The organism is Promicromonospora sp. AC04 (assembly GCF_003058225.1).
Lineage (GTDB): Bacteria > Actinomycetota > Actinomycetes > Actinomycetales > Cellulomonadaceae > Promicromonospora.
The window spans coordinates 744,139-800,803 of record NZ_QBUG01000002.1 but is presented as its reverse complement, the minus strand read 5'-3'; the positions used below and the strand labels follow the sequence as shown (position 1 = coordinate 800,803).

Here is a 56,665-nt window from a genome sequence, read left to right as displayed (position 1 = left end):
ATGGGCACGAGGCCGCCCGTGAACAGCATCGGTATGTAGGCGAACACCGCCAGCGGCCGGCTCATCCAGGGCAGCCCGCGCGCGATCACCCAGGCGATGCCCGACGTCGCGGCGACGGCGATCACCGTGCCGACCACCGTGATGAACAGCGTCGCGCCGTAGGACAGCCAGACTCGCGACCCGGCGAAGATCGTCGTGTACGCGTCCAGCGAGAACGGGTCCGGCCAGAACGAGTACCCGCGCTGCGAGAGCGACGACTCCGCAGTGAGGGAGCCCGCGATGATCATCCAGAACGGGACGACGCAGATCAGGGCGAAGGCGATCACGCCCACGTAGCTGATGACCGTGAAGGGCTCGGGGCGCTGCCGCTTCCGGGCGCGGGGGCCCGTGGGCGGCGTCGTGGAGACGGGCCGGGGGCGGACGCCGGCTTCGACGATGGTCATAGCAGCGAGGTCTCCTTCGCGTAGCGACGCTGGACCAGGGTGGCGACCACCACGAGCACGAAGCCGACGACGGACTGGAACAGGCCGATCGCGGCGGTGGTGCCGAAGTCGCCGATGGTGCGCAGCGCCCGGAAGACGTAGGTGTCGATGACGTCGGTGGTGGAGAACAGGGTGCCGTTGTCGCCGACGATCGCGTAGATGGTGCCGAAGTCGCCGTAGAAGATCCGGCCGACGCCGAGCACGAGGAGGATCGCGGCGGTCGGCTTGAGCAGCGGAAGGGTGATCCGCAGAGCCATCTGCGCGCGGCTCGCGCCGTCGATCACGCCCGCCTCGTACACCTCCTCGGGGATGGCGGTGATGGCCGCGAGGAAGATGACGCTCATGTAGCCGCCCATCTGCCAGACCTTGACGGCGGTCAGGATCCACGGCCAGGGCCCGGGCTCGGTGTACCAGGAGACGGACGGCAGCCCGAAGACGTCGGTGAGGTCGTTCACCAGGCCGCCGCGCCCGCTCGGTCCGGCGAGGAACGCCTGCAGGAAGATGCTCACGACGATCGGCGACACGAAGTACGGCACGAAGATCACCGACTGGAAGAACCGCTTCGTCACGTGGCCGCGGATCTCGTTGAGCATGATGGCGAGCAGGACGCCCGAGGCGAGGGTCGCGGCGAGGAACAGGACGTTGAGGAACAGCGTGTTCCACAGGATCCGGCCGGCGCCGCCCGAGGTGAAGAAGAACTCGAAGTTCTCCAGGCCGGTCCAAGGTGACCCGAAGACGCCGTCGGCCACGTTGAAGTCCTGGAACGCGACCACCAGCCCGGCCATCGGGCCGTAGGCGAAGACCAGCAGGAGGACGACGGCGGGGGCGGCCAGGATCACGAGGCCGTAGTCGCGGCCGCGCCCTTTCTGCCGGCTCCTGCCTCGTTCGGATCCGGTGGCCGCGAAGGTGTTGCTCGCGGCGCCGAGGTCGGTGCTCATCGCCGTGCACTTCCGCCGAGGAAGGGGTCCGGCGGTGTCCGGTCAGGTGTTCGTGGGTCCACGGCGGGCTCTCTTCTTCGTCGAAGATTCGGTGCTGGATTCGATCGTGCGGTCGGTGCAACGTGCACGCTATGGGCGTCGGAACGGCCGTGTCAAGAAAGAATGGAAAGCGCGTTCCGTTGACCAGAACAACTGACAGAGTGGAAAGTTCCGGCGCCCGGCGCCGGGATGAGCGAGGATCTGCTTCAATATGGAACGCGCTTTCCTCGGGATGGGCGCAGCGCAGCGCCGCGGCCCACCGTCGCGGTGCCCGCAGGACGGGAGGAGTCAGCGGTGAGCCGTGTCGGGCTGCACGTGACGCGCACCGGCGCGCGGGGAACCCGGCGCGGGACCGTGGTCGCCGTGCACGGGATGATGGAGAGCGGCCCCACGCTGCAGGCCGCGGCCGACGGGTGGGCGGCGGACGGCTGGGAGGTCCTCGCCCCTGACCTGCGTGGGCACGGTCGTTCACCACGCTGGGACCCGGCCGATGAGCTGCACCCGGGCGACCGGCTGACCGAGGACCTCCTCGCGGTCCTCGACGACCTGGACGGGGACGCGCACCCGGGTACGACCGGGCCGCTCGTGCTGTTCGGGCACTCCGCCGGGGGCGGTGTCGCGGCAGCGGCCGCGGCGCAACGTCCGGAACGGGTGGCGGGCGTGCTGCTCGAGGACCCGTTCTGGCGCCTCCCGGTCACGCCGCACCAGGACCGGGCGGTCGCCGAGCAGGCATACGAGGACCTCGTGGCCCGGCAGTCGCTGTCCCTCAGTGGGCTGGAGGTGCGGGGCGGCGTCGCGCACCCGGGATGGGACCCGCGCGAGCTGCCCGCCTGGGCGCGGGCGCAGCACGACGCCGACCCCGTGCTCGTGCGCAACGGCGACGTCATCCCGACGCCGCCGTGGCCCGACCTGGTGCGCGGCCTCGTGGCCGCCGAGGTGGATGTGCTGGTCGTCACCGGGGGAGTCGCGCCAGAGGTCGGCATGACGGCCAGGCACCGGCGGATGCTCGCCGGGTGCGGCGCCCGGCTCGCTGTGGTCGACGGCGCGTCGCACTTCGTGCGCCGGGACGCGCCGGAGCGGTTCGCCGCGATCTCGGGGAAGTTCCTGGCGCGGGCGTTGGGTCCGGCGGGATCGCGCCTCGCCTCGCCGTCATCCGGTCACGACCCGCAGGGCTGACCGGGGCAGGCGGCGATACACGCCCGCGCACCCCCGCCGTCGGCCGGTCCGTCCGAGGGTGGAGATGGTGTCCGGGATGTCCTTCCCGCGGGGGATCCGTCCGCCCCGCGCCCCGACGCAGACTGGCGGCGTGCCGAGACGAAGGAGCATCCCCATGAGTGCAAGCCGCCGAGTCAGGGCCGCCCTGAGCGTGGTCGTGGCCGGGTCCCTGCCGCTGACCGGAGCTGGTGTGGCCACGACGGCGCAGGCCGCGCCGTCGGCCACCGCGGTGAGCGCAGCGCCGTCGCACGTGCCGTCGGCCGCCGACGATCCCATGGCGCTGTCGCAGGCGGTGCGGGAGGCGGCCGAGCGGGCCGCTGCCGCGCCCGGCCTTCGCGCCCGGACGACGGACGCCGGCGTCCGCGACGACCTCGACCGGGCGGTAGCCGGCCTGGTGGACGACGGCGCCGTCGCCGTCACCGCGCGCGTCGAGACGCCGGACCTCACCTGGGCGGGCGCCGACGGCGTCCGCGAGCTCGGGGGTCACGTCCCCGCCCGCCCCAAGGACCAGTTCCGCGTGGCAAGCATCACCAAGCCGATGATCGCGACCCTCGTGATGCAGGAGATCGAGAAAGGCACCTGGTCGCTCGACACGAGCGTCGAGGACGTGCTGCCCGGGGCCCTGCCGCGCGACGTGACGATCGAGCAGCTGCTCAGCCACACGTCGGGTGCTCCGACCGCCACCGACTACCTGCTGGTGGACCACATGACCGACCCGGCCTCCTTCGACGAGTTCTTCGAGGTGCTGGGCGAGCACTACTCCGAGGGTGACCACGTCCGCGCCGTCCACACCGCGCCCTGGGTGCTGGAGCCCGGTACCGGCTTCTCCTACTCCAATGCCGGGTTCGTAACGCTCGGCATGATGCTGGAGAAGGTGACGGGGGAGGACCTCGACGACCTGCTCGAGGAGCGGGTGTTCGAGCCGGCGGGGATGCGGCACAGCGCCTACCCGGAGCGGCCGGGAACACGAGGGCCGTTCCTGGACGACGCCGCGTATACCGGTGCGGAGGGTGCCGGCTGGTACTCGATCGAGCACTTCGACCCGACGGTGTTCCGTGCGGCGGGCGCGGTGACGAGCACGACGTCGGACCTCGCGGCCTTCACCGAGGCCCTGGTGACGGGCGACCTCGTGGACCCCGCAACTGTGACCGACATGCTGACGCCGCGGACCACGGACGGGCTGGGGTACGGCCTCGGCGCCTACCGGCTGCCCGACCCGTGCGTGCCGGGCGAGTACCTGTACGGGCACGACGGCGGAACCTACGGCACGATCAGCCTCGCTCTGACCTCGCTCGACGGTGAGCGTCAGCTGTCGATGGGCGTGACCGGCCGCAACGTCTCGGCGGACCCGGACGCGCTGTACGACCTCAGCGACCTGCTGGTCCCGCTGCTCGAGGCCACCTGCTGACGAGTTCTACCGCGGTGTGGAGGAGCTCGAGCGGCGGATCACCAGCGTCGGCTGGAACATCACGTGCTCTGCCGTGGTGTCGGGCCCGTTGAGCAGGAGGTCCGCCGCGCGGGCGCCGAGCTCGTGGGTCGGCTGGCGCACCGAGGTCAGCGGCGTGGACAGCTCGGCGGCGAACGCGACGTCGTCGTACCCCACTACCGCCATGTCCGTGGGGACGGTGATGTTCTCCGTGCGGAGCGTGCGCAGCACGCCCAGCGCGACCAGGTCGTTGACGCAGAAGACGGCGGTGGGCCGGTCGCCCGACTCCAGCAGCCCGCGGATCGCGGCCTCCCCGCCCTCGGCGTTCAGGCTGGTCACGGTGGTCTCCACCAGCGCGGTCGCCGGATCCAGCCCGGCCTCGACCAGCGCCTTGAGCACGCCTTCGTGCCGGTCGGCGCACTGCCGGATCGTGTGCGGGCCGTTGAGGAACGCGATCCGCGTGTGGCCCTCGTCCAGGAGGTGCCGCGCGGCGAGCTCACCGCCGCGGACGTCGTCGACGGCGACGGACGAGATGCTCGGATCGGACGACGGGCGGTCCAGCAGGACGACGCCGGTCCCGCGCCGGCGCACCGCGAGGAGGTGCTCGATGTCGTTGGTGGCCGGCACCACCATGACGCCCTGCACGCCGTGCTCCTCGAAGAGACGCAGGTAGCGCTGCTCGCGGTCGGGGTCGTCGTCGGACGACGCCACCATGAGCGTGAAGTCGTCGCGGTCGAGACGCTCCTCGATACCCCGCGCGACGTCGGTGAAGAACGGGTTGGCGATGTCCAGGACGATGGCGCCGACCGTGGTGATGGTCCCCGCGCGCAGCTGCCGGGCGGACCCGTTGCGCACGAAGCTCAGCTCGTCGATTGCGGCCTCGACGCGCTCGCGGGTCCCGGGCAGCACGCGTTCGGGCCGGTTGAGCACGTTGGAGACCGTGCCGACGGAGACGCCGGCGGCGCGAGCGACGTCGGCGATGGATGCTCGGCGGTGAGCGGCCGGCTGGATCATGGAGCGCCTCCTTGCTTCGGGCTACATTATGAACCGTTTCATGGCGGGTTGGTCGAGGAGGACCGGACATGTCGAGCAACACAGCGGGCGCACGCGTCTGTTTCACGTCCCGGGTGCGGGTAGACCGGCTGGCGGAGTACCGGGCCGCACACGCCGCCGTCTGGCCCGAGATGCTGGAGGCGCTGCGCGATACGGGCTGGCGTGACTACCACCTGTTCCTGCGCGACGACGGGCTGCTGGTCGGGATCCTGGAGACCGACGACTACGCGGCCGCGCAGCGCGGGATGGCCGCGACCGAGGTCAACACGAGATGGCAGGCGGCGATGTCCGGGTTCTTCGTCGACGAAGGAAGTCCGGACGACGGGTTCGTGCTGCTGGACGAGGTGTTCCATCTGGAGGGCCAGCTCGCGGCGCTGGCTGACACGGCCGACGGCGACTCGGCAGGCGGCGCTGGCTGACGCGGCCGAGGGCGACGCTCCGGGGAAGTGACCACTGGCGCGGGGAGTGTTGCTCTGCGTAGACGATGTCTACCCAGAGCAACACAGCCCGCGGAGCAGGTGTCTCCCCGCGGCGGCCGGGTGCCGCGGGGCCTGGCCTAGTTGACGCCGCCCTCCGGCTCGTTGATGGCCTCGAGGTCGGTGATGGCGGTGCGCTGGCCGAGCAGCCGGTTGGTGATCCACATCAGGATCCACAGGATGAGGCCGATGCCGAGCAGCCAGCCGGCGATCTGGTACTGGAGAACATCCCGGCCGGTCCATGGACCGACGAAGAACGCGCACGCGATCGCGCCGATGATCGGCAGCACGGTCGGCGCCACGAAGTGCTTGCGGTTGATGGTGTCCCTGCGCAGCACCAGCACGCACACGTTCACGATGGCGAACACGGCAAGGAGCAGCAGGGCAGTGGTGCCGCCCAGTGCGGCGACGACGTCGTTCTCCGGGTCGCGGCTGACGAAGTAGATCAGCCCGAACGAGATGGCCGTGGTGACCAGGATGGCGACCCACGGCGTCTGGCGCCGGGCGCCGACGCGACCCAGGGCGGCGGGCAGCACGTTTTGCTTGGCCATGCCGTACAGCAGGCGGCTGGCCATGAGCATGTTGATGAGGGCCGAGTTGGCGACGGCGAACATGGAGATGAACGGCAGGATGTCACCCGCCGGTATGCCCGGCGCCGCGGTCTCCACCACGGTCACCAGCGGGGTGTCACTGTCAGCCAGTGTGCCCACCGGCACGATGGCGACGGCGAAGAGTGCCACGAGCACGTAGATGATCCCGGTGATGCCGATGCCGGTGATCATCATCTTCGGGAAGTTCTTGACCGGGTCGTGGGTCTCCTCCGCCATGTTCACGGAGTCCTCGAAGCCGACCATCGCGAAGAACGCCAGCGAAGTCGCCGCCGTGACGGCGAAGAACGCCCCCTTGTCCCCTGGGTCGTCGAAGATGATGGTGCGGCTGAAGTCCGTCCGTCCGGCGAACACGGCGTAGAAGCCGATCATGATCACGAGCAGCAGGCCGGACAGCTCCACGAGGGTGAGGAAGATGTTGGCCTTGACGCTCTCGCCGACGCCCCGCAGGTTCACGGCAGCGACCACGGCCATGAAGATCAGCGCGACGGTGATGATGAGCGTCGCGTTGGTCTCGTCCAGGCCGAAGCCCACCGCCAGGTTCGACGCGAACGCCCGCGACGCGGTCGACGCCGACGTGATGCCGGAGCACATGACCGTGAAGCAGACCATGAACGTGAGCAGGTGCACGCCGAACGCCTTGTGCGTGTAGAGCGCGGCGCCCGCGGCCCTCGGGTACTTGGTCACCAGCTCCAGGTAGGAGAACGCGGTGATGAGCGCAACGAGGAAGGCGACGATGAACGGCGCCCATGCCGCACCGCCGACCTCGGCGGCGACGTCGCCCGTCAGCGCGTAGACGCCGGTCCCGAGGATGTCGCCCACGATGAAGAGCAGGAGGAGCTTGGGCCCCATTACCCGCTTGAGCTCGGTTGGTTCCTCGCCGAGGGCTGCATGCTCCTCGGCCGCTGGCTGGCTCATTCCGGCCACCTCCACAAAGTGCTTTGGGCGGTCATCACCCCTGATCAACCAAGACTTCCGTAAGAAGTAACTTCACGGCAACGGACGCGCCGGAAGTTCTTGACGCTCTGACCTGGCAGGTCTATCTTCCAAAGTATCGGTTTGAACGATTCAAACCGGAGCCCAACGGTCACCGCCGACCGCCCGCACTGCTCGACGGAGAGACATGCCGAACGCCGCACCGACGCTGCGCCTGGACGGAGTTGCCAAGTCCTTCGGGCCCGTGGCCGCCCTTCGCTCCGGCACCCTGACAGTGCACCCGGGCAGCATCCATGCCCTCGTCGGCGAGAACGGCGCCGGCAAGTCCACGCTGGTCAAGATCGTGGGCGGCGTGCACCGCCGCGACGCCGGGGTGGTCGAGCTCGACGGCGAGCCCGTCGACTTCACCGGTCCCGCCGAGGCCAAGGCCGCCGGCGTCGCCGTCATCCACCAGGAGCCCGCGAGCTTCCCGGACCTGACGGTCGCCGAGAACATCTACCTGGGCCGGGAGCCGCTCGGCCGGTTCCGGCGGATCGACCGCCGCGCGATGCGCGAGGGAGTCCGCGACCTGTTCCGGGACCTCGGCGTCGACCTCGACCCGGACCGCCCCGCGGAGGGCCTGTCCATCGCCGACCAGCAGATCGTCGAGATCGCCAAGGCGATCTCGCTGGACGCCCGCCTCCTGGTCATGGACGAGCCGACGGCGGCGCTGAGCGCCGTCGAGGTGCGCCGGCTGTTCGCCGTCGCCAGGGGGCTGCGCGACGCCGGCCGCGCCGTCGTGTTCATCTCGCACCGCCTCGACGAGGTCGCCGACCTCTGCGACACGGTCACCGTGATGCGCGACGGCGAGCACGTCTCCACGGACGCCGTCGCCGACGTCACGCCCGACGAGCTGGTCCGGCGCATGGTCGGCCGCGCCGTGGCCGACCTCTACCCCAAGGTCCCGAGCACGCCGGGCGAGGTGGTGCTGCAGGTCGAGGGGCTGGAGTCCACGGGCACCTTCCACGACGTGTCCTTCGAGGTGCGGGCGGGCGAGATCGTCGGCCTGGCGGGTCTTGTCGGCGCGGGCCGCAGCGAGATCGCCCGGGCGGTGTTCGGCGTGGACCAGTACGCGGCCGGGCGCGTCGTCGTCGGGGGCAAGGACCTGCGCCCGGGCGACCCGGCCGCGGCAATCGCCGCGGGCCTCGCCCTGGTCCCCGAGGACCGGCGGCTGCAGGGCCTGGTCACCGAGTCGTCGGTGGCCCGGAACGTCTCCGCCGTCGCACGGCGGCGTCTGGCCCGCCTGGGCATCCTGCTGCCCGACGCCGAGGCGCGGCTCGCGCGCGACTGGTCCGGCCGCCTCGAGGTCAAGGCCGGGGCGCTGGACGCGACGGCCACCACCATGAGCGGCGGCAACCAGCAGAAGGTCGTGCTGGCGAAGTGGCTGGCCACCGGGCCCAAGGTGCTCATCGTCGACGAGCCGACCCGCGGCATCGACGTCGGCACCAAGGCAGAGGTGCACCGGCTGCTGTCCACCCTGGCCGCCGAAGGGCTGGCGGTCCTGATGATCTCGTCCGAGCTGCCGGAGGTACTGGGGATGGCCGACCGCGTGCTCGTGGTCCGCGAGGGGCGCATCGTCGCCGAGCTGAGTCGCGCGCAGGCGACGCCGGAGAGGGTGATGCGCGCGGCGACACCGGGCGCGTCCGAGACGACGGCCGAGACGGAGGGGGCAGCATGAGCCTGCTCCGCCGCCGCGAGGCCGGCATCGCGCTGGCCCTCCTGGTCGTGATCGGCGTGACCACCATCGTCCAGCCCGGCTTCCTGCTCAGCCCGGGCGGCTGGCGGGACCTGCTGCTCACACCCGCGATCCTCGTGGTGCTCGCCGTGGGACAGGCGGTAGTGGTCATCACGCGCAACGTGGACCTGTCCGTCGGCTCGGTGCTCGGCCTCACGGCGTACCTCACGGGCCGCCTGTTCATCGATGCGCCCGACCTGCCGATCGTCGTGGTCGCGCTGGTCGCGATCGCGGCCGGGACCGTGCTGGGCCTGGTCAACGGATCGATCGTGGCGTTCGCCCGGGTGCCGGCGCTCGTCATCACGCTCGGCACCCTGTACGTCTACCGCGGGGTGACGCTGACCTGGGCCGGCAGCGACCGGATCGACGCGGGCGACATGCCGCGCGCGTTCCTCGCCCTGGGCACGCGGCAGGTGCTGAGCGTGCCAGTGCTGACCATCGTCGCCGCGATCGTGCTCGTCGCCGTCGGCTACTACATGTACACCGCGCGCGGCGGGCGGCAGCTGTACGCCATCGGGTCCGACCCCGATGCTGCGGCGCTGCAGGGCCTGCCCGTCCGGCGTCGGCTGCTGTGGGCGTTCGCGCTGAACGGGGCGCTCGCCGGGCTGGCCGGCGTGATGTTCGCCGCCCGGTACGGGACGGTGTCCTCGGGCGCGGGGCTAGGCATCGAGCTGCAGGTCGTGGGTGCCGTGGTGGTGGGCGGCGTCGCGATCTTCGGCGGCAGCGGCACCGTCGCGGGTGCGGCCCTCGGCGCGATGCTGCTGCTCACCATCAACCGGGCGCTGCCCGTGGTGGGCATCCCCGACTTCTGGCAGCGCGCGGTGGTCGGCGCGCTCATCATCGGCGCCATCGCGCTGGACCGGGTGCTCGCCAACCGCCGCTCGCGCCGGCTGGCCGCGGCCCGCGACGCCGACCCGCCCGGGCCTCGATCGCCCGGCGGAGCCCCGCCGGGCGCGGCTCCGCCGGGCGCGGCCCAGCCGGGCGCAGCCCAGCCGGGCGACGGCCCCCAGAGCGACGGCACGAACCGCGAGGAGGCGACCGCATGAGGACCCACGCCCGCCCGTGGTGGCAGCGCGCGCTGCTCACCCGCGAGATGCTGACCATCCTGATCCTGGTCGTGGCCTGGGTGGTCGCGTCCGCGGCCGTGCAGGGCTTCGACGGCCCGCTCACCATCACCTACCTGGTGCTCGACGTCGCCCCCGTGCTGCTCATCGCCCTGCCCATGACGCTGATCATCGCCACCGGCGAGATCGACCTGTCGGTGGCGTCCGTGGTCGGGCTCTCCAGCGTGACCTTCGGGCTGCTGCACCAGGCGGGGCTCGGCCTGTGGGTCGCGCTCCCGGTGTCGGTGCTGCTCGGAGCGGTGTGCGGCGCGGTCAACGGGGCGCTGGTCGCGTACGCCGGCCTGCCCTCGCTGGCGGTCACCATCGGCTCGCTCGCCCTCTACCGCGGCCTCGCCGTGGGCCTCCTGGGCACGACGGCGGTCACCGACTTTCCCGAGTCGTGGACCGACGGCGCAACGGAGAACCTGGGAGAGTCGCCCTACCCGGTGATCACCCTCGGGCTCGTCGCGCTGATCGCCGTCTTCGCGGTGCTGCTGCACGCGACGCCGTTCGGCCGCAACGTGCTCGACATCGGCCGCAGCAGCGAGGCCGCCCGGTTCTCCGGCGTCGACGTCAAGCGGACCCTGCTGATCCTGTTCGTGCTGTCCGGCGCGGTGTCGGCGCTCGCGGGCGTCTACTACACGCTCCGCTACGGCAGTGCCCGCGGCGACAACGCGACAGGAATGGAGCTGCAGGTGGTCGCGGCCGTGCTGCTCGGCGGGGTGTCGATCTTCGGCGGGCGCGGCGCGATCCACGGCGTGGTCGCGGGCGTCCTGCTCATCGGTGTGCTCAGCAGCGCCCTGCGCCTGGAGGGCGTCACCGTCAACGTCATCAACATCGTGATCGGCACGGCACTCGTCGTGTCGGTGGTCGCGCCGCGCATCGCGGGCGGCGTGAGAGTCCGACGGCGCGGCGCCGTCGGACAACGAACCTAGGGAGACGAACGATGAAGTTCACATCTGTGCTCGCGGCCGGCACGGCCGCTGTGCTCGCGCTGGGCCTGTCCGCCTGCGGTTCGGGCGGGGACGACGGCGGTGGCGGCGGCACCGCCGACGTCACCATAACCATGCTGCCCAAGAACCTGGGCAACCCGTACTTCGAGGCGTCGACGGCGGGCGCGCAGGAGGCTGCCGAGGAGCTGGGCGCCACGGTCGAGGAGGTCGGGCCGGACACCGCCTCGCCCGACGCCCAGGTGCCGTTCATCAACACCGCGGCCCAGCAGGGCGTCAGCGCGCTGGTGGTGTCGGCCAACGACCCGACGGCGATCGGCGACGCGCTGGACGAGGCGCGGTCGGCGGGCACCAAGGTCGTCACGTTCGACTCGGACACCGAGCCGCAGTTCCGCGACCTGTTCGTCAACCAGGCCTCCGCCGAGGGCATCGCGGACAAGCAGCTCGAGCTGATCTCCGACCAGATCGGCGGCAAGGGCGAGATCGCTATCCTGTCGGCGTCCGCCAACGCGACCAACCAGAACGCGTGGATCGCGATCATGGAGGAGAAGCTCGCCTCCGACTACCCGGACATCGAGCTCGTCGAGACCGCCTACGGCGACGACGACGACCAGACCTCGTTCGACAAGACGGCGGCGCTGCTGCAGTCGCACCCGGACCTCAAGGGGATCGTCTCGCCCACGACCGTCGGCATCGCCGCGGCGGCACGCTACGTATCGACGTCGGAGTACAAGGGCAAGGTCGCGGTCACCGGACTCGGCACGCCCAACCAGATGCGCGAGTACGTCGAGGACGGCACCGTCGAGGCGTTCGCGCTGTGGAACCCGACCGACCTGGGCTACCTGGCGACGCAGGCCGCCGCGGCTCTCGTGGCGGGCGACATCACGGGCGAGGAGGGCGACACCTTCGAGGCCGGCCGCCTCGGTGAGTACACCGTGGGGGCCGACGGCGAGGTGCTGCTCGGCGAGCCGTACGTCTACGACGCGAGCAACATCGCGGACTTCGACTTCTGACCTGTTCGAGCAGCCTTCCACCCAGTGATCTGGCCCGAGACTCACGAGAGTCCCGGGCCAGATCGCTGGGTACGAGCGTCATTCGCGAGATCGGGAGGGCCGGCGGCGCGGCCGGGGCCGGTCGGAGACCTTGACCGTGCGGCGTCGTCGGAATAGGCTCCCAATGAATCGTTTCAAGATATGCGCACGAGGGTGTGCGGGAGAGAGAGGACGCCATGGCGGCATCCACACGTGTCGAGGCGGCCAGGTCCGCGCTCCGGCAGCAGACGATCGAGCTGCCGTCCTGGGCCTTCGGCAACTCGGGCACGAGGTTCAAGGTCTTCAGCCAGCCGGGCGTGCCGCGCGACCCGTTCGAGAAGATCGCTGACGCTGCCCAGGTGCACCAGTACACCGGCGTCGCGCCGCGGGTCAGCCTGCACATCCCCTGGGACCTCGTCGACGACTTCTCCGGTCTCGCCCGGCACGCCGCCGACCTGGGCGTGCAGATCGGCATGATCAACTCCAACGTCTTCCAGGACGAGGACTTCATGCTGGGCTCGCTCGCCCACCCCGACCCGCGGGTGCGGGCCAAGGCCGTGGACCACCACAAGCAGTGCATCGACGTCATGCGCGCCACGGGGTCCAAGGACCTCAAGGTCTGGCTGTCCGACGGCCTCAACTACCCCGGCCAGGACTCGATCCGGGCCCGTCAGGACCGGATCGCCGAGTCCCTGGCCCAGATCTACGCCGCGCTCGACGACGACCAGCACATGGTGCTCGAGTACAAGTTCTTCGAGCCTGCGTTCTACGTGACCGACGTCCCGGACTGGGGCACGTCCCTGCTGCACGTCATGGCGTTGGGCGACCGGGCGAAGGTGGTGCTCGACACGGGCCACCACGCGCCCGGCACCAATATCGAGTTCATCGTGGCGCAGCTGCTGCGCCAGGGCCGGCTCGGCGCCTTCGACTTCAACAGCCGGTTCTACGCCGACGACGACCTCATGGTCGGCGCCGCGGACCCGTTCCAGCTCTTCCGGATCATGCACGAGATCGTGTCCGCCGGGGCGCACGCCCCGGACAGCGGCGTGAACTTCATGCTCGACCAGTGCCACAACATCGAGCCGAAGATCCCCGCCCAGATCCGGTCCGTCATGAACGTCCAGGAGGCGACGGCCAAGGCGCTGCTCGTCGACGTCGAGGCGCTCACGGCGGCCCAGCTGTCCGGTGACGTGCTCGGCGCGCACGGCGTGCTCATGGACGCGTACGACACCGACGTCCGCCCGCTCGTCGCGCAGGTGCGCGAGGAGATGGGCCTGGACCCGAACCCGACTGCCGCCTTCGCGGCGTCGGGCTATGCCGAGAAGATCGCGAGCGAGCGCGTCGGTGGCGCGCAGGCAGGATGGGGAGCATGAACGACGTCGTCCAGAACGGCGCGGTCCGGGAGCTCGTGGGGCGGTCGAACCGGCTGGGGTCCGACCCGCGGGTGACCAACTACGCGGGCGGCAACACGTCCGCGAAGGGGACCGCCACCGATCCCGTGACGGGCGAGGCCGTCGAGCTGCTGTGGGTCAAGGGCTCCGGCGGTGACCTCGGCACGCTCACCGAGCAGGGTCTGGCCGTGCTGCGGCTGGACCGGATGCGTGCCCTGGTGGACGTGTACCCGGGTGAGGAGCGCGAGGACGAGATGGTCGCCGCGTTCGACTACTGCCTGCACGGCAAGGGCGGTGCGGCGCCGTCGATCGACACCGCTATGCACGGTCTGGTCGACGCGCCCCACGTGGACCACCTGCACCCCGATGCCGGCATCGCGATCGCCGCGGCGGCCGACGGCGAGAAGCTGACCGCCGAGATCTTCGGCGGCGAGGTCGTGTGGGTGCCGTGGCGCCGGCCGGGCTTCCAGCTCGGCCTCGACATCGCGGCCATCAAGGCGGCCAACCCGCAGGCGGTCGGCTGCATCCTCGGCGGGCACGGGATCACCGCCTGGGGCGACACCTCGGGCGAGGCGGAGGAGCGGTCGCTGGACATCATCCGGCGGGCCGAGGAGTTCATCGCCGCCCGGGCCGCGACCCGGGACGTCCACCCGTTCGGTGCCCCGCGGCCGGGCTACGAGCCCCTGCCCGACGACGAGCGGCGCGCCCGTGCCGCTGCGCTCGCCCCCGTGATCCGGGGCCTGGCCAGCATCGACGCCCCGCAGGTCGGCCACTTCACCGACTCGGCGGCCGTGCTGGAGTTCGTGGCCCGGGAGCGGCTGGTGCCGCTCGCCGAGCTGGGCACCTCGTGCCCCGACCACTTCCTGCGCACCAAGGTGAAGCCGCTGGTGGTCGACGTCCCGACGTCGGCCACCGTGGAGGAGACCGTTGCCGCCCTGCGCGCCGCGCACACCGCCTACCGCGCCGACTACGCGGCGTACTACGAGCGGGGCGCGGGGGCCGCGCGGGCGCGCGGCGAGGAGCCGCCCGCGATGCGCGGCGCCGACCCTGCGATCGTGCTGGTCCCCGGCGTGGGCATGTTCTCGTACGGCCGGAACAAGCAGACGGCGCGCGTGGCCGGCGAGTTCTACGTCAACGCGATCAACGTGATGCGCGGGGCCGAGACCATCTCGACCTACGCGCCCATCGCGGAGCACGAGAAGTTCCGCATCGAGTACTGGGCGCTCGAGGAGGCGAAGCTGCAGCGGATGCCCGCGCCCAAGCCGCTGGCGACGCGGATCGCGCTGGTGACCGGGGCGGCGTCGGGCATCGGCAAGGCGATCGCGACGCGGCTGGCCGCCGAGGGCGCGTGCGTAGTGGTCGCGGACCTGGACGCCGAGAAGGCGTCCGCGGCGGCAGCGGAGCTCGGGTCGGCGGACGTCGCGATCGGTGTGGCCGTGGACGTGTCCTCCGAGGCGGCGGTGCAGGCCGGGGTGCGGGAGGCCGTGCTTGCGTTCGGCGGCGTCGACCTCGTGGTGAACAACGCCGGGCTGTCCCTGTCGCGTTCGCTGTTCGACACCACCGAGGCCGACTGGGACCTGCAGCACAACGTCATGGCCAAGGGGTCGTTCCTGGTTTCACGTGAAGCGGCGCGGGTGCTGGTGGACCAGGGCATGGGCGGTGACATCGTCTACATCTCCTCGAAGAACTCCGTGTTCGCCGGGCCGAACAACATCGCGTACTCCGCGACCAAGGCCGACCAGGCGCACCAGGTGCGCCTGCTGGCAGCCGAGCTCGGCGAGCACGGGATCCGCGTGAACGGCGTCAACCCGGACGGAGTGGTGCGCGGGTCGGGCATCTTCGCGTCCGGCTGGGGCGCCAACCGGGCGGCGGTGTACGGGGTGCCGGAGGAGAAGCTCGGCGAGTTCTACGCGCAGCGCACGCTGCTCAAGCGAGAGGTGCTGCCCGACAACGTGGCGGCCGCCGTCTTCGCGCTGTGCACCTCCGACTTCTCGCACACGACCGGCCTGCACGTGCCTGTCGACGCGGGCGTGGCAGCGGCGTTCCTGCGGTGAGCGAGTCGGGGTTCGTCGCGATCGACCTGGGGGCGACCAGCGGCCGGGTCATGCTCGGTGTGCTCGACGGCGGGCGGGTCGAGCTGGTCGAGTGCGGCCGGTTCCCCAACGGCCCGGTGGACTCCGGTGACGGCCTGCGCTGGGACGTCGAGGCGCTGTGGGCAGGAATCCTCGACGGGCTGCGCTCCGCGGGCACCCTGGCTGCACAGACCGGGGTCGAGGTCCGCGGGATCGGGGTGGACTCGTGGGCGATCGACTACGGCCTGCTCGGTCCTGACGGCGAGCTCGTGGGGGACCCGTGGAGCTACCGGGACGCCCGGACGGAGGGGGTCGCGGACCGGGTCTACGAGCGGATCTCCTTCGCCGGGCACTACGCCGTCAACGGGCTGCAGCACCTGCCGTTCACCACGGAGTTCCAGCTCGTGGCGGGGGCCGACGGCGGGCCGGGCTCGGCCGAGTGGGCGCTCGCCTCCCGGCTGCTGCTCGTGCCCGACCTCATCACGTACCGGCTGACCGGGCGGCAGGTCGCGGAGGTGACGAACGCGTCCACCACGGGGCTGCTCGACGCCCGGTCGCGCACCTGGTCGGCCGAGCTGCTGGACCGGCTGGGCGCCGAGCACCCCGGGCTGACCGGGCTGGGCGAGCTGCTTCCGGAGCTCGTGGAGCCGGGGACCGTGGTCGGTCCCCTGACGGACGCCGTGCGCGAGGCGACGGGTCTCGGCCCGGTCCCGGTGTTCGCGGTGGCCTCCCACGACACGGCGTCCGCGGTGGTCGGGACGCCGCTGCCGGAGGACGGGACCGCCGCCTACATCTCCTCCGGGACCTGGTCCCTGGTCGGGGTGGAGCTGCCCGGGCCCGTGCTCACCGACGCGAGCCGCACGGCGAACTTCACCAACGAGCTGGGCGTCGACGGCACCGTCAGGTACCTGCGCAACGTCACCGGCCTGTGGGTCCTGGACGAGTGCGTCCGGGAGTGGACGGTGGACGCTTCGCGGGGCGAGGGCCCTCCGGTCGACCTCGGTGTGCTGCTCACCGAGGCGGCGGCCGAGCCGGGCGGCCGGTGCCTCCTGGCCGTGGACGGCGACGAGTTCCTGGCCCCCGGCGGCATGCCGGCCCGGGTGCTTGCGGCGATCCGGCGCTCCGGGGCGGAGGCGCCCGAGACCCGGGCGGCACTGGCCCGGGTGGTGCTGGACAGCCTGGCGGCCGCTTACGCCCGGGTGGTCCGGCAGGCCGGCGAGCTGGCCGGGATCGAGATCCGGGCCGTGCACGTGGTGGGTGGCGGCTCGCAGAACGAGCTGCTCAACCGGCTCACGGCGGAGGCGACCGGGCTCCCCGTCGTGGTCGGCCCGGCCGAGGCGACGGCGCTCGGCAACGTCCTGGTCCAGGCGCGCGCGTCCGGCGTCGGGCCGAGCACGCTCGCGGGCCTGCGGACCGTGGTCCGCGACAGCACGGAACTGCACGTGTTCTGAACCGGTACCCGCCCAGGGGGCTACGTCGAGGAGCGGATCACCAGCCGGGGGCTCAGCTCCACGCGGTGCATCGGGCGGTCGTCGCCGACCTCCAGCCGCCGCGCCAGCAGCTCCATGGCGCCCGCTCCGATCGTCGCCTTGGGCGGCCGCACCGCGGTGAGCGGCGGATCCGCCAGCCCGGCCACCTCGTCGTCGTAGGCGACGACGGCTAGGTTCGCCGGCACCCGCACGCCGCGCTCCTGCGCCCGCTCCACCAGCGAGATCGCCTCCTTGTCGGAGTGCACCAGGAGCGCCGTCACGCCCGTTTCCGCGCACCGGTCCAGCACGGCGGCGGCCTCGTCGGCCCATCCGGCGTCGGACAGCGGCACGGTCTCCAGGTCGAGGATGACGTCGAGCCCCAGCTCGTCCGTCACCGCGAGGAAACCGCGCCGGACGGCGGCCGACGTCGGGCTGGTCCGCGACGTCACCAGCCCCACCCGCTGGTGCCCGCGCTCCGCGAGGTGCCGCGCCGCGGTGCCGGAGCCGAGCGCGTGGTCGGTCGCTACCGACTCCAGCGGCTCGCGGTACGGGCCCGCCGCCAGCCGCCGCTCCATGAGCACCACCGGCAGGTTCAGCCCGGCGAGCCACTCGCCCAGCTCGGCGGCATCGGGCCCGTCGACGGGCGGCGCCACGAGGAGGCCGTCGACACCCGGGCCGCCGTCGTCCCCGACGAGCGCCGCGACCTGGCGCCGCACCTGGTCGACGTCGTACGACCCGCCGCGCAGGATCAGCCGCGCCGTCCCGTGCGCGGCGTCCCGCACTCCTCGGATCACCTCGGGCCAGTAGTAGTCGATAGAGGGCACGACCATGCCGATGGTCAGCTGCCCGGCGTCGTCGGCGGGTGTCACCGCGGGCATTCCGATGCCGGTGGTGGCGCCGGTGGACATGCCGGCCGCGCGGGCCGGGATCCGGGCGCCGCCGTGCACCTTCTCCAGCGTGCCGTCCGCGACGAGCAGGGCGAGGTCGCGCCGCACGGTCACGGGCGTCACGCCGAGCACGCGCGACAGGTCGCTCACGCGCGCGGACCCGGTCTCCCGCACCCGCGCGATCAGTCGCGCCCGACGCTCGCTCGGGAGCGGCGCTTCCTCCGTCATGCAACCTCCTGTGGTCCTGACCCGATGGGTCCCATGGTTACCAGGAACGTGCCCGACGGCGCCTCTGCGCGCGCCGTGAGCCGCAGCCGGGTCAGGTGTTCACCCCAGACGGCGGACAGCTCTGGGTCGTCCAGCTCGCGCACGTCGAGCTCCGCGTCGACGACGTCAGGATCCCAGGCGATCGCGAGCGCGCGGCCCGCCGCCGGGTCCGGCGAGAACCGGACCACTGCCCGGCCGGGAGCGAGCGTGACGTCTCCGGCGAGCAGCCAGTGCCAGGCCGTAGGGCCGTCCGGTGCCCCGGCCGCGCTCGAGAAGGACCAGGCATCCTCGACGGTCACCGCCTCGCCGGCCGGGTCCAGGGTGACCTCGCGCCACCAGTGCTCCAGCCCGTCCACCGGATAGGCCGCGGCCAGGTCGAGCCGGGCGCTCCATGGGCCGGCGTCCGACACCTCGAAGCCGCGAGCCGCGAACTCCTGGCCAGGAGGCTGCTCCACGCCGCGGATCCGTGGGACGTTGTGCCAGCCGCCGCGGACGGCCCACAGCTCGTACCGGTCCGGCCCGAAGGTCCCGGCGCGGTAGGTGGGCTTGCCGGCGTCGACCACGAGGGGCACGCCGTCGACCGCCACGATGACCGAGCCCACGTCGACGTGGTTGTGGTTCTCGCCGTTGTGCCCGCCCTTGACCGACACCGCGAGCCCGCGTGCCGATCCGGGCGCCGAGCGCGCGACGGCCACCCCCGTCGACCGGAAGAAAGCCTGCCCCACCAGGGGCGGCGCGGTCGACGGACCGTCTGCCCATCCGGTGCGTGGCCCTGAGCCTGTCGCAGCCTCGGCCAGCATCCGGACCGCGCGGGGAAGGGAGGCGCGTTCGTCGAACAGGCCACCCGGCAGCCCCCGGTACGACGCCGCATGCTGGGCCGCGACGTGATCGCCCACCCGCAGGGCCCACCCGTGCACGACGTTCCAGGGCCAGGTCGCGAGCGGTCGCGCGGCGCCGTCGGCGACGTTGACGTACCAGTCGCCGCCGAGGTGCATGGAGTGCGGGAAGGCGACGGTCGCGCGGATACGGTCCAGCGCCTCCGGTCCGGGCTCGATCCCGGCGAACCCCAGCAGGTCCTGCGCCTCGAGCGCGCGGGCGGCGCCCTGCCACCAGTAGTGGTAGCCCTCGTCCACCCCGCCGTCCGCGGGCAGCGACGCCCAGTAGGCGGCGATCCCCTCCGCGACGAGCGCGGCGATCGCCCGACGCCGGTCGGGGTCGTCCTCCAGCGCGAGGCCGGCGGCGAGCACGTTGCCCTGGATCCAGGGGCTCCAGTTCATGATCGGGTGATCGACGCCGAGCCACCACCAGTCGCGCCGCTCGGTGAAGGGACGCAGCACCCTGGTCTGCGTCTCCGACCGGAGGCGCCACCGCACGCCGGGCGCGCGCTCGTCGAGCGCAGGGCCGAGCAGGTGGTCGATCCACGCGAGCTGCGCGGCGACCTCCCCGGCGCCGAGATCGAGGTACGGCTCGGTGACGGTGGGCGTGACGCGGCCGAAGCGGTCGAACGTGTCGTCGTGCGCGGCCCAGCACCAGGTCGACTGCTCGCACAGCAGCAGCACGCCGTCGACCACCTCGTCGATGCGGTCCGCGCGCGGGTCGAGCAGCGCCGCCAGCGTGGCGCGGGTCAGGCGTGCGTGCCGGGCGGCGACGTGCCCCTCGTAGACCGTGCGGTCGCCGTCCCGGAAGAACCGGGCGTACTGCGAGGCGAGGGTCTGCGGCCAGGGGGTGCCGCGCTCGGCGTCGGCCGCCGCGAGCGTGGGGGCGAGGGGTCCGGCAACGTTTTGGGACGCCCAGAAGCCCCGGTCGGTGACGTCGGGCGCAGGCAGCGTCGCTGCTGTCATGTGCACTCCTCCAATGTTCGAAAATGATCGTATCGGAACTCTTCGTCTATGGCCAGGGCTTGCCAACGCCCCGTGTTGTCGGCTTCAATGGGCAACGGCCGATCGTAGTTGATCGGAATTGTTCGTCTGGCTGATCAGGCGAACGTGACACTCGACGGAGAGGAGCGCGGTGGTGCGGCGACCTGAGGTCCTGCTCGTCATGGACGACCGAGCGCTACGCATGCAGTTCGGTCCCGACGAGGCCACCCGCCTCGGCGCGATCGCGACGCTCGGCGAGCCCCTGCGCGTGGCGTCCTACGACACCCCTGAGGCGAAGGACCGCCTGGCCGACGTCGAGGTGCTCCTCACCTCGTGGGGCGCGCCCCGGATCACCGAGGACGTGCTCGACCTCGCCCCGAAACTGCGCGCCGTGCTGCACTGCGCGGGCACGGTCCGGCCGCTCGTGTCCGACGCCGTCTGGGACCGCGGGCTGCTCGTCACCAACGCCGTGGCCGAGAACGCGCTGCCCGTCGCCGAGTTCACGGTGGCCGCGATCGTCATGGCCGGCAAGAAGGCGCCCTTCCTCGCGAACATCGCCCGCACGCGGCGCGACGACTGGTCCTACCTGGGCGAGCACGGCGTCCTCTCCAACCGCGACCGGACCGTCGGGATCGTCGGCTTCTCCCGGACCGGCCGCCAGGTGGTGGCGCGGCTGACGGTGCCGGGCTCCGGCCCCGAGACGCGCGAGATCCTCGTCGCGGACCCGCTCGCCGACCCCGCCGTCGTGGCCGAGGCCGGCGCGCGGCTGGTGCCGCTCGACGAGCTGCTGGCGGCGTCCGACATCGTCTCCCTGCACGCCCCCGAGCTGCCCTCGACACGCAAGCTGATCGGCGCGCGCGAGCTCGCCCTGCTGCCCGACGGCGCCACGCTCATCAACACCGCGCGCGGTGCCGTCGTGGACACCGCGGCGCTGGAGCGCGAGTGCGCCACCGGCCGGATCTACGCGATGCTCGACGTCACCGAGCCGGAGCCGCTGCCGGCGTCGTCCGTGCTGTACGACCTGCCGAACGTCGTGATCACGCCGCACATCGCGGGGTCGCTCGGGACGGAGACGCGGCGGATGACCGCCGCCGCGCTCGACGAGCTGGAGCGGTACGCGCGGGGCGACGCGCCCCGGAGCGCCGTGACGCGCGCGGACATGGAGTTCGTCGCATGACCGGCCACGAGGCGCAGACGCAGGTGCCCGGCACGGCAGGCCGCTCCGGGGAGTCCGGGCCCGAGGCCCGCGCGTGGCTCGCCGCCTACGCCGACCGGCTCCTGGCCGCGGTGCGACCGTACGCGTCGCCGAGCGGCTCGCTCTTCACGCTCCCGGGCACGCCCGGCGGGTACGGCACCGCCGTCGACGGCCTGGAGGGTTTCGCGCGCACGTTCCTGCTGGCCGGCTTCCGGCTCGCGGGGGAGGACGGCGCCGATCCGGACAACCTCGCCGAGCGGTACGCGGCCGGGCTGGCCGCGGGCACCGATCCCGCCCACCCCGAGCGGTGGACCCGGCCCGAGGAGCACGGCCAGGCCAAGGTCGAGGCCGCCTCGCTCGCGCTGATCCTCGACATGACGCGGCCCTGGATCTGGGACCGGCTCGCGCCGGCCGCCCAGGAGCACGTGGTGGACTACCTGGGGTCCGTGGTGGGCGACAAGACCTACCCGGACAACAACTGGGTCTGGTTCCGGATTGTGGTCGAGACGTTCCTGCGGTCGGTCGGCGGGCCGTTCTCCGCCGCCGACGTCGCCCGCGACCTCGCCGCCCACGACCGGTTCCGCCGTCCTGGCGGCTGGTTCGCCGACGGGCCCGAGCGGAGCTTCGACCACTACGCGGGCTGGGCCCTGCACCTGTATCCGGCGCTGTGGGCGCGGATGACGGGCGCGGCATCGGTTGCCGAGGCGGCCGGCGACGACCTGACCGCCCGCTCCGCTCAGGACCGCGCCCACCTGGGGCGATACCTGGACGACGCGCTCGCCCTCGTCGGGTCCGACGGCGCCCCGCTCCTCCAGGGCCGCAGCCTCACCTACCGGTTCGCGGCCGCCGCCCCGTTCTGGGCCGGTGCCTTCGCGGGCGCCGGCCGACCGGGGCAGCTGCGCGAGGCGGCGACGCGCATCGTGCGGCACTTCGCCGACCACGGGGTGCCGGGGCCGGACGGGCTCCTCACCCTCGGCTGGCACCACCCGTGGCGTCCCATCGCGCAGCGGTACAGCGGCACCGGCTCGCCCTACTGGGCGAGCAAGGGCCTGCTCGGCCTTGCGCTCCCCGCCTCGCACGAGGTCTGGACGGTGGCACCCGAGCCGCTCCCCGTCGACGTCGGCGACGTGCTCACCGTCGCCGCCGCGCCCGGCTGGGCCATCAGCGCCACGCACGACGACGGGATCGTGCGCGTGATCAACCACGGCACCGACCACGCGCTGCCCGGGTCCGACGGCGGCGACTCGCCGCTGTACGCGCGGCTCGGCTACTCGACAGCGACGTCGCCCCTGCTGGACGCCGATGCCTGGACCGCACCGCTGGACCAGTCGGTGGTTCTGCTGGACGCGACGGGTCGCTCGACCCACCGCACGGGCTTCGAGCCGATCGCGCCGGTTGAGGTTCGAGATCGGTCGCATGCTCTGAGCTCGGTCCAGCGATCGACCGATCTCGAAGCAGAGGACCGATCTCGTGGAGATGGCGGTGCGAGCGACCCAACTCGCGAAGTCGTCGCCGTCGCGCTCGCCTCGGTGGCCGACGCGCACTGGGTCGAACCTGACCTGTCTGTGCCCGACCACGGGTCGGGCCGCCCCGGCACCTCGACGCCCGCAGGCCGGATCACGACGGTCTCGATCGTCCGCGGCCCGTGGGAGGTCCGCCTGGTGCAAGCCTCGATCCGCGAGGGCAGGCCGGCCGCCGAGGGCGGCCCGGCCGCCGAGGGCCGACCGCCCGCCGAGGCGACGGCGCTGCGGATCGGTGGGTGGGCCGCTGGGCCAGGGCTCGTCTCGACACTGGTCCCGCTGCTGGGCGACGTCGCCCCGGTGTACGGCGAGACGACGTCCGACGACGCGACCCCGCTCGCCGGCCCGACCACCACCCCCTGGTTGCGTTACGCGCCGGTGCCGTCCGGCTGGGTCGGCGTCGGCGTACACCTCGCGCGGGCACCCGATCCCGGGCAACCGCATCTCGATCTGACCGCCGGACAGGCCGCCGTGACCTGGCCGGATGGCACACGGACCACGGCAACCCTGCCCTGACCACACACGCCGCACCCGACGGTCGCCACCGAGGCGTCGCGGGTACGGGATTACTCGAAGGAGAGTAGGAATGAACCGCAAGATCATGAGCGCGGTCGGCGTCGCAGCCGCCGCGACGCTGGCCCTGACGGGGTGCGGCGGAGAGTCCGAGCCCGCGGCCGCCGAGGGCCCGGTCACCATCACGCTGGCCGGCTGGGACTTCGCGTCCACGCCGGAGTTCCAGACGCTCGCGGATGCCTACCACGAGGCGAACCCGGACGTCACCGTGGAGCTCAAGGAGTACCCGGCGGGCGACGACTACGACACGGCCCTCACCGCCGACCTCGCCGCGGACGCTGCGCCGGACATCTTCATCGTGAAGAACCTGAAGAACTACATCACGTTCCAGCAGGGCGGCACGCTGCTCGACATCTCGGACGTGGCGGCCGAGCTCGACCCCGCGACGGGCGGCCTGGAGCCGATGGCGGTCGACGGCGCCACCTACGCCGTGCCCTATCGCCAGGACTCGTGGCTCCTCTACTACAACAAGGAGCTGTTCGAGAAGGCCGGCGTGGACCTGCCCGACGGGTCCTGGACCTGGGACGACTACGCCGACGCCGCGGAGACGCTGACCAAGGACATCGACGAGAAGCAGGTCACGGGCACCTACCTGCACAGCTGGCAGTCCACCGTGCAGGGCTTCGCGCTCGCGCAGACCGAGGGTGCCTCGCTGGACGGCGGCGACTTCTCGTTCCTCGCGCCGTACTACGAGCGCGAGCTCGCGATGCAGGACAACGGCTCGCAGCCGTCCTACGCCACGGTCACCACGAACGAGCTGACCTACCAGGCGCAGTTCGGCACCCAGAAGGCGGCGATGATGCCCATGGGCTCCTGGTACATCGGGACGCTCGTGGCGGAGCAGGCGTCGGGCGCCGCGGACACGTTCGAGTGGGGCATCGCGCCGATCCCGCAGCTCGACGAGTCGACGACCGGCACGGAGAACACGCCGGTCACGTTCGGCGACCCGACGACGATGGGCATCAACGCGGGCATCGACGAGTCCAAGATCGAGACCGCGAAGGACTTCCTGAAGTTCGCCGCCGGCCCCGAGGGCGCCGCTGCGCTCGCGGGGATCGGCATCACGCCGGCCCTGATCGACGACGCCGTCGCCGACGCGATCTTCGGGCTGGAGGGTGTGCCGCAGGACGACCTGTCCCGGTTCGCCTACACCACGCACGAGACGCTGCCGGAGAACCCGGTGGGCCAGAACACGGCGGCGATCCAGACCATCCTGGGCGAGACGCACTCGGCGATCATGTCGGAGTCCACGCCGGTGGACGAGGCGCTCGCCGAGGCCGAGGAGCGCGTCGCCAACGAGGTCGGCTGATGGCGACACCTGTCGCCGACCGGCGGACGCTCGGGTTCTCGCAGCCCGAGCGCCCGCCGCTCAGGAAACCCCGCACGTCGCTCAAGCTGCGCAACGCGCTGGTCGGCTGGACCTTCATCCTGCCGAACTTCCTCGGTTTCGCGGTGCTCACCCTCGCACCGGTGCTCACGCTGTTCTACATCTCCCTGACGAGCTGGAACATCTTCGGCAAGGCCGAGTGGGTGGGCCTCGACAACTTCGCGCGGCTGCTGGGCGACAAGAGCTTCCACACCGCGCTCGGGAACACGTTCTACTACGCCGCGCTGCACATCCCGATCACCATCGTCGTGTCCCTCAGCCTCGCGCTGCTGCTCAACCAGAAGCTGCGCGGCGCCGCGTTCTTCCGCACGGTGGCGTTCTTCCCCTACATCACGTCGATCGTCGCGGTCGCCGTGGTGTGGAACATGCTGTTCAGCCCCGAGTACGGGCCGATCAACCAGTTCCTGGGCCTGTTCGTCGGCGGCGAGCTGCCCGGCTGGACCGTCTCCAAGGACTGGGCGATGCCCGCGGTGATCATCGTGGGCACGTGGAAGGACATGGGCTACTACATGCTCCTGTTCTTGGCCGGCCTGCAGACCGTGCCCGGTGAGCTGCACGAGGCCGCCCGGATCGACGGCGCCAACGCCTGGCAGCGGTTCTGGAACGTCACGCTGCCCTGCCTGCGGCCCACGATGTTCTTCGTGACGGTCATGGTCACCATCCAGAGCTTCAAGGTCTTCGACCTGATCCTCGTCATGACCGACGGCGGTCCGGGCCAGGCGACCCTCGTGCTCAGCCAGTACATCTACCAGAAGGGCTTCGAGCAGTTCGAGTTCGGCTACGCCTCGGCCGTCGCCGTCGTCCTGTTCTTCATCTGCATCCTCGTGACTGTGGTGCAGTTCCTGTACAACAAGCGGAAGGAGGCGTGATGGCCGCCCGCCCGACAACGGCCCGCAGGGCCGGCCGGATCCTGCTCTACGTGGTGATGATCGCCGCCGCGGCGGGCATCATGCTCCCGTTCGCCTGGATGGTCATCTCGTCGCTGAAGCTCAACAACCAGGTGTTCACGGCACCGGTGCAATGGATCCCGGACCCCGTGCAGTGGCGCAACTACCTCGACATCTGGGTCAAGGCCGACATGGTCACGTGGGTGCGCAACACCCTCGTCCTGTCCGTCGCCGTGACGTTCCTGCAGGTCCTGACCGGCAGCTTCGCCGCCTACGGCTTCGCCAAGATGCGCTTCCCCGGCCGGGACGCGCTGTTCCTGCTGTACATCGGGACGATCGCGGTGCCCTGGCAGTCGTACATGATCCCGCAGTTCCAGATGATCTCGAGCTGGGGGCTCAACAACACCCTGTGGGCGATCATGCTGCTGCAGGCGTTCGGTGCCTTCGGCGTCTTCCTGATGAAGCAGTACTACGAGTCGATCCCCGACTCGCTCTCGGAGGCGGCGCGCATCGACGGGCTCTCCGAGTACGGGATCTGGTGGCGGATCATCATGCCGCTGTCGGTGCCGGCCCTGGCGTCGCTGACGATCATCACGTTCGTCTCGACCTGGAACGACTACCTCGGTCCCCTCATCTACCTGCGCGACCGCGAGCTGTGGACGATCCAGCTCGGCCTGCAGTCGTTCATCGGGGAGTACAACGCCGAGCACGCGCTGATCATGACGGGCTCCGTGCTGTCGGTCCTGCCGATCGCGCTCATCTTCCTCCTCGGCCAGCGGTACTTCGTCGAGGGCGTCGCGACGACGGGCGTGAAGGGGTGACCGCGGTGGCCGGTACGACGGCGGCGGCCGGCCGGGGCGGCGTGCGCGCGGCGGGTGGCACGCGCCGTCGGCTGGTCAGCCAGGAGACGTACGAGCTGGTGTTCGGCACCGTCTACACCGGGCTGATGACCAATGTGCTCCTGGCGGTCGCCTGCCTGCCCCTGCTGCTGGTCGCGGCGACGGACCTCGCCGCGACCTGGCCGTTGGCGGCCCTGACGGCGCCATTGCTGGGCCCGGCCCTGGCGGCGGCCTTCACGGTGTTCGGTGCCTTCAGCACCGACGGGCCGACGGCGGTGGTGCGCACCTTCGCCCGTGCCTGGCGCCGGCACCTGCGCCGCGGCCTGGCGATCGGGGCGCTCGCCACGGGCGCCGTCGTCGTGGCCGCCGTGGACGTGGCCTTCTTCTGGGGGCGCACGGCGGGGGCGGTCGCGATCCCGGTACTGGTGACCCTCGCTGCCGGTGCGCTGGTGACGGCGGTGCTCGCCCTGGCCGCGGTGCCCGAGATGCCGGGCGCTCGCCTGCGCGAGGTGCTGCTCGCGGCCGTCGTGCTCGGCGCGCGCCGTTGGTACCTCTCGGCGAGCGCCCTGCTCGTGCTCGGGCTGCTGGTCTCGGTAGTGGCGGCCCGCCCGGTGGTGGGCCTCGGCTTCGCCGCGGCGCCGTTGCTCTACGCGGCGTGGGGCCTCTGCCGGTTCGCCCTTCGTCCGTCACGGTAAGCGCTGCCGGCGCTCGCCAGCGAAGGTGCCCGGGCGAGGTCTGTCGCCCACTGTCCACTCTGGGTGACAGATCTCGCCCGTGAGGCGCATGTTCGGACTGCGCCGCGCCTTCAGCCAGCCTTGAGGAATTCGGGGCGGATCACCTCACGCAGCGCGGATGCGACCGCACTTGCACTGATCACCTCAGCCGTGGACCGCGCGGGCTGCGCCAGGCCCTCCAAGATCGCCAACCGGGCCATCGTTGAGACCGGCAGATCGCGCTGCGCAGCGGCGGCGGCCAGAGCGTCATACTGCTGCGCCGACAGCCGCACGGACAACACCTTCGGGGCGACGCCGTCGGACCGGCGAGTTCCGACTGCGTCGTCGGGCAGTGGGTCATGCCGGCGCGCCTCGGACTCTTGCGCGACCTCCTCAAGAAGCTTTTCGATACTCATTGCTCCTCCTCCTGCTCGCCCTCGTTCTGCTTGTCGTTCTCGTAGTGGCGCTGGTCCACATCGTTGGACCTCCACGCGTTCGCGCCCCATACCTTGGTGCCCTCGAGCACGGTGATCACCGTGATCAAGAAACCGGCCGTCTCCGACCACCCGATCGTGCGATCCGAGGATCCCGACTTGGAGGCAGGATCCGGGCTGAACGTGACCGCATGAGGATCGATGAAGGCTTCATCGGCCCACTCAGGTTCGATGTTCGTCTCCCCGGCCGACCCCTTGCGTGTCGACCTCGTGCGGATGTAGTCAGCCCGGTGCTTCCAGTCGGGAACCTCACTCACGTAGTTGAATCTACTACACGCGGCGGGTGTTGCGGAGGTGCGGGTCTCGGAAGGCAGCGTTAAAGGTGCGGGTCCACGTGCTTCTCGTACCGGTCCAGCACGGTCGCCGCGGTCTCCGCCGTCGGCCGGGCCCAGATCTCCTCGTTGAAGATCTCCGTCTCGATGTCGCCCACGTAGCCGGCGTCGCGCACCCAGCCCGTGATCGTCGCGAAGTCGATGTACCCGTCGCCCACGTGCCCTCGCGAGTTCAGCGGCTCGGCCGCGAGCGGCAGCACCCAGTCGCACACCTGGTACGACGCGATGCGGTCCTCCCGCCCGGCCCGCGCGATCGACTTCCGCAGCGAGGGGTCCCACCACACGTGGTAGGTGTCCACGACCACGCCCACCTCCGACGCCGCGAACGGCGCCGCCAGGTCCAGCGCCTGCGCGAGCGTGGAGATCACCGCCCTGTCCGCGGCGAAGATCGGGTGCAGCGGCTCGAGCACTATCCGCACGCCGTGCTCGGCGGCGAACGGCACCAGATCGGCGATCCGGTCGGCCACCCGGCCGCGCGTAGCGACGAGGTCGCGGTCCACGCCCGACGTCGGAGCGCCACCCGGCGTCGACCCCACGAGCCCGCCGACGACGAAGACCAGCTCCGAGGTGCCGATCGTCGCGGCCTCCTCGATCGCCCGCCTGTTGTCGTCGAGCGCGGCGCGGATGCCGGCGTCGTCCGCCGCGGTGAGGAACCCGCCACGGCACAGGGACGACGCGCGCAGCCCGGCGTCGGCGATGATGCGGGCGGCCTGGGGCGCGCCGACCGCCTGGACGACGTCGCGCCACGGCCCCACCGCGCCGAAGCCCGCGGTCGCCGCCGCCTCGCACGCCTCGGCCAGCGAGGCGTGCTTGACCGTCGCGGTGTTCAGGGAGGCCCTGCTCATGCGGTCACCCCGTTCGTCGTCAGGAAAGCCCGCAGCCGTGCGGCGGCCAGGGGCGGGTCGAGCAGCAGACCGCAGCCGTCGGCCAGGCGTGCCAGGTCGACGAGGTGCCGCAGCGACCGGCCGGAGTGCAGCCCGCCCACCAGGGAGAACCCGGGCTGGAACCCGTTCAGCCAGGACAGGAACGCGATCCCGGTCTTGTAGTAGTAGGTCGGCGCGGCGAAGATGTGCCGCCCCAGCGCCTCGGTCGAGGCCAGGATCTTGTGCCCGCCCTCCGCATCGCCTGCGTCGAACGCCTGCAGGGCCGTGGAGGCGGCAGGGTAGATCGCCGCGAAGATGCCGAGCAGCGCGTCGGAGTGGCCCTGCTCGTCGCCCGCGATGAGCTCGGGGTAGTTGAAGTCGTCGCCGGTGTAGAGCCGGGGCCTGGTCCCGGCGTCCGACGGCGGCAGCGCCGCCAGCGCCCGGCGCAGCCCGACCTCGTGGGCGGCGTCGAGCAGTGACACCTTGACGCCGTCGATCCGGGGCTGGTGCGCGCGGATCAGGTCCAGGAACGTCGCCGTCGCGTCGTCCACCGAGTCGGAGCCCCAGTAGCCGGCCAGCGCCGGGTCGAACATCGTGCCGAGCCAGTGCAGGATCACGGGCTGGTCGGCGTCGGCCAGGACCGCGTCGTACACCCGCGCGTAGTCCTCGGGCCCGCGCGCGACCTGCGCCAGCGCGCGCGAGGCCATCACGATGACCTGCGCCCCGGCGTCCTGCACCACCTGGACCTGCTCGCGGTACGCGTCGGCCACCGCGGCGAGCCCGGCGTCGCCCGGCTCAAGCCCCGCCACGGCCTCCGGGGCGAGCTGGTCGGTCCCCGCCCCGCACGCGACGCGCGCGCCCACGGACGCTGCCTCCGCCGCTGACCGCCGCACCAGCTCCTGGGTCGCGGCCCAGTCCAGCCCCATGCCGCGCTGCGCGGTGTCCATCGCGTCGGCGACGCCGAGCCCGTGCTCCCAGATCCGGTGCCGGTAGGCGAGCGTCGAGTCCCAGTCGACGACGGCGGGCGCGCCCGGCACGTTCTCCGCCCCGACCTGCGGTACCACGTGGGCAGCCGCGAAGGCGATGCGGGACTCGATGGGGCGCGACGGCCTCGTCCAGGGCCCGGGGGCGCTCAGCTCGACGGTCTCCGACCCGGTGACCCGGCCCTCGGCGTCGAACACCGGAAGGCCGACCGACGCCCCGCTGGTCGGGCCTGTCGAGACCTGGGTCTCGACAGGCCCGGCCGCCGATGCCCCGCTCACAGCGTGATCTCCGGGATGTCGATACGGCGGCCCTCCGCCGAGGACCGCAGCCCCAGCTCCGCGAGCTGCACGCCGCGGGCGGCCGACAGCAGGTCGTAGCGGTGCGGCCGTCCGGCCACGACGTCGCGCAGGAACTCCTCCCACTGCAGCTTGAAGCCGTTGTCGAGGTCGGCGTTCGCGGGGACATCGAGCCATTGGTCGCGGAACGGCTCGGTGACCGGCAGGTCCGGGTTCCACACGGGCTTGGGGGTGTGCGAGCGGTGCTGGGCGCGGCATTCGCGCAGGCCGGCGACGGCGGAGCCGTGGGTGCCGTCCACCTGGAACTCGACGAGCTCGTCGCGGAACACCCGCACCGCCCACGACGAGTTGATCTGGGCGACGACGTCGTCCCCGCCGGGGGTGGTGATGTCGAAGATGCCGTACGCGGCGTCGTCGGCGGTCGCGGCGTACTCGCGGCCCTGCTCGTCCCAGCGGGTCGGGATGTGCGTGACCGTCCTGGCCGTCACCGTCTTGACCTGCCCGAGGATGCCCTCCAGCACGTAGTTCCAGTGGCAGAACATGTCGGTGGTGATGCCGCCGCCGTCCTCGGCACGGTAGTTCCAGGAGGGGCGCTGGGCGGGCTGCGAGTCGCCCTCGAACACCCAGTAGCCGAACTCGCCGCGCAGCGACAGGATGCGGCCGAAGAAGCCCTCGTCCACGAGGCGGCGCAGCTTCACGAGGCCGGGCAGGTACAGCTTGTCGTGCACGACGCCGACGGTCACGCCCGTCTCCGCCTGCAGCCGCGCCAGCTCGATCGCCTCGGCGAGTGTCTCCGCCGTCGGCTTCTCGGTGAACACGTGCTTGCCCTGGAGCATCGCCTTGGTCAGCGTCGCGGCACGCAGGTTGGTCATGGCGGCGTCGAACACGATGTCGGCTTCCGCGACGGCGGTGTCGAGGTCGGTTGTCCAGTGCTCGACGTCGTGCAGCGCCGCGAGCTCCTTGAGCTTGTCCGCGTTACGGCCCACGAGCACCGGCTCGACCTGGACCCGGGAACCGTCGGGGAGCGTTACGCCGCCCTGGTCGCGGATCGGCAGGATCGAGCGCACGAGGTGCTGGCGGTAACCCATGCGGCCGGTGACGCCGTTCATGGCGATGCGAAGTGTGGTCACGGCGGGACTCCATCGTCGTTACTTGGGAATGCGCTTTCCCGGTGAGCCTAGCGTACCCGCGCGTGCTGAGTACATGGCCGGGCCGGCGCTGAGCTCGCGGTGGGCTGCGTGCCGTTGACTACTCTCCACCGTCGACTGGTTCGAGGATGGCCACCGGGATGGGGCGGCCGGCTTTGCGGGCGTATCTGGCTACCTCGGGCGCCTCGGCGATGATGACCTCGGTCCAGGTCTTGTCGCGCTGGGAGCCGGTCAGCTCGTGCGGGCGGGCGCGCAGGCGCCTGGAGCCCACCTGGACGTCGGCCACCGGCGAGTGGCGGAGGTTGCGGAACCAGTCCGGGTCGTGCGGCGAGCCGGAGCCAGTGCCCCACACCAGATAGCCGCCGTCGACGGACAGGTAGCGGACGCAGGTCGAGCGCGGGATGCCGGTCCGGCGGCCCGGGGTCGTGATCATCAGGACGTGCACGTTCTTGCTGCCGCTGGCCATCCTGCCGTTCAGCGTGCGGTACATCCAGGTACCGATCCGGTTCCCGGCGCGGGTCAGCTTGCGTCCACTCACGCTGGCCACCTCCTCGTGGCTCGAGTGCAAGCCGTTGTTCCCAGTGTGCAGTGTGCAGATGAATCCATACCGCCGGTCTAGCCGGACCGCTCCGGAGTGGAGTCCCGGAGGACGACCTCGCCGTGGACGACCATGTTCTTTGCCTCCAACCCCAGCGCCAGCCGGGTCGCTGCCTCACCGACCTCCTCCAGCGGTACCCGCACGGTGGTGAGGGCGGGGGTCACGTCGCGGAGGGTATGGATGTCGTCGAACCCGGCGACGGCGATGTCGCCCGGCACGCTCAGTCCGGCGTCTCGTACAGCGGCGATCGCGCCGACCGCCATCACGTCGTTGACGGCGAACACCACCTCCGGGATGTTCCCCGCGGAGCGAGCCGCGTCGCCGCGCATCCGCGAGAGCAACCGCGTCATGGCCTCGTAGCCGCCGTCCCTCGTGAAGTTCCCGTCCACGACGTCCCGGTCGAGTGCCGCGCAGCCGAGCGCGGAGAGCGTCTCCAGGAATCCGTCGGTCCGGTCGGCCGCTGTGCGCAGGCCCGGCGGGCCGGTCAGAACCCCGAAACGGCGGTACCCGGCTCCGTGCAGTGCTCGCGCGAGGGCGCCTGCGCCGCCCGCGTTGTCGATCTCCACGACAGGTAGTCCTCCGACGCCCTGCCCGATCGTGGCCACCCCGCCGCCGGCCTCCTGGAAGGCGGTCAGCGCCATCTCCAGCGCTCGTGCCTTTCCCGCAGCCTCGGCGAGGATCTCCGCGGGAGGTGACTCCGGCCCGCCGTCGGGCAGCGCGATCCGGCTGCCCGCGAGGATGATCGCGCGCGACCGCTGGCGCCGCGCGAGCTCGACGAAGGCGAGCTCGCGGTCGGGGCTGTGCTCCGTGGAGGCGAGCGTGACGATGAGGCCCTCGCGCTCGGCGGCGCGTGCGACGCCGGCGGCGATGGTCGAGAAGTACGGGTCGCTGATGTCGTGAACCACCAGGCCGAGCGCCGTGGTGCGGCCGCGGGCCATGGCCTGCGCGCTGGGGTCGGGCGAGTAGTCGAGGCGCCGCGCCGTCTCGAGGACGCGCTCGCGCAGGTCCTCGCGGACGCTGCGGGTCGCGCTCCCGTTGATCGCGCGCGACGCCGTGGCGAGCGAGACACCGGCTTCGCGGGCAACCTGGCTCAGGGTGACGGGGGCGTCGGGCATGAGGTCATCCTGCCGTGTCCGACGGCCCAGCGCGCCGAAGCAGTGGCCGAAGTTCCCTCCGGCCACTGCCCCAGGTCAGACCCTCGCCATGCGTAACCCTGCCTCGCGGTGCGTGCGCTCGATGATGCTCGAGTACCCGGCGATCATCCGGACGTGGCTGAACCGCGGCCGGACGGCGGTCCGCGCGGACTCCAGCTCCTCGCGCCTCGCCGCCGCCTCGATCCAGGTCGCGGCGATCTCCGTCGGGTCGAACGACGTGACGAACCCGATCCGCTCCACGATCGACGGCGCGTCGCCCACCGGCGTCGTGACCGGCACGGCCCCGCACATCGAGCCCTCGATGAGGCACAGCGGCGCGGCCTCGCCGAACGCGGAGGTGAGCGCGACGACGTCGGCCGTCGCGTAGACGAGCTCCATGTCGTGCCGCACGCCCAGCAGGTCCAGCCGCTGGAGCAGGTCCGGCCGGTCGCCGAAGATGCGGTTGAGGTCGTTCTGAAGATCCGGGTTCGCCGCGCTCATGCCGGCGCCGCACATCAGCACGTAGCCCTTGGGGTCGAGCGCGAGGAACGTGCGGGCCGACTGGAGGAAGAGCTCGGGGTTCTTCATCTCGTCGTACCGCGCGGCGTAGACCACCACTGTCGCGTCGCTCGGCACCCCGGCCGCGCCCCGCAGGGCGAGCCGGCGCGCGCCCTGGACCGGGCGGAACCGGGCGAGGTTGATGCCGTTCGGCACCACGCGCAGCAGGTCGGCGGATACGCCGGCCTCGCGGTACGCGTCGCGCGTGGACTCGGCGCAGCAGACGACGGCGGCGAGCCGGCCGCGGTCCGCCGCGGTCAGCAGGTCGCCGAGGGCGTCGCCCTGGTGCTCCGGGTCGGACCGGTGCAGGCAGGCGATGACGGGCCGGTCCGGGAACGTGTCCTGATTCACGAGCCGGAGCGGCTGCTCCTTGAGGGACAGCACGACGTGCGAGCTCTGGGCCTGGCGGGTCGCGGCCCGGAGCTCGGCCTCGGTGAACACCCGCGGGTCGTGGTTCGCATCGGTGCTCCGGCCCAGCGAGCCGATCCGGACGCCCGCTGCGCGCAGGGCGCGGTAGCGGGGGTCGTCCTCCATGCGCTGGAGGGTGGCCTCACGCCGGACCTCGTGGTGCAGGCTCAGCACGGAATGCTGCTGACGACCGCCCTGATGCAGACCGGCGACCACCGTCGAGTGCAGGACACGAGCCCCACCGCTGAAAAAGCCCTCGTACAGCGAGAGCACACGCAAACCATTGCGCTGGATCACAGACACCACCTCCTGTGCCCAGGGTGAGCCCCACGGATGTGCATTACATGGCAATTCGGTTACACGAGGATTACGTATCCAAGGACTTCTGCACAAGCAGGTTTCGGATGTCCCTTTCTGCCTGGGCGGGTGATGTTTCGCGGCAGCCCAGCGCGACCCACCGCTCGATCATGGCGGGCTCCGCCCGCAGCAGCGAGGTCCCGCGGCGGAGCAGCGTGCCGATCGGCTTTCGCGCCTCCGCGACGTCCCGGAGGAACCGGAACCAGAAGGTGATCAGGCGCGGCCGGGAGAGGCAGATCGCGTCCGCGAGCAGCCCCTCGGCGCGGCACTCCTCGACGAGCCGGGCCGCGAAGATTCCCTCGGCCAGCAGGAGCGGCGAGTCACCGATGTCGAGCCGGCGCATGCCCGTGCGGCGCGACGTCGGGATGTCGTAGACCGGGACCTCGGCGCGGCCGTCCGTGGCCAGCTCGTGCAGCGCGGCCACCGCGCCCTTGCCGTCCCAGGTCGCCGGGCTGTCCCAGTCCACGCTGCCGTACCGCTGCGGCAGCCCCGGGTGGTCGATGTCGAGGTAGAAGTCGTCGAGCTGTACCACCGGAAGGCCGAGCCGCTGCGTGAGCGACGTCTTGCCCGACCCCGACGGCCCGGTCAGCAGCACCACCTGGGCCCGGGGACGCCGGACGCCCGGCGGCAGGTCGAAGAGGGTGGGCTCGGGCGCTGGGTCGGTCACGAGAGGCCATTCTCCCGGACTGCGGGCGTTGCGCGCGCACGCTGCCGCGAACACTTTCCTGCCCTCGCGGCGATACAGGGGCGACAGTAGGCACGGCGAGGCGAGGGGAAGCAGCATGAGGCACGTTCGTACCAGCCCGATGGCGGGACACCCGACGTGAGCGCGGTACCGGCTCCGCAGGTGGACACGCGGGCCGACGGCGCTCCGGCCGGCTCGGAGGCGCGCCGAGAGCCCGGCTCGGTGGCCGGCCCGGAGAACAGGACCGACGCCGCGGTGATCGCCGCGGCCGACCAGGACACCGAGCAGTTCGCGGTGCTCTACGACAGATACGCGGCGGGGCTGCACCGGTACGCCTACCGGCGGCTCGGGCCCGAGCATGCCGAGGACGTGGTGGCGGAGACCTTCGCTATCGCGTTCCGGCGCCGCCGTACGTACGACCGGTCCCGGCCGGACGCGCGCCCCTGGCTCTACGGGATCGCCACGAAGGAGATCGCCCGGTGGCACCGGTCCGAGGAGGCGCGGCTGCGGGCCTGGGCGCGCTCCGACGTCGGACGCCCCGAGGAGTCGCTCGCCGACCGGGTGGCCGAACGGGTGAGCGCGAGCGCCGCGCGGCCCGAGCTGGCGGAGGCGCTGCGGCGGCTCACCCCGGGCGACCGGGACGTGCTGCTGCTGGCGGCCTGGGGCGATCTCACGCAGGAACAGATAGCGCGGACGCTGGGGATCCGGCCGGGTACTGCCCGGTCGCGGCTGCACCGCGCAAGGCGACAGGTACGGGCCGCGCTCGGCGCGGGCGCGACGGACGAGCTGGAGGCGGGACGATGACCGACGAGATGACGATGCTGCGAGACGCCGGGACGGAGCTGGACCCGCCGGGCGAGGCGCCCGCGGCGCTGCGCGAGCGAGTGGTTGCCGGGTTCGTGCCCGACGGCGGCGCGGCGGGCGCCCCTGGCGCCGCGTCGCGGGCTGCGGTCGGCGACGTGATCCGGATGCGCAGGCCGGTGGGCCGGCGGCTCGCCCTGGTCGGTGGGGTGGCGGCGTCCCTGGCGGCAGCACTGGTGATCGCGCCGAGCCTCGGGCTGGGCGGGTCGGGCGAGGGCGAGGAGCCGGGCCTGCCGATCAGCGCCGCCGCAGCGGCGGTGCTGCAGGAGGCGGCGGCGGTCGAGGCGGAACGCGAGCCGTGGGCTCCGCGGCCGGACCAGTTCGTGTACCGGAAGGTTGTCGAGACGCTCGACGTGACGGCGGAGCCCTTGGAGGCCGGGCACGTCGAGAGCTGGGTATCGGTCGACGGTCGGCACACGGGGTTGAGCAAGGGATGGACCCTGCCGGACGAAGATCCGGTTTCTTCCCCGCTCGAGCCGTGCGCCGAAGGTACCGAGGAGTGGTGCGTGAACGTGCCGGCCATTCCGGCCGACATCCCGACGGACGGAGACCCCGACGTGATGCTGCGGTACCTCCGGGATACCGCGGGGCCGCCGCCGGAGGACGTTCCGGAGCCGCTGCCCGACAGTGCGACGTTCGTGCGAGCGGCGGACCTCCTGGCGATCGGCAGCCTGCCGCCCCAGGCGCGGAGCGCGCTCTTCGAGGCGGTCGCGCTGATCCCGGAGGTGACGGTCACGGGCGACGCCGTCGACGCGGCCGGCCGGCCGGGCGTGGCGGTCGGGCTCACGTACGCCGGCGGCGACCGGGACGAGCTCATCTTCGACCGCGAGACGAACGAGTTCCTGGGCGGCCGCCAGGTCCGGTCGCCGGACGAGCTCGCGGACCGCGCGGGGTGGGCGCTCCTGGAGTCCGGGGTGGTGGACAAGGTGGGCCAGAAGCCCTGACCTGCCTTCCCTGACCGACACCTGTCGCTGGTCGAGCTTGTCGGGACCCGGGTCTCGACAAGCTCGATCACCCGACCGCCGGGTTCACCCCGCGCTGGTACCGGCCAGGTGTCGTGCGCAGGAGGCGGCGGAAGTGCCGGGTCAGGTGGGCCTGGTCGTGGAACCCGGTGGCGGTCGCGACGTCGGCGGCGGGCTCACCGGCCAGCAGCCGGCGTCGGGCCATGTCCAGCCGTCGCCCGACGAGGTACCGGTGAGGTGGTAGGCCGAGCTCGCGGGTGAACGCGCGCACCAGGTGCGGCACGGTGACGCCGAGCTCGCCGGCGACCTCGGCGAGCCGGACGGGCCGCGCGGGGTCGGCGTCGAGCAGGTCGCGGGCGCGCCGGGCGGTGGAGGCGGCGGGCGGTTCGCGCGGCGGCGTCGGGCGGCCGGAGAGATGCCAGGCCAGGCCCTCCGTGACCAGGGCGAGCAGGCCCTCGGCCGCGAGGTCCTCGCGCACGGTGAGCGCGCGGTCGAGGCCGACGAAGCGGGCGCGGAGCGTGTCGTCCAAAACGAGCGGTGCGTCGACGGCCCGGCCGACCAGGCCGTCGTCGAGCACGGTGGGTTCCAGGTAGACCACACGCTTGCGGAAGCCCGTGGCGGTCACGGACCGCCCGTCGTGCACCACGCCGGGCGGCAGCACGGTGACCCCGGTGTGCTGCGCGGCGTGCTCCTGGCCGTCCAGGCCGTAGCCGATCAGGCCGCGGTCGACGATCAGCACGGCCCAGGTGTCGTGCGTGTGGGCCGGGTAGGCGTGCTCGTGCCAGGCAGCGTGCAGTACCTCGGCGACGCCGGGTACCTCCGGCCGCCAGGCGCGCACGACATCCGGGGTCACATCGAGCGAGCGCATATCAAGAACGTACAAGATCCGCGCCGCTGCCCGCCTGCACGCTGGGCAGATGACCTTCGAACAAGCCAAGATCGTGATCGTGCTGCGGGACGACCTGCTCGCCTGGCAGGAGAACAACGTCACCGCCTTCCTGTCCAGCGCCGTGACCGCCGCCTACCCGGAGCTGGTCGGGGAGACGTACCGGGACGCGGAGGGGTGCGAGTACCTCGCGATGCTCGGCACCCCGGTGCTGGTCATGGTGGCCGACGGCGACCGGCTCGCCACGTTCCGTGAGCGCGCCGCGACGCGCGGGCTGCGCATCGGCGTCTACACGGCCGACCTGTTCGCGACCGGGAACGACGTCGACAACCGCGCGGCAGTGGCCGGCGTCGCCACGGAGAAGCTCGACCTTGTCGGGATCGCCGTGGCCGGCGAGCGGCGCGTCGTGGACAAGGTGGTGAAGGGGGCGAGGCTGCACCCCTGACGCTCAGTCCTTCTTGACCGCTTCGACCACCGTGCGGCACGGGTCCTCGTCCGGGCCCGTGCCGGTCGCGGCGCGCTCCAGCAGCTCGCGGAGCACCGCGCGCTGCGCCGGCTCCAGCCCCGAGAGCAGCTCCTCCTCCGCCGCGGCGACTCGTGCGTCCATCGCGGCGAGCACCTCCAGGCCCTTGTCCGTGGCCACGATGCGCCGCGCGCGCCGGTCGGCGGGATCCTGCTGTCGCTCCACGAGCCCGCAGCCCTCGAACGCGTCGAGCAGGTAGGTCATGACCGTGCGGTCGATACCGAGCGTGGAGGCGAGCGCCGCCTGGCTCGGCAGGTCGCCGTGCACCACCGCTGTGAGGAGCTGGTAGCCGCGGGTGCCCTGCGGCAGGTCGTCCGCCGCGGCGTCGACCCGGGCGCTCCACTCGCGCAGGAGCGCGGCGAGCGACCAGCCGAACAGAGAGTGCTGGCCGGTGCGGGGCCTGGTGGGCGCGGTGCTCATGCGCCCATCCTACGGGAATGTGCGGCGAACCAGAAGAGTTGTGGGTAATATCGTCTGCTGGACAGACGATCTGCCGTGACGCGCGGTGGACGAAGCGACACGAGGGACGACCACGCGCATGACCGACTACGGGCACGAGCTGCTCTTCGGCACGTTCATCACCCCGACCAACAGCGACCCGCAGGGTCCCGTCCGGCTTGCCCAGCTCTCCGAGCAGCTGGGCCTGGACCTGGTCACGTTCCAGGACCACCCGTACCAGCCGTCGTTCCTGGACACGTGGACGCTCATGTCGTGGGTAGCCGCGCAGACCGAGCGCATCCACATCTCCGGGAACGTCCTCAACCTGGGCATGCGCCAGCCCGCCGTCCTGGCGCGCTCGGCCGCGAGCCTCGACCTGCTCAGCGGCGGCCGGTTCGAGATGGGTGTCGGCAGCGGCGGCTTCGGGGACGCGATGGCGGCGATGGGCGCCCCGCGCCGCACCCCGGGCGAGGGCGTCAGCGCCCTCGAGGAGGGCATCGAGATCATGCGCGGTATCTGGGACGCGACCAACCGCACGCCGCTGCGCGTCCGCGGCGAGTTCCACCAGGTCGACGGCGCCAAGCGCGGCCCGGCCCCGGCACACGACATCCCGATCTGGCTCGGCGCGTACAAGAAGCGGATGCTCCGCCTGACCGGCGCGAAGGCCGACGGCTGGCTACCCTCGCTGCCCTACTTCAAGGACGGTGACCTCGCGCGCGGCAACGCGACCATCGACGAGGCGGCGCTGCAGGCCGGGCGCTCGCCGAGCGAGATCCGGCGTCTGCTCAACGTGGGCGGCGCCATCACCGACCGCTCGACGGGTCAGCTGCAGGGCCCGGCCGACCAGTGGGTCGAGGAGCTCACCCAGCTGGCGCTCGAGGACGGCGTCAGCGCGTTCATCGCCATAGGCGACGACCCGGACCAGATCCGGGCGTTCGCGCAGGAGGTGGCGCCGGCGGTGCGCGAGGCCGTTGCGGCGGAGCGCCGGTCCGCCGGCACGGCTCCGGCGTCGGCCCGCCGCGGCGCGACGGCGCTGGCCGCGCGCCGAACGGGGATCGACTACGACTCGCTCCCGGCGGAGCTGGCGGCGCGGGCCGTCGAACCGGGCGACCGCGAGTACGGGGCGGTGCGGCACAACTACCTGCGGTCCGGTGCGCCTGGCCTGGTGCTGCGGCCGCGGAACGTGGACGAGGTCGCGTCCGGGCTGGCGTGGGTGCAGAAGCAGGACGTGGAGTTCGCCGTCCGATCGGCCGGGCACGGGATCTCCGGCCGGTCCACCAACGACGGCGGCGTGGTGCTCAGCATGAGCGGCATGCGGTCGGTCGAGGTGGTCGACGAGGCCACGCGTCGCGTACGGATCGGTGCCGGGGCCACCTGGGGCGAGGTCGCGGCAACGCTGGCCCCGCGCGGCTGGGCGATCACGTCGGGCGACTACGGCGGCGTAGGCGTCGGCGGCCTCGGGACCACCGGCGGCATCGGGTTCCTGGGCCGGCTGCAGGGCCTCACGATCGACCACGTCGTCGCCGCCGAGGTCGTCACTGCCGACGGGCGGGTGCTGCACGCCTCCCGCGACGAGCACCCCGACCTGTTCTGGGCGCTGCGCGGCGCGGGCGGGAACATGGGCGTGGTGACCTGGCTGGAGATCGAGGTGGGCGCCGTCGGGGACGTGGTCTTCTCCCAGATGACGCTCGACGCGACCGACACCGCGGGCCTCCTGGAGCGGTGGGGCGCCACCGTCGAGGCGGCGCCGCGGGGGCTCACGTCGTTCATGATGGTCGGCCCCGGTCGCCGCGGCCAGACGCCGATGGCGCAGCTCATGACGGTGTTCGCGGCGGAGGGCGCCGACGCCGACCCGGACGAGGCGATCGCCCAGCTGGAGCTGCTGGCCGACGCCGGGCCGCTGCTCGGGCACCAGGCACAGCTCCTGCCGTACTCGGGTGTGGTGCGCCAGGAGGACGCCCACCACTCGGGCGGCGGCGATCCGTCCGCGCGGTCAGGCCTGCTCACACACCTGGACCAGGGCACGAGCCGGGCGATCGAGCGCCTGCTGGGCTCCGGGGAGACGTACTTCACCTCGATCCGGGCGACGGGCGGGGCCGGGAACGACGTCGCGCCGGACACGACCGCCTACGCGCACCGCCACCAGAACTTCCAGCTCTCGGCGCTCGCCACCAACCAGGACCGGATCAACCAGGCGTGGGACGCGGAGATCGGGCCCGTGATGGACGGCTCGTACCTCTCCTTCGACACCGACAGCCGTCCGGAGCGGCTGCTGGAGGCGTTCCCGGAGCCGACGCTCGCCCGGCTGCGGACGGTGAAGGCGGTCTACGATCCGTCGAACGTGTTCCGGACGAACTTCCCGATCCCGCCGGCCGACCCGGTGCCGGACTCCTCGGGGGGCGATGCCTGACTGGTCTGCTTTGTGGCGCGCGGTTGTGGATAACTTCTCGTGGGTGTCAGTGGGGGCCCGTAGGTTCGATCGCGTCCGGGACGGCCGGACGTGTTCCAACCGCTCACGATCACCGCAGGGGTATCAATGAACCTTGTCGCCGCCTCGCGCCTGGCGCGCGAACTGATGGACCAGCACGGGCTGAAGGCCTGGACGTTCGAGTTCGACGACGCCGTCCGGCGCGCCGGGATGTGCAGCTACGGCAAACGCCGCATCAGCCTGTCCGCGCCGCTGACCCGCATCCATGACGAGCGGGAGGTGCGGGACACGATCCTGCACGAGGTGGCGCACGCGCTCGCGGGACCCAAGGCGAAGCACGGGCCGGTCTGGCGCGGCGTGGCGGTACGGATCGGGTGCTCGGGCAGACGGTGCGTCGACCCGTCGGCGCCGTCGATCGACGGACCCTGGGTCGGGTCGTGCCCGGCCGGTCACCGGACCACGCGGTTCCGGCGGCCGCCGGGCATCATGTCCTGCCGCTCGTGCGGGTCGCAGTTCGACCTGGCGAACCTCGTCGCGTGGACCTACAAGGGCCGAAATGCGGCCATGGGGGAGCGGTACGACGTCCAGCTGCGTGGGGCGTTCCGTGAGGTGGGCGAGGTGCCCGACGTCGGGCCGGGGGCCGAGGAGCGGATCGCGCGGGCCGCGCGGGAGCGGGTTCCCGGGCTCCTCGTGGAGCCGTTCGACCTGAGCGCGCTACGTTGACCTCATGGCTACGTCGCCCGCTCTCGCCCTCCCGTCCGGCGCTGCCGGCTCCCGCATCATCGGCCTGGGTCACCACCAGCCACCGAAGACGCTCACGAACGATGACATCGCCCAGCTGGTCGAGACCAACGACGAGTGGATCCGGTCGCGCACCGGCATCATCACGCGCCACGTAGCGGCCGACGACGTCACGGTCGCCGACATGGCGACCGCCGCGGCGGAGCATGCGCTCACCGACGCCGGCGTGTCCTCGGACGACGTCGACCTGATCGTCGTCGCCACCGCCACCAATGACGACCGTTCGCCGAACACGGCCGGCCGGGTCGCGTACGCGCTGCGGACGGGCGTTCAGCCGGGCGCCTCGACGCCGGAGGGCGAGGAGGCGCCGGACCTGCGCAACGTCGTGGGTCCGGCGGCGATGGACCTCAACGTGGCGTGCTCCGGCTTCGCGCACGCGGTCGGGCTGGCCGACCAGGCGATCCGCACAGGCTCGGCGCGCACGGCGCTGGTGATCGGCGCGGAGAAGCTCACCGCGTACACCGACTGGACCGACCGCTCGACGTGCATCCTCACGGCCGACGGCGCTGGGGCGGCGGTGCTGCAGGCCGCGGACGTGCCCGCCGTCGGGCCGGTGGTCTGGGGCACCGAGCCGGACCTGACGCCGGCGGTGCGGATCGAGGTGCCGGACGTGAAGTTCCAGCAGGACGGCCGGGCGGTGTTCAAGTGGGCCATCACGCGGGCCGCCGACCGGGCACGCGACGTCGTGGCGCGGGCCGGGCTGACCCTCGACGACATCGAGGTGCTCGTAGCGCACCAGGCCAACCTGCGGATCATCGAGCCGCTGGCGAAGGGGCTCGGGCTGGAGGGCAGGATAGTGGTCACGGACATCGCCGAGTCGGGCAACACGTCCGCCGCGTCGATCCCCCTGGGGCTGTCCAAGTGGTGGCACGCGGGCAAGATCCCCGCGGGTGCGCCCGCGCTGCTGTTCGGGTTCGGGGGCGGGTTCGCCTGGGCCGGCCAGGTGGTCCTGACTCCCGAGCGGTGACCGCGCGGCGGTCACCTCGACCGGGTGGCCGCCGCTCTGCGCACGGATCATGGACAGCGCTTTCCGGGCGTCGTATCGTTTCAATCCCATCCACCCGACGTCGACGACGACCGAAGGAGCTCTCCACCGATGCCTGCTGAGCCGACCACCGAGCCGATCACCGGTCCGACGCAAGAGCCCGAGCCGCCGTCGGGCCCACTGCCCGAGGGACGCCGCCGCTACGCGGTGGTCGGGACGGGGCATCGCGCGTCCATGTACATCAACGCCCTGATCGGCACGCACGCGCCGGACGGCGAGATCGTCGCCTGGATCGAGCCCAACCCCGTGCGCGCGGCGGTCTACGAGGCGCGGGTGGCGGCCGCGCTCGGCGGGATCCGCCCGGTCTACCAGCCGGACGACCTGGAGAAGGCGATCGCCGAGCAGTCCGTGGACCGCGTGATCGTCACGTCGATCGACCGCACGCACGGCGACCTGGTCACCCGCGCGCTGCGGGCCGGCGCCGACGTCGTCGTGGAGAAGCCCATCGCGGCGCACGCCGACCAGGCCCGCCAGATCGTGGACGCGGTGGCGGAGACGGGCCGAGGCCTGGTCACGACGTTCAACTACCGCTACTCGCCGCGCAACAGCGCCCTGCGCCAGGTGATCGCGAGCGGTGAGATCGGCCGCGTGCTGTCGGTCCACTTCGACTGGGCCCTCGACACCGTGCACGGGGCCGACTACTTCCGCCGCTGGCACCGCGAGAAGGTCAACAACGGCGGCCTGCTGGTGCACAAGTCGAGCCACCACTTCGACCTGGTCAACTGGTGGATCGACGGCGTGCCGCAGCGCGTCTTCGCCACGGGCGGGCGGCGTTTCTACGGCGACGACGGCGCGCACGAGACCGGTTACGAGGCCACGGCCGGCGAGCGCGCGCTGAACGAGCGTGGCGTCGACCCGTGGCAGCTCTCCGTGGAGAAGAACGAGTGGCTGTCCGCGCTGTACGGGCCGGAGGCCCAGGCGGTGGACGGCTACGTGCGCAACCGGTCGGTGTTCGACCCGGGTATCACCACCGAGGACACGCTCGGGCTCGTCGTCGAGTACGAGGGCGGCGCGCTGCTTACCTACTCGCTCACCGCGCACGCGCCGTGGGAAGGCTACCGCGTGGTGGTCAACGGCACGCGCGGACGTGCGGAGCTCGAGGTCACCGAGCGCGGCTCGGTCGAGTTCGGCGACAACGGCGCCGCGATCCTCGACCCGAGCGCCACCGAGGTATTCGAACAGGACCGGGTGCGGCCCATCGGGGAGCGGCTCGTCGTGCAGCGGCACTGGGAGCGGGCAGAGGAGCGGCCCATCGTCCGCGGCGGGGGCGGGCATGGCGGCGGTGACGCGCTGCTGCTCGCGGACGTGTTCAACCCGTCGGCCGAGCCGGACCCGCTCGGCCGTGCGGCCGGCTACGTCGACGGCGTCCGCGCGTCGTCGGTGGGCTACGCGGGCAACCGCTCACTGGAGACGGGCGACCCGGTCCGCATCGAGGACCTCAATCTCGGCCTGCCGAAGTAGGCAGTCTGCCGCTCAGCCCAGGAGCGCGCCGACCGCCACCAGGACCGGGACGCAGAGTGCCGTCGTCCAGACGGTCGCGCGCGCCGCGACACCGTCGAACACGCCGTACCGCGTCGCGTAGGTGGTGACGTTCACCGCAGTGGGCAGCGCTGCCATCGTGACCACGAGGGCGAGGGCCGGCGCGTCGAGCCCCACCGCCGTCCCGAGGGCCCACGCCGCGAGCGGGTGCAGCACGTTGCGTACCAGGACGGCGAGTGCGACCACCGCCCGCACGAGCAGGCGGTCCCGGCCCACCCACCAGGGAGCCGGCGCCGGCCTGCGGCCGGAGTCCCGGGCCGCGTCAGGCGCCGGCGGGGTGGGTGCCGGCGGGACGGGCGCAGGCATCGGTACCGCGAGCGTCATCCCGAACGTCAGCAGGCCGAGCGGCGGCGCCGCGGCGCCGATCAGGTCGAAGGGGATCAGGACGACGTCGGGCAGCCGCGCGCCGGTCAGCTCGCTCACCACCGCCACCAGCAGACCCGCGAGCGTGCCGAGCGTGATCGGGTTCCGGATCGCCGCGAGCAGGACGTGGACGACCGACGTCCAGCCCGATCGCGCCCGAGCCCGCGGAACGCCGTCGCCGGACGAGGCAGACGCGTCGGCCCGATCGAGCACCGCCAGCGTCAGCGGCGCCAGCACGAGCAGCTGGAAGAGCAGGGTCGGCACCACGGCGAGCGCGTCGTCGAACAGGTAGACCGCGAGCGGGATCCCGATGTTCCCGCCGTTGACGTAGACGGCGGCGAGGGTGGTCACGGCGGCCGGGCCCGCTGGCAGCCGGAGCACCCACCGGGCCACCGCGGCCGTGACCAGGGCGAGCGCCGCCGTCGTCGCCCAGGTGACGGCGGCGCCACGCGACACGACATGCGCGAGGTCGGTTCCGGCGAGCGTGCTGAACATCAGCGCGGGCGCGCAGATCGTGAAGGACAGCGTCGCGAGGATCGCGCGGGCCCCGGCCCCGCCTTCCGCGCCGTCGGCTGTTCCGCGGGAGAGTCGGTGGCCGGACAGCAGGCCGCGCCGCTGGATCACCCAGCCGAGCGCGACGACACAGGCCATGGAACCGATGGCAGTCAGAACGGACAACACGCGAGCACCCTCCCACGGGCGGGCGCCCTATCCCAGAGTCGTCCAGGGGGCGCCCAGCTCCGTGAACGTGCGCTGCTCGCGCGCGGCTCGCTCGCACCACGCGGCGACGTCGTGCACCACCGGGTGCCGGGCATCGCCCTCGGGGTTGCCCTGCCCGACGGCGCCGTGCCCGACGGCGCCGTCCCCGCCCGGCCCGCCGCCTGGGCCCGCGCCGCCGCCGTCCACCCACTCTACGAACGCGTCCCCGATCGGCGCCGGGTCGGCCGCGGTGCGCACGGCGTCGAGCACCTGCATGAACGCGCCGGTGTCCCGCACGTCGCACAGCAGCCGTTCCCCGGAGGAACGGGCCAGCAGCAGGTTCTCCAGCAGCCCCGTCCGTTCGTACTGCTTCTCCGCGACGACGCGACCGGTGCGCAGCCGCACCAGGTCGTGCTCGTACTCGAGCTCGATCTCGCCCTCGGTCCCCTGCACGATCACCCGCGCCGGAGAGCGTTCCGCGGCGCACAGCGTCAGCCCGAACCCGTACCGCGTCCCGTCGGTGCCGACGGCCCGCAGCGACGAGGTGTCGTCGGCCTCGATCGGGTTGGCCCGCCACAGGTCCGTGTTCACGTAGGCGAGGTCCGTGCTGGTCCGGGCGCCGCCGACCCACAGCGCGGTGGCCACGGCGTGCGCGAGCGGGTTGGTGACCACGCCGTCGACCACGGCGCGGTCGCCCATGCGGCGCCGTCCCGCCCAGGGCGAGCGCGCCCAGTACGCGGCGGTTCGCACCCAGGTCCCGACGGCACCGATCCCGGTCACCCGCCCCACCTCGCCGCGCGCGATCATGTCGACGACGGCGGGCAGCGCGTGCGACCCGAAGGTCTGGAACCCGACCTGGCACAGCCGCCCGGTCCGCTCGGCGACCGCGACGAGCTCGGCGTGCTCCGCGAGGGAGGCGGCGGTCGGCTTCTCGAGCAGCACGTCGATGCCCGCCTCCATCGCGGCGCGGGCGAGCGGCAGGTGGGTGTGGATGGGCGTGGCGAGCACCACGACGTCGGGCAGCGCGTCGGCGTCCGCCGACAGGAGATCGCCCAGGCTCGCGAACCACGACGCCGGGGCGTCGTCGGGCTCCCGCGGGTCGACGACGGCGCTCAGCCGCGCCAGCCCCTTGGCCTCGAGGTCAGCGACCGTCCGCAGGTGGGAACCGCCGTGGCCGTGGACGCCGACCACCGCCACCTTCGGCAGGCTCATCGCCCGCCGCCGTCGGTGAGGTCCGCGGCGAGCGTCTCGGCGCCGGCGACCGTGAGCTCGGTGTCCAGCAGCACGGCGACGAGGTCGAGCTGTACGGACCCGCCGTCGGGCACGAGCAGCGGCGCGTCCCAGGCGAGCGCGGGGCAGGCGCCGGGGTACTCGGCAGAACGCAAGAACCACGGCCGGACCTGGCCCGGCTGCACCAGCAGGAGCGTCGTGGACCGGCCGCCGTGCTGCTGCACGAACGCCACCCACGGCGACGTGCTGCCGTGCGCCCGGCTCTCGCCGGTGCCCGCCGCCGACAGGACGGTGGTGCTCTCCGCGATCGGCAGCCGCCAGAACAGGCCGCCGTACCCGGCGCCCGGCCGGCCGTTGGTGGCGGGCGAGCGGATCTCCAGCGGGCCGTGGTCGGCATGCAGCGTGGAGCGCCAGTCGAGGACCCAGCCGGGTGCGGCGTCGGACCCCGGGGCCCGGGGGAGCAGGCGCGCCGTGATGCGGCGGTCTTCGCGCAGCTGCGGTTCGCCGTGCTCGTCGGACCACAGCACGTCCTCGACGAGGGCCTCGCCGGCCCCGGTGCCCGTCCCGGCCCCGGCCCCAGCGCCCGTCCCGATCCCAGCCCCGGTCCCCGCCCCGGTCGCGATCCCGGCGGCCCCGGCTCGGGCTCCGGCGCCCGCACCGCCGGGCACGGGCTCGACGCGGATGTCCTCCGGCGTCTGCTGCCCGTGGTTCTTCAGCAGCGTCGGGCCGACGTCCTCGATGAAGGTGCGGCCGCCCCAGTAGCTGGTGCCGTTCACGTCGGGCAGCGCGATGCCGACGCCGTAGTGGTGCCGGTGGTCGACCGGGCTCACGTCGGTGAGCGGGACGCCGGCCAGGGTGTGCACGGGGTGCAGGTAGGGGCGCCGGGCGTGCACCTTCGGCATGCGGTCGCCCGCGTCGCGGCGCACGAGCTCGAGGCCGTCGCCGCAGGTCAGCACGACGGCGTCGGCCTCAGGATCCGCGGGCACGGACCAGACGGGAGTAGCAGTGGGCGGCACGGTGGGAATCTCGTCCGGCTGCCCGACGGCGGCGTCGCCGTCGTCCGTGAGGTGCACACGTTCCGGGCCCTGCGGTACCGGCCCGGTGCTGCCGCGCACCTCCAGGCTGGGCGTGAATCGGGCAGAGCTTGCGGGGTGGGCGTCGTCGTCGATCACGGCGTGCAGCTCCCTCCAGGCGTGGCGGCCGAGCTCGGCCTGCGGCACCGCGACCGTCGTCAGCGCGGGTGTGGCGTAGCGGGACAGCTCGATGTCGTCGAAACCGGCCACCGAGATGTCGGCGGGCACGGCTACCCCGGCCTCGTTCAGGCCCGCGAGCAGGCCGAACGCGACCAGGTCGTTGAAGGCCACCGCGGCGGTCGCGCGGGTGGCGAGGACGGCGGGCGCGGCGGCGTGGCCCGCCTGGATGTCCGGGCCGGCGGGCAGGTCGATGATCTCGAGGTCCGCGTACCGCTCTCGGGCGCGGGCCAGACCGGCGCGGCGCAGCTCGTCGGAGGCGCTCCGCACGGGGCCGCCGAGGTAGACGATGCGGCGGTGGCCGAGCGCCACGAGGTGCTCGGCCACCTGCACGGCGCCGTCCTCGTAGTCGACGACGAGGCTGGGCGCGGTTCCGCCGGTCTCGCGGTTGACCAGCACCACCGGCTCGACGTCGGCGATGAGCGCGCTGAGCTCGGCGTCCCCGATGCGGGGCGACACGAGCACGAGGGCGTCGCAGCGCATGCGGGCCTCCAGCGCTATCGCGCCCTCCTGCTGGTCGTCCTCGACCGTGTCCGCGACGAGCACGCGGTAGCCGTCCTCGGCGGCGCCGTCCATGACGCCGCGCAGGATCTGCTGGAACACGGGGTTGCCGAGGTCCGGCACCACCAGGGCGACGGTCTGGGTGCGGCCGAGCGCCAGGCTGCGCGCCGCGTTGCTGGGCCGATAGCTGAGGTCCGCCGCGACGCCGCGCACGCGCTCGGCGATCGTGGCGTCGACGGTGCTGCGCCCGTTCATGACCCGGGACACGGTCGCCCGCGAAACCCCGGCCGCCGTGGCGACATCCCCGATCGTGGCCGCGACACGGCGCTGACCTGTGCCTCGAGCGCTGCCGCTGCCCATGCTGCTCCCGTCCGTCACCGCCGTACCGACGACGCGCGAGGCGTCCCGAGCCATCGTCGGCACGGCCCCCTCGCTGCCGGTTTCCCGATGTGACCGTACACCATGGGAAACCGGTTCCTCATATGATACGTTCCTCCACCAGAGACCGGTTTCTCACCGATGCGACCGGGGATCGACGACGATCCGGGAGGACGATCCGATGCACCACCCGAACCGCGAGCCCGGACCCTGGCGGTCCGAGCCTTCACCCGCCCGCGCGGGGGTGATCCCATGTCGGTGATCCAGGAGCTCTCCCGCGGCAGGAAGAGCGTGAGCGCACGCCGGAAGGGCGACGGACGCTGGGCTCTCCTTTTCCTCGCGCCGTGGTTCGTGGGGCTCGCGCTCATCACGGCCGGGCCGATGGGGGCGTCGCTGTACCTGTCCTTCACGGACTACGACCTGCTCTCGGCGCCGCAGTGGGTCGGCCTCGAGAACTACACGCGGATGTTCGAGGACCCGCGGTTCGTCAACTCCCTCGGCGTCACGTTCACCTACGTGTTCGTGTCGGTCCCGCTGCAGCTCGCCGCAGCCCTCGGCCTGGCACTGCTGCTCGACAAAGGCATGCGCGGCCTCGCCCTCTACCGCTCCGTGTACTACCTGCCGTCCCTGCTCGGCGGTTCGGTGGCCATCGCGATCCTGTGGCGCCAGATCTTCGGCGCGGACGGCCTGGTCAACCAGGTCCTGGCGCTGTTCGGGGTGCAGGGGCAGGGCTGGGTGTCACACCCGGACTACGCGCTCGGCACCCTGATGGCGCTCAACGTCTGGACGTTCGGCGCGCCCATGGTGATCTTCCTGGCCGGCCTGCGGCAGATCCCGCAGATGTACTACGAGGCGGCCTCGATCGACGGCGCCTCCCGGTGGCGGCAGTTCCGCAGCATCACCGTGCCGCTGCTGACGCCGATCATCTTCTTCAACCTCGTGCTGCAGCTCATCGAGGCGTTCCAGTCCTTCACCCGGGCGTTCGTCGTGAGCGGCGGCAACGGGGGCCCGTCCGACTCGACGCTGCTCTACACGCTGTACCTCTACCTCAAGGGGTTCGGTTCCCTCGAGATGGGCTACGCCTCGGCGATGGCCTGGTTCCTGCTGCTGATCATCGGCGGCATGACGGTAGTCAACTTCCTCGCCTCCAAGTACTGGGTCTTCTACGATGACTGACGCCCTCACGCGCCCCGAGAATGCTCGATCCGCCGCGCGGTCCGACGTCGCGCCCGAGCCGCGCGACCGCCGTCGGACCACCAGGCCGCGTGGGCGGCGGGTGCAGGCCCGGGTGGTCAGCGTGCTCAAGCACGCGGGCCTCATCGCCTTCGGCTTCGTGATGCTGTACCCGCTGCTCTGGATGCTGGCCAGCTCGTTCAAGCCGAACGCGCTGATCTTCCGCGAGCCGGGGCTCATCCCCACCGACGTCGACCTGTCCAATTACACGGACGGGTGGAACGCGCTGCTGCACCCGTTCAGTCACTACCTGATCAACTCGGCGTTGGTGGTGCTCGGCTCGCTGCTCGGCAACCTGCTGTCGTGCTCCATGGCGGCCTACGCGTTCGCGCGGCTCGAGTTCCGGGGCAAGCGGCTGTGGTTCGCGATCATGCTGATGTCGATCATGCTGCCGATCCACGTGGTGATCGTGCCGCAGTACGTGCTGTTCTCCCAGCTCGAGTGGATCAACACGTTCCTGCCGCTGATCGTGCCGAAGCTGCTGGCCACCGATGCGTTCTTCATCTTCCTGATGGTCCAGTTCTTCCGGGGGATCCCCCGCGAGCTGGACGAGGCGGCAACCATCGACGGCGCCAACCACCTGCGCATCTACCTGCAGATCATGCTGCCGCTGTCCATGCCGGCCCTCGCCACCACGGCGATCTTCACGTTCATCTGGACCTGGAACGACTTCTTCAGCCAGCTGATCTTCCTCACCCGGCCGGAGATGTACACCGTGCCGATCGCGCTACGCACCTTCGTCGACTCCACGGGCAACAGCTCGTGGGGGTCGCTGTTCGCGATGTCGATCGTGTCCCTGATACCCGTCTTCATCGCCTTCCTGTTCGGACAGAAGTACCTGGTCAAGGGCATTGCGACCACCGGAATCAAGTAGCTCCGCCCGCGATGCGACAACGACGTCAACGTCACCGAAGGAGAAACACATGAGCACCACCGGAAAGGGACTGTCAACGAGGCGCGGCAAGCGGCTCGCCGGCTCGGCCGCGGGCATCGCAGCCGTTGCGCTGACCCTCGCGGCCTGCGGGGGCGGCGACTCGGGCATCGGCGGGGGCGGCGACGAGCCGCCGGCCGCCGCCGAGGAGTGCCCCTGCGAGATCCGCTTCTCGTGGTGGGGCTCGGACAGCCGCCACGAGTCCACGCAGCAGATCATCGACGCGTTCGAGGCGGAGAACCCCGACATCACCGTGGTCCCGGACTTCACCGACTGGGACGGCTACTGGGACAAGCTCGCCACCTCGGTGGCCGCCGGCGACACCCCGGACGTCATCACCCAGGAGGAGCGCTACATCTCCGACTACTCGACCAAGAACGTGCTCGCCGACCTGGGCGCGCTGGACATCGACACGTCGAAGGTGGACGACGGCGTGCTGGCCGGCGGCCAGATCGAGGGCACGCAGTACGGCATACCTACCGGCATCAACGCCTACGCCTTCGTCGCCGACCCGGAGCTCTTCGCCGACGCCGGCGTCGACGTGCCGGATGACACCACCTGGACGTGGGAGGACTACGTCACCGCGGCGAACGCCGTCTCGGAGGGCGCGGGCGACGGCGTCTGGGGCGCGCAGGACTACGGCTTCAACGAGGCGGGCCTCAACGTGATGGCGCGCCAGCGCGGCGAGACCCTGTTCACGGCGGAGGGCGAGCTCGGCGTCTCCGAGGAGACCATCGCGGACTTCTTCCAGGTCTCCCTCGACCTGATGAACGGCGGCGGGCAGCCCGACGCCGCCCGCACCGTCGAGTACCAGGCGGCCGGCCCCGAGGGCGGTCTGCTCGGCACCAACCAGGGCGCCATGGGCGCCTGGTGGACCAACCAGCTCGGCGCGCTGTCGGACTCCTCCGGCCACGAGCTCGAGCTGCTGCGGCTGCCCGGCGAGTCCGAGGGCGAGCGCACCGGCATGTACTACAAGCCGGCGATGTTCTACTCGGTCTCCGCGGACACGGAGTACCCGGAGTCCTCCGCGAAGTTCGTGGACTTCCTGCTCAACTCCGAGGAGGCGGCGAAGATCATGCTGACCGACCGCGGTCTCCCGGCGAACATCGACGTGCGCGAGGCGATCCTGGACGACCTGTCGCCCACCGACCAGAAGGTCGCCGACTTCATGGCCGACATCGAGGACGAGATCGTCGACAACCCGCCGGTGCCGCCGCACGGCTCCGCCGAGCTCACCGACATCATGGAGCGCATCAACACGGAGGTCCTCTTCGAGCGGATCACGCCGCAGGAGGCGGCCACCCAGCTCATCGAGGAGATCAACGCGGCCATAGCGGGCTAACCCTGCTCCGCTGAGTGCGGGATATTCGCCCTTTCCGAGGCCCGGGAAGGGCGAATATCCCGCACTCAACGCGTGCGGTGGGGCGGTCGGTAGGATGAAACGGTTCAACATGAAGGGGTGTCACGGGTGCCTGAGGTCGATCTGCTCGTTCTCCGGGAGGGCGACGACGTGGCCGTCGCGACGCGGGACCTGAGCCCGGGTGACCAGGCCACCGCCCCCGGAACCGGCCCGGTCGCCGTCGGGCAAGCCGTGCCGCGGGGGCACAAGATCGCGCTCCGGGCCGTGCCTGCCGGCGCGGCGGTGCACAAGTACGGGCAGGTCATCGGGGTAGCGACCGCCCACATCGCCCCCGGCGACCACGTGCACACCCACAACCTCGGGTTCGAGGAGGGCACGCGCGAGGCGCCCCTGGGGGGTACGCACACCGAGCTCCCGCTGCCCGACGGCGTCCGGCCCACCTTTCGCGGTTACCGCCGGGCCGACGGCCGGGTCGGCACCCGTAACTTCGTGGCCATCCTGACCAGCGTGAACTGCTCGGCCTCGACGGCCAAGATGATCGCCGACCAGTTCCGGGGCGCCGCGCTGGACGAGTTCGAGAACGTGGACGGCGTCATCGCCCTGACGCACACCTCGGGCTGCGGGCTGGTCCCGGACTCCGAGGGCGGGCAGATCCTGCTGCGCACCCTGCGGGGCTACGCCGCGCACCCGAACGTCGCGGGCCTGCTGGTGCTCGGGCTGGGCTGCGAGATGGTGCCGGGCGCGGCGCTGTCGGCCCGCTCGGGCCAGGTCGCCGACCTCGGCATGCCCGGCATCGGCGCCCCCGACGAGACCCGGTCCGGGCTGCTGGCCGCCATCGCCGACGACACCGTCGTGCGGAGCCTGACCATCCAGGAGGCCGGCGGTGTGCGGGCCTCGGTGCGGGCCGGCGTCGCCGCCGTCCGCGAGATGCTGCCGCTGGTCAACGCGCGCGAGCGCGTCGAGTGCGACGTGTCCGAGCTGGTGCTCGCGCTGAACTGCGGCGGGTCGGACGGCTACTCCGGCATCACGGCCAACCCGGCCCTCGGCTGGGCTTCCGACCGTCTGGTCGCCTACGGCGCGACGTCGGTACTGGCCGAGACCCCCGAGGTCTACGGCGCAGAGCACCTGCTCACCGCGCGGGCCACCGAGCCGGCGGTGGCCAAGAAGCTGCTGGACCGGATCGACTGGTGGCGCGACTACGTCGCCGCCGGCGGCGGCACGCTCGACAACAACCCCTCACCCGGCAACAAGGCCGGCGGCCTCACCACCATCCTGGAGAAGTCCCTCGGGGCGGTCGCCAAGGGCGGCCAGGCCGACCTGGGCGCCGTCTACGAGTACGCCGAGCCCATCACGGAGCGCGGGTTCGGCTTCATGGACACCCCCGGCTACGACCCGGTCTCCGTGACCGGCCTGGTCGCGGGCGGCGCCAACGTCGTCGTCTTCACCACGGGCCGCGGTTCGGTCTTCGGGTGCCGCCCCACGCCGTCGATCAAGGTGGCGACCAACACGCCGATGTACTCGGTGATGTCCGAGGACATGGACGTCAACGCGGGCGTGATCGTGGACGGCACCGCGACCGTGGCCGAGGTGGGCCGGCAGATCTTCGACCGGATCCTCGCGGTGGCCTCGGGGGAGCAGACGGTCAGCGAGGAGCTGGAGATCGGCGCCGAGGAGTTCATCCCCTGGCACATGGGCGCCGTCACCTGACCTTCCCCAGACGTGTCAGACGCTCAGGCCACCCGGGTGACCTGAGCGTCTGACACGTGCGGGGTGGGTTACGGGTAGCTCACCACCTTCGCCGGGATCGTCTCCGTGCCTGCCGCGCGCGGGCCGACGCCGTTGATGACGTGCTCGTACGTGCCCACCCCGCCGAGCGACACGGTGAGCAGCGAGTGCATCCGCACGCCCGGCGTGACCGGCACCTCGAAGCCGTTGTCCGAGGTGATCGACGCGTCCGACGTGAACACGCAGTACGAGCCCAGACCCCAGGCCTCGTGCTGCGTCACGCCGTCCGCGACCTTGTACGCCGCCCAGCCCCGGACGCCGTCGTGGTTCCACGCCGCCTGGTTCGGCGGGTCGTACGGCAGCTCGTTCTGGTAGAAGATCGTGCGGCCGCGCTCCCCGGTCCACAGGGTGTTGTACTCCTGGTAGTGCTCCACGAAGAGCCCGTACCCGTCCACGTCGTCGCCGGTGACCACCAGGCCGTTCCGCGCGGTGTTCACGTCCCAGCCCACGCCGTCGCCGTGGTCGCCGCGCCAGGACCAGATGTGGTCCACGATCGTGTCGTCCGCGTTCACGACGATCGCCTGGTCCACCCGCCCGGCGTGCGCACCGCCCACGCGGACGAACACGTCGTGCAGCGAGATCGGGTCGTCGGCGTGGTCCGCCGTCGACCCCGCGGTGCCCACGGTGAGCATCGATGGCGACTCGGCCGCGCCGGCGTCGAACAGCACGCCTGCCACGCGGACGCCGTCCACGTCGCCCACGCGCATCGCCGTCTGCCCGGCCGTCGGCACGATCGTGGCGTACCCGAGCCCGAGCACGACGGTGTCGGCGCGGTCCACCTCGATCGTCCCCGTCGTCTCGTAGATGCCGGGCGTGAGCAGCAGGTGCAGGCCCTGGTCCAGGGCCTGGTTGATCCGCGCGGCGGAGTCGCCGGGGCGCGCCACGTAGAAGTCGTCCAGCGGGATCGAGGTGCCCGACGTCGTCCCGCCGTCCCACGTCGCGCCGCGTGTGCCCGACCGGGCCGACGGCACGAACACCGCGTAGTCGTCCCCGTCGAGGTACAGGTACGGCTTCTCGCGGATGACGCCCGTGGTGTCCAGGGTGGTCACCGCGGGTTCGGGGAACGACGTCGGCGGGGCGTTCTCGACGCCGGAGAACACCATGTTCCACAGCGTCCCGGCCCAGCCGCCCGTCAGCGTCGAGTCGCGGGTGTACCACTGCTGCTGGGTCCAGGCGCGGACCTGGCCGTCGACCACGGAGTCGGCGATGTAGCCGCCCGAGGCCCAGCCGTACCGCGACGAGTGCAGCATGAGGTTGCCCTTGACGTGCACGCGGCGCATGGGCGCGGCCTGGGAGACCGCCCACCGCATGTCACCGCCTGACGGCGTGACCGCCAGGTTCTCGACGGACCGCCAGAAGTTCTGCGTGGCGTTGCCCTCGAACCACTCCGCGTCGGCCCAGACGCCGCCGGTGATGTTCACGTCGTCCGGCCTCGTCCCCAGGCCGGAGATCGAGGTGTGGAAACCGGCGTTGACGTGCACCGGGTAGGTGCCCGGCTCGAAGAGGAACTGGTGCCGCCCGTCGCCGAACTGGTCCGCCTCCTGCTGGTCGTAGACGGCGTCCACGGCCGCTTGGACCTGTGCGGCCGGCGTGTCCGGGCCGAAGACGTGCACGTTCGGCCCGAGGTCACCGCCGCCGGGGATCGGGTCGCCAGGCGTGGTGCCGCCGCCCGTGAACACCTTGAGCTCCCACAGCGAGTAGCCGTACCCGGTGCCGCGCTCCGTGCCGGTGAGCCGCACGTACCGGCCCGACCCCGCCACGTCGAGGGACTGGTTGCCGCCGGTCCCGTCCGTGACGGTCTTCAGCGTGCGCCACGTGGTGCCGTCGTCGGAGGCCTCGATCCGGAAGTCGCGGCCGTACGCGGCCTCCCAGGCGAGCTCGACGCGGCACAGGTCCTGGACCGAGCCGAGGTCGACCCGGATCCACTGCGGGTCGCTGAACTCGCTGGCCCAGCGGGTGCCGGGGTCGCCGTCCACGGCCGACGCCGCGCCGAACGGCCCCTCGGTCGACGACGCCGTCGCCGGGCGCCCGAGGGCCGCGTTGGTGGTGCCGCAGGCGGCGGCCGCCGCGCGGTCCGGGCCGGACGCGAGGCCCGGCGCGGGCCGCGCCGGGACCGGCACCGGCGCGGCCGCCGCCGTCAGCGGGGCCGCGACGCAGGCCGCAACCGCGGCGGCCGCCAGCCAGACCCGGCCCGCCCTCACGAGGCCACCTCCTCGCGTGCGGCCGTGGTCTCGGGCACGAGCTCGTAGTTCTCGTCGAGCACGGTGCCGCGGTGCGGCTTGTAGAGGTCGTAGCCCCGCGGGTTGCACTGCAGGCCGCCGTTGATGCAGTGCTCCACGAGCCGGCGGAGCACCTCGGGGTCCCAGGCGTTCACGAAGTCGTAGTGCCACGACTGGTCGGACCCGCTCACCAGCGCGACGTCGGACATGTCACCGCTGACGGGCCAGGCGATCTTGAACTCCAGCATCGGGACCGCGACGGGGTGGCTCATGGGGCACTGCCCGGC

The 56,665-nt window shown here is 72.2% G+C and carries 49 protein-coding genes (2 of these 49 running past the window's edge); 27 read left to right on the top strand and 22 right to left on the bottom strand.

What is annotated here, in order from left to right; all coding sequences use genetic code 11:
• Positions 1 to 443: the 5' end (the start) of a carbohydrate ABC transporter permease gene (locus C8K30_RS09080; protein WP_108492521.1), read on the bottom strand. 487 nt of this gene lie to the left of the window's left edge; only the first 443 of its 930 coding nucleotides appear in the window; its start codon is at positions 441 to 443; the stop codon falls past the left edge of the window.
• Positions 440 to 1,420: a sugar ABC transporter permease gene (locus C8K30_RS09075; protein WP_108492520.1), complete on the bottom strand. Its 981-nt coding sequence runs from the start codon at positions 1,418 to 1,420 to the stop codon at positions 440 to 442. Before C8K30_RS09075 ends, C8K30_RS09080 begins: the two co-directional genes overlap by 4 nt.
• 333 nt (positions 1,421 to 1,753) lie before the next feature.
• On the opposite strand from C8K30_RS09075, the gene C8K30_RS09070 reads away from it, so the two are divergent.
• The gene (locus C8K30_RS09070; protein WP_158280968.1) at positions 1,754 to 2,635 is read left to right on the top strand and encodes an alpha/beta fold hydrolase; all 882 of its coding nucleotides are present in this window, start codon (positions 1,754 to 1,756) and stop codon (positions 2,633 to 2,635) included.
• Positions 2,636 to 2,789: 154 nt separating this feature from the next.
• Positions 2,790 to 4,082: a serine hydrolase gene (locus tag C8K30_RS09065; RefSeq protein WP_158280967.1), complete on the top strand. Its 1,293-nt coding sequence runs from the start codon at positions 2,790 to 2,792 to the stop codon at positions 4,080 to 4,082.
• A 6-nt stretch (positions 4,083 to 4,088) separates the two neighbouring features.
• Here the strand turns inward: C8K30_RS09065 and C8K30_RS09060 are convergent, their stop codons facing one another.
• Positions 4,089 to 5,114: a LacI family DNA-binding transcriptional regulator gene (locus C8K30_RS09060; protein WP_108492517.1), complete on the bottom strand. Its 1,026-nt coding sequence runs from the start codon at positions 5,112 to 5,114 to the stop codon at positions 4,089 to 4,091.
• 68 nt (positions 5,115 to 5,182) lie between these two features.
• Here C8K30_RS09060 and C8K30_RS09055 point away from each other — a divergent pair, with 68 nt between their 5' ends.
• Complete coding sequence (locus C8K30_RS09055; RefSeq protein WP_108492516.1) at positions 5,183 to 5,572, top strand: L-rhamnose mutarotase; 390 nt, start codon at positions 5,183 to 5,185, stop codon at positions 5,570 to 5,572.
• Between the two features lie 137 nt (positions 5,573 to 5,709).
• Here C8K30_RS09055 and C8K30_RS09050 read toward each other — a convergent pair whose 3' ends face one another.
• The gene (locus C8K30_RS09050) at positions 5,710 to 7,155 is read right to left on the bottom strand and encodes an APC family permease (RefSeq protein ID WP_108492515.1); all 1,446 of its coding nucleotides are present in this window, start codon (positions 7,153 to 7,155) and stop codon (positions 5,710 to 5,712) included.
• A 205-nt stretch (positions 7,156 to 7,360) separates the two neighbouring features.
• On the opposite strand from C8K30_RS09050, the gene C8K30_RS09045 reads away from it, so the two are divergent.
• From C8K30_RS09045 to C8K30_RS09010, 7 genes are all read left to right on the top strand, one after another.
• The gene (locus C8K30_RS09045; protein WP_108492514.1) at positions 7,361 to 8,890 is read left to right on the top strand and encodes a sugar ABC transporter ATP-binding protein; all 1,530 of its coding nucleotides are present in this window, start codon (positions 7,361 to 7,363) and stop codon (positions 8,888 to 8,890) included.
• Positions 8,887 to 9,993 (top strand): ABC transporter permease, encoded by a 1,107-nt coding sequence (locus tag C8K30_RS09040; protein WP_233257064.1) that lies wholly within the window; start codon positions 8,887 to 8,889, stop codon positions 9,991 to 9,993. The genes C8K30_RS09045 and C8K30_RS09040 overlap by 4 nt, the downstream gene beginning before the upstream one ends.
• Positions 9,990 to 10,985, top strand: a complete 996-nt coding sequence (locus C8K30_RS09030) for an ABC transporter permease (protein ID WP_108492513.1) — start codon at positions 9,990 to 9,992, stop codon at positions 10,983 to 10,985. The genes C8K30_RS09040 and C8K30_RS09030 overlap by 4 nt, the downstream gene beginning before the upstream one ends.
• Positions 10,986 to 10,996: 11 nt before the next feature.
• Complete coding sequence (rhaS, locus tag C8K30_RS09025; RefSeq protein ID WP_108492512.1) at positions 10,997 to 12,013, top strand: rhamnose ABC transporter substrate-binding protein; 1,017 nt, start codon at positions 10,997 to 10,999, stop codon at positions 12,011 to 12,013.
• Between the two features lie 215 nt (positions 12,014 to 12,228).
• On the top strand, positions 12,229 to 13,404 hold the full coding sequence (gene rhaI / locus C8K30_RS09020; protein ID WP_108492511.1) for an L-rhamnose isomerase: 1,176 nt from the start codon (positions 12,229 to 12,231) through the stop codon (positions 13,402 to 13,404).
• Positions 13,401 to 15,476: a bifunctional aldolase/short-chain dehydrogenase gene (locus C8K30_RS09015; RefSeq protein ID WP_108492510.1), complete on the top strand. Its 2,076-nt coding sequence runs from the start codon at positions 13,401 to 13,403 to the stop codon at positions 15,474 to 15,476. The genes rhaI and C8K30_RS09015 overlap by 4 nt, the downstream gene beginning before the upstream one ends.
• Entirely contained in the window at positions 15,473 to 16,945 is a 1,473-nt protein-coding gene (locus C8K30_RS09010) for a rhamnulokinase family protein (protein WP_233257063.1), read from the top strand. Before C8K30_RS09015 ends, C8K30_RS09010 begins: the two co-directional genes overlap by 4 nt.
• Before the next feature lie 20 nt (positions 16,946 to 16,965).
• Here C8K30_RS09010 and C8K30_RS09005 read toward each other — a convergent pair whose 3' ends face one another.
• Together C8K30_RS09005 and C8K30_RS09000 are read right to left on the bottom strand one after the other, a co-directional pair.
• Entirely contained in the window at positions 16,966 to 18,078 is a 1,113-nt protein-coding gene (locus tag C8K30_RS09005; RefSeq protein ID WP_108492509.1) for a substrate-binding domain-containing protein, read from the bottom strand.
• On the bottom strand, positions 18,075 to 19,958 hold the full coding sequence (locus C8K30_RS09000; protein WP_108492508.1) for a heparinase II/III family protein: 1,884 nt from the start codon (positions 19,956 to 19,958) through the stop codon (positions 18,075 to 18,077). Before C8K30_RS09000 ends, C8K30_RS09005 begins: the two co-directional genes overlap by 4 nt.
• 172 nt (positions 19,959 to 20,130) lie before the next feature.
• On the opposite strand from C8K30_RS09000, the gene C8K30_RS08995 reads away from it, so the two are divergent.
• The 6 genes from C8K30_RS08995 to C8K30_RS08970 all read left to right on the top strand — a co-directional run bounded on the left by C8K30_RS08995 (position 20,131) and on the right by C8K30_RS08970 (position 27,072).
• Positions 20,131 to 21,153, top strand: coding sequence for a hydroxyacid dehydrogenase (locus C8K30_RS08995; RefSeq protein WP_233257062.1), 1,023 nt, complete (start codon positions 20,131 to 20,133; stop codon positions 21,151 to 21,153).
• Entirely contained in the window at positions 21,150 to 23,207 is a 2,058-nt protein-coding gene (locus C8K30_RS08990) for a DUF2264 domain-containing protein (protein ID WP_108492507.1), read from the top strand. Before C8K30_RS08995 ends, C8K30_RS08990 begins: the two co-directional genes overlap by 4 nt.
• A 70-nt stretch (positions 23,208 to 23,277) precedes the next feature.
• Positions 23,278 to 24,573 (top strand): ABC transporter substrate-binding protein, encoded by a 1,296-nt coding sequence (locus C8K30_RS08985; protein ID WP_108492506.1) that lies wholly within the window; start codon positions 23,278 to 23,280, stop codon positions 24,571 to 24,573.
• Entirely contained in the window at positions 24,573 to 25,520 is a 948-nt protein-coding gene (locus C8K30_RS08980) for a carbohydrate ABC transporter permease (protein WP_108492505.1), read from the top strand. Before C8K30_RS08985 ends, C8K30_RS08980 begins: the two co-directional genes overlap by 1 nt.
• A complete protein-coding gene (locus C8K30_RS08975) occupies positions 25,520 to 26,359 on the top strand; it encodes a carbohydrate ABC transporter permease (protein ID WP_108492504.1) in 840 nt (279 codons plus the stop codon). The genes C8K30_RS08980 and C8K30_RS08975 overlap by 1 nt, the downstream gene beginning before the upstream one ends.
• A 5-nt stretch (positions 26,360 to 26,364) precedes the next feature.
• A complete protein-coding gene (locus C8K30_RS08970) occupies positions 26,365 to 27,072 on the top strand; it encodes a DUF624 domain-containing protein (RefSeq protein ID WP_146197397.1) in 708 nt (235 codons plus the stop codon).
• A 110-nt stretch (positions 27,073 to 27,182) separates the two neighbouring features.
• Here C8K30_RS08970 and C8K30_RS08965 read toward each other — a convergent pair whose 3' ends face one another.
• The 9 genes from C8K30_RS08965 to C8K30_RS08925 form a co-directional block, all read right to left on the bottom strand.
• The gene (locus tag C8K30_RS08965; protein WP_108492502.1) at positions 27,183 to 27,506 is read right to left on the bottom strand and encodes a hypothetical protein; all 324 of its coding nucleotides are present in this window, start codon (positions 27,504 to 27,506) and stop codon (positions 27,183 to 27,185) included.
• Positions 27,503 to 27,841, bottom strand: coding sequence for a hypothetical protein (locus C8K30_RS08960; protein WP_199230403.1), 339 nt, complete (start codon positions 27,839 to 27,841; stop codon positions 27,503 to 27,505). The genes C8K30_RS08965 and C8K30_RS08960 overlap by 4 nt, the downstream gene beginning before the upstream one ends.
• Before the next feature lie 59 nt (positions 27,842 to 27,900).
• Positions 27,901 to 28,761, bottom strand: a complete 861-nt coding sequence (locus C8K30_RS08955) for a sugar phosphate isomerase/epimerase (RefSeq protein ID WP_108492501.1) — start codon at positions 28,759 to 28,761, stop codon at positions 27,901 to 27,903.
• Positions 28,758 to 29,960, bottom strand: a complete 1,203-nt coding sequence (locus C8K30_RS08950; RefSeq protein WP_255415712.1) for a dihydrodipicolinate synthase family protein — start codon at positions 29,958 to 29,960, stop codon at positions 28,758 to 28,760. Before C8K30_RS08950 ends, C8K30_RS08955 begins: the two co-directional genes overlap by 4 nt.
• Before the next feature lie 77 nt (positions 29,961 to 30,037).
• Positions 30,038 to 31,168 carry a Gfo/Idh/MocA family protein gene (locus C8K30_RS08945; RefSeq protein WP_108492499.1) on the bottom strand — a complete coding sequence of 377 codons (1,131 nt, stop codon included), beginning with the start codon at positions 31,166 to 31,168 and terminating at the stop codon, positions 30,038 to 30,040.
• Positions 31,169 to 31,307: 139 nt separating this feature from the next.
• Positions 31,308 to 31,745 (bottom strand): nitroreductase/quinone reductase family protein, encoded by a 438-nt coding sequence (locus C8K30_RS08940; RefSeq protein WP_146197396.1) that lies wholly within the window; start codon positions 31,743 to 31,745, stop codon positions 31,308 to 31,310.
• A 77-nt stretch (positions 31,746 to 31,822) separates the two neighbouring features.
• Positions 31,823 to 32,920 carry a LacI family DNA-binding transcriptional regulator gene (locus C8K30_RS08935; protein WP_108492497.1) on the bottom strand — a complete coding sequence of 366 codons (1,098 nt, stop codon included), beginning with the start codon at positions 32,918 to 32,920 and terminating at the stop codon, positions 31,823 to 31,825.
• 75 nt (positions 32,921 to 32,995) lie between these two features.
• Positions 32,996 to 34,201 carry a glycosyltransferase gene (locus C8K30_RS08930; protein WP_233257061.1) on the bottom strand — a complete coding sequence of 402 codons (1,206 nt, stop codon included), beginning with the start codon at positions 34,199 to 34,201 and terminating at the stop codon, positions 32,996 to 32,998.
• Positions 34,202 to 34,271: 70 nt separating this feature from the next.
• Complete coding sequence (locus tag C8K30_RS08925) at positions 34,272 to 34,928, bottom strand: uridine kinase (protein ID WP_108492495.1); 657 nt, start codon at positions 34,926 to 34,928, stop codon at positions 34,272 to 34,274.
• 156 nt (positions 34,929 to 35,084) lie between these two features.
• Here C8K30_RS08925 and C8K30_RS08920 point away from each other — a divergent pair, with 156 nt between their 5' ends.
• Positions 35,085 to 35,750: an RNA polymerase sigma factor gene (locus C8K30_RS08920; protein ID WP_233257060.1), complete on the top strand. Its 666-nt coding sequence runs from the start codon at positions 35,085 to 35,087 to the stop codon at positions 35,748 to 35,750.
• Complete coding sequence (locus C8K30_RS08915) at positions 35,747 to 36,751, top strand: CU044_5270 family protein (protein WP_108492494.1); 1,005 nt, start codon at positions 35,747 to 35,749, stop codon at positions 36,749 to 36,751. Before C8K30_RS08920 ends, C8K30_RS08915 begins: the two co-directional genes overlap by 4 nt.
• Positions 36,752 to 36,818: 67 nt before the next feature.
• Here C8K30_RS08915 and C8K30_RS08910 read toward each other — a convergent pair whose 3' ends face one another.
• Positions 36,819 to 37,637: an AraC family transcriptional regulator gene (locus tag C8K30_RS08910; RefSeq protein WP_108492493.1), complete on the bottom strand. Its 819-nt coding sequence runs from the start codon at positions 37,635 to 37,637 to the stop codon at positions 36,819 to 36,821.
• Positions 37,638 to 37,686: 49 nt separating this feature from the next.
• On the opposite strand from C8K30_RS08910, the gene C8K30_RS08905 reads away from it, so the two are divergent.
• The gene (locus tag C8K30_RS08905; protein WP_108492492.1) at positions 37,687 to 38,100 is read left to right on the top strand and encodes a DUF2000 domain-containing protein; all 414 of its coding nucleotides are present in this window, start codon (positions 37,687 to 37,689) and stop codon (positions 38,098 to 38,100) included.
• A gap of 3 nt (positions 38,101 to 38,103) precedes the next feature.
• On the opposite strand, the gene C8K30_RS08900 is transcribed toward C8K30_RS08905, so the two are convergent.
• A complete protein-coding gene (locus C8K30_RS08900; RefSeq protein WP_108492491.1) occupies positions 38,104 to 38,598 on the bottom strand; it encodes a MarR family winged helix-turn-helix transcriptional regulator in 495 nt (164 codons plus the stop codon).
• Positions 38,599 to 38,716: 118 nt separating this feature from the next.
• On the opposite strand from C8K30_RS08900, the gene C8K30_RS08895 reads away from it, so the two are divergent.
• From C8K30_RS08895 to C8K30_RS08880, 4 genes are all read left to right on the top strand, one after another.
• Positions 38,717 to 41,026 carry an LLM class flavin-dependent oxidoreductase gene (locus C8K30_RS08895; protein WP_108492490.1) on the top strand — a complete coding sequence of 770 codons (2,310 nt, stop codon included), beginning with the start codon at positions 38,717 to 38,719 and terminating at the stop codon, positions 41,024 to 41,026.
• A 126-nt stretch (positions 41,027 to 41,152) separates the two neighbouring features.
• A complete protein-coding gene (locus tag C8K30_RS08890) occupies positions 41,153 to 41,767 on the top strand; it encodes a SprT-like domain-containing protein (RefSeq protein ID WP_108492489.1) in 615 nt (204 codons plus the stop codon).
• A 4-nt stretch (positions 41,768 to 41,771) separates the two neighbouring features.
• Complete coding sequence (locus C8K30_RS08885) at positions 41,772 to 42,812, top strand: beta-ketoacyl-ACP synthase III (RefSeq protein WP_108492488.1); 1,041 nt, start codon at positions 41,772 to 41,774, stop codon at positions 42,810 to 42,812.
• Between the two features lie 129 nt (positions 42,813 to 42,941).
• Positions 42,942 to 44,351: a Gfo/Idh/MocA family protein gene (locus C8K30_RS08880; protein ID WP_108492487.1), complete on the top strand. Its 1,410-nt coding sequence runs from the start codon at positions 42,942 to 42,944 to the stop codon at positions 44,349 to 44,351.
• A gap of 12 nt (positions 44,352 to 44,363) precedes the next feature.
• On the opposite strand, the gene C8K30_RS08875 is transcribed toward C8K30_RS08880, so the two are convergent.
• Genes C8K30_RS08875 through C8K30_RS08865 form a run of 3 tightly spaced genes read right to left on the bottom strand, consistent with a single transcriptional unit; the run spans position 44,364 to position 48,886 of the window.
• Positions 44,364 to 45,443, bottom strand: coding sequence for an AEC family transporter (locus tag C8K30_RS08875; RefSeq protein WP_108492486.1), 1,080 nt, complete (start codon positions 45,441 to 45,443; stop codon positions 44,364 to 44,366).
• A 57-nt stretch (positions 45,444 to 45,500) separates the two neighbouring features.
• Complete coding sequence (locus C8K30_RS08870; protein WP_108492485.1) at positions 45,501 to 46,703, bottom strand: Gfo/Idh/MocA family protein; 1,203 nt, start codon at positions 46,701 to 46,703, stop codon at positions 45,501 to 45,503.
• Positions 46,700 to 48,886, bottom strand: coding sequence for a DUF6807 family protein (locus tag C8K30_RS08865; protein WP_233257072.1), 2,187 nt, complete (start codon positions 48,884 to 48,886; stop codon positions 46,700 to 46,702). Before C8K30_RS08865 ends, C8K30_RS08870 begins: the two co-directional genes overlap by 4 nt.
• A 216-nt stretch (positions 48,887 to 49,102) precedes the next feature.
• On the opposite strand from C8K30_RS08865, the gene C8K30_RS08860 reads away from it, so the two are divergent.
• The 4 genes from C8K30_RS08860 to C8K30_RS08845 all read left to right on the top strand — a co-directional run bounded on the left by C8K30_RS08860 (position 49,103) and on the right by C8K30_RS08845 (position 54,081).
• Positions 49,103 to 50,026, top strand: a complete 924-nt coding sequence (locus tag C8K30_RS08860) for a carbohydrate ABC transporter permease (RefSeq protein ID WP_108492484.1) — start codon at positions 49,103 to 49,105, stop codon at positions 50,024 to 50,026.
• On the top strand, positions 50,019 to 50,957 hold the full coding sequence (locus tag C8K30_RS08855; RefSeq protein ID WP_199230401.1) for a carbohydrate ABC transporter permease: 939 nt from the start codon (positions 50,019 to 50,021) through the stop codon (positions 50,955 to 50,957). Before C8K30_RS08860 ends, C8K30_RS08855 begins: the two co-directional genes overlap by 8 nt.
• 49 nt (positions 50,958 to 51,006) lie before the next feature.
• Entirely contained in the window at positions 51,007 to 52,356 is a 1,350-nt protein-coding gene (locus tag C8K30_RS08850; protein WP_108492482.1) for an ABC transporter substrate-binding protein, read from the top strand.
• Positions 52,357 to 52,482: 126 nt separating this feature from the next.
• Entirely contained in the window at positions 52,483 to 54,081 is a 1,599-nt protein-coding gene (locus C8K30_RS08845; protein ID WP_108492481.1) for a UxaA family hydrolase, read from the top strand.
• Between the two features lie 68 nt (positions 54,082 to 54,149).
• Here the strand turns inward: C8K30_RS08845 and C8K30_RS08840 are convergent, their stop codons facing one another.
• Positions 54,150 to 56,360, bottom strand: a complete 2,211-nt coding sequence (locus tag C8K30_RS08840) for a discoidin domain-containing protein (RefSeq protein ID WP_108492480.1) — start codon at positions 56,358 to 56,360, stop codon at positions 54,150 to 54,152.
• Positions 56,357 to 56,665: the 3' end of a DUF1996 domain-containing protein gene (locus tag C8K30_RS08835; protein ID WP_233257059.1), read on the bottom strand. It continues 1,146 nt past the right edge of the window; the window shows 309 of its 1,455 coding nt (coding positions 1,147-1,455); its start codon lies off the right edge, out of view; it ends in the stop codon at positions 56,357 to 56,359. The genes C8K30_RS08840 and C8K30_RS08835 overlap by 4 nt, the downstream gene beginning before the upstream one ends.

What these genes read in the sequence shown, in the direction of transcription:
- C8K30_RS09075 (WP_108492520.1), bottom strand. Translation starts at nt 1,420, where the DNA reads ATGAGCACCGACCTCGGCGCCGCGAGCAACACCTTCGCGGCCACCGGA.
- C8K30_RS09065 (WP_158280967.1), top strand. Translation starts at nt 2,790, where the DNA reads ATGAGTGCAAGCCGCCGAGTCAGGGCCGCCCTGAGCGTGGTCGTGGCC.
- C8K30_RS09060 (WP_108492517.1), bottom strand. Translation starts at nt 5,114, where the DNA reads ATGATCCAGCCGGCCGCTCACCGCCGAGCATCCATCGCCGACGTCGCT.
- C8K30_RS09055 (WP_108492516.1), top strand. Translation starts at nt 5,183, where the DNA reads ATGTCGAGCAACACAGCGGGCGCACGCGTCTGTTTCACGTCCCGGGTG.
- C8K30_RS09050 (WP_108492515.1), bottom strand. Translation starts at nt 7,155, where the DNA reads ATGAGCCAGCCAGCGGCCGAGGAGCATGCAGCCCTCGGCGAGGAACCA.
- C8K30_RS09045 (WP_108492514.1), top strand. Translation starts at nt 7,361, where the DNA reads ATGCCGAACGCCGCACCGACGCTGCGCCTGGACGGAGTTGCCAAGTCC.
- C8K30_RS09040 (WP_233257064.1), top strand. Translation starts at nt 8,887, where the DNA reads ATGAGCCTGCTCCGCCGCCGCGAGGCCGGCATCGCGCTGGCCCTCCTG.
- C8K30_RS09030 (WP_108492513.1), top strand. Translation starts at nt 9,990, where the DNA reads ATGAGGACCCACGCCCGCCCGTGGTGGCAGCGCGCGCTGCTCACCCGC.
- rhaS (WP_108492512.1), top strand. Translation starts at nt 10,997, where the DNA reads ATGAAGTTCACATCTGTGCTCGCGGCCGGCACGGCCGCTGTGCTCGCG.
- rhaI (WP_108492511.1), top strand. Translation starts at nt 12,229, where the DNA reads ATGGCGGCATCCACACGTGTCGAGGCGGCCAGGTCCGCGCTCCGGCAG.
- C8K30_RS09015 (WP_108492510.1), top strand. Translation starts at nt 13,401, where the DNA reads ATGAACGACGTCGTCCAGAACGGCGCGGTCCGGGAGCTCGTGGGGCGG.
- C8K30_RS09005 (WP_108492509.1), bottom strand. Translation starts at nt 18,078, where the DNA reads ATGACGGAGGAAGCGCCGCTCCCGAGCGAGCGTCGGGCGCGACTGATC.
- C8K30_RS09000 (WP_108492508.1), bottom strand. Translation starts at nt 19,958, where the DNA reads ATGACAGCAGCGACGCTGCCTGCGCCCGACGTCACCGACCGGGGCTTC.
- C8K30_RS08990 (WP_108492507.1), top strand. Translation starts at nt 21,150, where the DNA reads ATGACCGGCCACGAGGCGCAGACGCAGGTGCCCGGCACGGCAGGCCGC.
- C8K30_RS08985 (WP_108492506.1), top strand. Translation starts at nt 23,278, where the DNA reads ATGAACCGCAAGATCATGAGCGCGGTCGGCGTCGCAGCCGCCGCGACG.
- C8K30_RS08980 (WP_108492505.1), top strand. Translation starts at nt 24,573, where the DNA reads ATGGCGACACCTGTCGCCGACCGGCGGACGCTCGGGTTCTCGCAGCCC.
- C8K30_RS08975 (WP_108492504.1), top strand. Translation starts at nt 25,520, where the DNA reads ATGGCCGCCCGCCCGACAACGGCCCGCAGGGCCGGCCGGATCCTGCTC.
- C8K30_RS08965 (WP_108492502.1), bottom strand. Translation starts at nt 27,506, where the DNA reads ATGAGTATCGAAAAGCTTCTTGAGGAGGTCGCGCAAGAGTCCGAGGCG.
- C8K30_RS08955 (WP_108492501.1), bottom strand. Translation starts at nt 28,761, where the DNA reads ATGAGCAGGGCCTCCCTGAACACCGCGACGGTCAAGCACGCCTCGCTG.
- C8K30_RS08945 (WP_108492499.1), bottom strand. Translation starts at nt 31,168, where the DNA reads ATGAACGGCGTCACCGGCCGCATGGGTTACCGCCAGCACCTCGTGCGC.
- C8K30_RS08935 (WP_108492497.1), bottom strand. Translation starts at nt 32,920, where the DNA reads ATGCCCGACGCCCCCGTCACCCTGAGCCAGGTTGCCCGCGAAGCCGGT.
- C8K30_RS08915 (WP_108492494.1), top strand. Translation starts at nt 35,747, where the DNA reads ATGACCGACGAGATGACGATGCTGCGAGACGCCGGGACGGAGCTGGAC.
- C8K30_RS08910 (WP_108492493.1), bottom strand. Translation starts at nt 37,637, where the DNA reads ATGCGCTCGCTCGATGTGACCCCGGATGTCGTGCGCGCCTGGCGGCCG.
- C8K30_RS08905 (WP_108492492.1), top strand. Translation starts at nt 37,687, where the DNA reads ATGACCTTCGAACAAGCCAAGATCGTGATCGTGCTGCGGGACGACCTG.
- C8K30_RS08900 (WP_108492491.1), bottom strand. Translation starts at nt 38,598, where the DNA reads ATGAGCACCGCGCCCACCAGGCCCCGCACCGGCCAGCACTCTCTGTTC.
- C8K30_RS08895 (WP_108492490.1), top strand. Translation starts at nt 38,717, where the DNA reads ATGACCGACTACGGGCACGAGCTGCTCTTCGGCACGTTCATCACCCCG.
- C8K30_RS08890 (WP_108492489.1), top strand. Translation starts at nt 41,153, where the DNA reads ATGAACCTTGTCGCCGCCTCGCGCCTGGCGCGCGAACTGATGGACCAG.
- C8K30_RS08885 (WP_108492488.1), top strand. Translation starts at nt 41,772, where the DNA reads ATGGCTACGTCGCCCGCTCTCGCCCTCCCGTCCGGCGCTGCCGGCTCC.
- C8K30_RS08880 (WP_108492487.1), top strand. Translation starts at nt 42,942, where the DNA reads ATGCCTGCTGAGCCGACCACCGAGCCGATCACCGGTCCGACGCAAGAG.
- C8K30_RS08875 (WP_108492486.1), bottom strand. Translation starts at nt 45,443, where the DNA reads ATGGCCTGTGTCGTCGCGCTCGGCTGGGTGATCCAGCGGCGCGGCCTG.
- C8K30_RS08870 (WP_108492485.1), bottom strand. Translation starts at nt 46,703, where the DNA reads ATGAGCCTGCCGAAGGTGGCGGTGGTCGGCGTCCACGGCCACGGCGGT.
- C8K30_RS08865 (WP_233257072.1), bottom strand. Translation starts at nt 48,886, where the DNA reads ATGGCTCGGGACGCCTCGCGCGTCGTCGGTACGGCGGTGACGGACGGG.
- C8K30_RS08860 (WP_108492484.1), top strand. Translation starts at nt 49,103, where the DNA reads ATGTCGGTGATCCAGGAGCTCTCCCGCGGCAGGAAGAGCGTGAGCGCA.
- C8K30_RS08855 (WP_199230401.1), top strand. Translation starts at nt 50,019, where the DNA reads ATGACTGACGCCCTCACGCGCCCCGAGAATGCTCGATCCGCCGCGCGG.
- C8K30_RS08850 (WP_108492482.1), top strand. Translation starts at nt 51,007, where the DNA reads ATGAGCACCACCGGAAAGGGACTGTCAACGAGGCGCGGCAAGCGGCTC.